At 69.5% G+C, this 57,671-nt stretch carries 45 protein-coding genes, 1 tRNA gene and 1 pseudogene (1 of these 47 running past the window's edge); 34 read left to right on the top strand and 13 right to left on the bottom strand.

Translation table 11 applies throughout. The features are described 5' to 3' along the window. From ABZ796_RS12520 to hisF, 3 genes are all read left to right on the top strand, one after another. Nucleotides 1–215, top strand: the 3' portion of a protein-coding gene (locus ABZ796_RS12520; protein WP_357337228.1) for a VOC family protein. It extends 505 nt beyond the left edge of the window; 215 of the gene's 720 nt are visible here — the last part of the coding sequence; its start codon lies off the left edge, out of view; it ends in the stop codon at nucleotides 213–215. Between the two features lie 68 nt (nucleotides 216–283). Beyond that, nucleotides 284–1,033 (top strand): bifunctional 1-(5-phosphoribosyl)-5-((5-phosphoribosylamino)methylideneamino)imidazole-4-carboxamide isomerase/phosphoribosylanthranilate isomerase PriA, encoded by a 750-nt coding sequence (gene priA, locus ABZ796_RS12515; protein ID WP_357337227.1) that lies wholly within the window; start codon nucleotides 284–286, stop codon nucleotides 1,031–1,033. After that, entirely contained in the window at nucleotides 1,030–1,791 is a 762-nt protein-coding gene (gene hisF, locus ABZ796_RS12510; RefSeq protein ID WP_357337226.1) for an imidazole glycerol phosphate synthase subunit HisF, read from the top strand. The genes priA and hisF overlap by 4 nt, the downstream gene beginning before the upstream one ends. 226 nt (nucleotides 1,792–2,017) lie before the next feature. Here the strand turns inward: hisF and ABZ796_RS12505 are convergent, their stop codons facing one another. Then, nucleotides 2,018–3,445, bottom strand: coding sequence for a serine/threonine protein kinase (locus tag ABZ796_RS12505; protein ID WP_357337225.1), 1,428 nt, complete (start codon nucleotides 3,443–3,445; stop codon nucleotides 2,018–2,020). 704 nt (nucleotides 3,446–4,149) lie between these two features. Here ABZ796_RS12505 and ABZ796_RS12500 point away from each other — a divergent pair. After that, the gene (locus tag ABZ796_RS12500; RefSeq protein ID WP_357337224.1) at nucleotides 4,150–5,421 is read left to right on the top strand and encodes a DUF222 domain-containing protein; all 1,272 of its coding nucleotides are present in this window, start codon (nucleotides 4,150–4,152) and stop codon (nucleotides 5,419–5,421) included. A 785-nt stretch (nucleotides 5,422–6,206) separates the two neighbouring features. Here the strand turns inward: ABZ796_RS12500 and ABZ796_RS12495 are convergent. Then, complete coding sequence (locus ABZ796_RS12495; RefSeq protein WP_357337222.1) at nucleotides 6,207–6,830, bottom strand: TIGR03085 family metal-binding protein; 624 nt, start codon at nucleotides 6,828–6,830, stop codon at nucleotides 6,207–6,209. 88 nt (nucleotides 6,831–6,918) lie between these two features. On the opposite strand from ABZ796_RS12495, the gene ABZ796_RS12490 reads away from it, so the two are divergent. From ABZ796_RS12490 to ABZ796_RS12470, 5 genes are all read left to right on the top strand, one after another. Further along, on the top strand, nucleotides 6,919–8,730 hold the full coding sequence (locus tag ABZ796_RS12490) for an ABC transporter ATP-binding protein (protein WP_357337220.1): 1,812 nt from the start codon (nucleotides 6,919–6,921) through the stop codon (nucleotides 8,728–8,730). Next, on the top strand, nucleotides 8,727–10,544 hold the full coding sequence (locus ABZ796_RS12485) for an ABC transporter ATP-binding protein (RefSeq protein ID WP_357337219.1): 1,818 nt from the start codon (nucleotides 8,727–8,729) through the stop codon (nucleotides 10,542–10,544). Before ABZ796_RS12490 ends, ABZ796_RS12485 begins: the two co-directional genes overlap by 4 nt. Nucleotides 10,545–10,656: 112 nt before the next feature. Then, nucleotides 10,657–11,028 (top strand): phosphoribosyl-AMP cyclohydrolase, encoded by a 372-nt coding sequence (gene hisI, locus ABZ796_RS12480; RefSeq protein WP_357337217.1) that lies wholly within the window; start codon nucleotides 10,657–10,659, stop codon nucleotides 11,026–11,028. Beyond that, complete coding sequence (locus ABZ796_RS12475; protein WP_357337216.1) at nucleotides 11,025–11,573, top strand: Trp biosynthesis-associated membrane protein; 549 nt, start codon at nucleotides 11,025–11,027, stop codon at nucleotides 11,571–11,573. The genes hisI and ABZ796_RS12475 overlap by 4 nt, the downstream gene beginning before the upstream one ends. Nucleotides 11,574–11,616: 43 nt before the next feature. Next, on the top strand, nucleotides 11,617–11,817 hold the full coding sequence (locus tag ABZ796_RS12470) for an HGxxPAAW family protein (protein ID WP_355232060.1): 201 nt from the start codon (nucleotides 11,617–11,619) through the stop codon (nucleotides 11,815–11,817). Nucleotides 11,818–11,896: 79 nt separating this feature from the next. On the opposite strand, the gene ABZ796_RS12465 is transcribed toward ABZ796_RS12470, so the two are convergent. Beyond that, complete coding sequence (locus tag ABZ796_RS12465; protein ID WP_357337215.1) at nucleotides 11,897–12,235, bottom strand: DUF4190 domain-containing protein; 339 nt, start codon at nucleotides 12,233–12,235, stop codon at nucleotides 11,897–11,899. 147 nt (nucleotides 12,236–12,382) lie between these two features. On the opposite strand from ABZ796_RS12465, the gene trpC reads away from it, so the two are divergent. The 8 genes from trpC (at nucleotide 12,383) to pyk (ending at nucleotide 24,864) form a co-directional block, all read left to right on the top strand. Further along, nucleotides 12,383–13,165, top strand: a complete 783-nt coding sequence (gene trpC / locus ABZ796_RS12460) for an indole-3-glycerol phosphate synthase TrpC (protein WP_357337214.1) — start codon at nucleotides 12,383–12,385, stop codon at nucleotides 13,163–13,165. Next, a complete protein-coding gene (gene trpB / locus ABZ796_RS12455) occupies nucleotides 13,162–14,421 on the top strand; it encodes a tryptophan synthase subunit beta (RefSeq protein WP_357337213.1) in 1,260 nt (419 codons plus the stop codon). The genes trpC and trpB overlap by 4 nt, the downstream gene beginning before the upstream one ends. Continuing rightward, nucleotides 14,418–15,215: a tryptophan synthase subunit alpha gene (gene trpA / locus ABZ796_RS12450; protein ID WP_357337212.1), complete on the top strand. Its 798-nt coding sequence runs from the start codon at nucleotides 14,418–14,420 to the stop codon at nucleotides 15,213–15,215. The genes trpB and trpA overlap by 4 nt, the downstream gene beginning before the upstream one ends. Beyond that, entirely contained in the window at nucleotides 15,212–15,829 is a 618-nt protein-coding gene (locus tag ABZ796_RS12445; protein ID WP_357337211.1) for an SCO family protein, read from the top strand. The genes trpA and ABZ796_RS12445 overlap by 4 nt, the downstream gene beginning before the upstream one ends. A gap of 8 nt (nucleotides 15,830–15,837) precedes the next feature. Beyond that, the gene (gene lgt / locus ABZ796_RS12440) at nucleotides 15,838–16,785 is read left to right on the top strand and encodes a prolipoprotein diacylglyceryl transferase (RefSeq protein ID WP_357337210.1); all 948 of its coding nucleotides are present in this window, start codon (nucleotides 15,838–15,840) and stop codon (nucleotides 16,783–16,785) included. Between the two features lie 276 nt (nucleotides 16,786–17,061). Further along, nucleotides 17,062–21,618 carry a glutamate synthase large subunit gene (gltB, locus tag ABZ796_RS12435; protein WP_357337209.1) on the top strand — a complete coding sequence of 1,519 codons (4,557 nt, stop codon included), beginning with the start codon at nucleotides 17,062–17,064 and terminating at the stop codon, nucleotides 21,616–21,618. Next, complete coding sequence (locus tag ABZ796_RS12430) at nucleotides 21,611–23,077, top strand: glutamate synthase subunit beta (RefSeq protein ID WP_357337208.1); 1,467 nt, start codon at nucleotides 21,611–21,613, stop codon at nucleotides 23,075–23,077. Before gltB ends, ABZ796_RS12430 begins: the two co-directional genes overlap by 8 nt. Before the next feature lie 317 nt (nucleotides 23,078–23,394). Further along, nucleotides 23,395–24,864 (top strand): pyruvate kinase, encoded by a 1,470-nt coding sequence (pyk, locus tag ABZ796_RS12425; protein ID WP_357337207.1) that lies wholly within the window; start codon nucleotides 23,395–23,397, stop codon nucleotides 24,862–24,864. 152 nt (nucleotides 24,865–25,016) lie between these two features. Here the strand turns inward: pyk and ABZ796_RS12420 are convergent, their stop codons facing one another. Both ABZ796_RS12420 and ABZ796_RS12415 read right to left on the bottom strand, forming a co-directional pair. Then, nucleotides 25,017–25,604, bottom strand: coding sequence for a helix-turn-helix domain-containing protein (locus ABZ796_RS12420; protein WP_357337206.1), 588 nt, complete (start codon nucleotides 25,602–25,604; stop codon nucleotides 25,017–25,019). A 53-nt stretch (nucleotides 25,605–25,657) separates the two neighbouring features. Next, nucleotides 25,658–25,733 (bottom strand) — tRNA-Leu (locus ABZ796_RS12415). A 92-nt stretch (nucleotides 25,734–25,825) separates the two neighbouring features. On the opposite strand from ABZ796_RS12415, the gene ABZ796_RS12410 reads away from it, so the two are divergent. From ABZ796_RS12410 to ABZ796_RS12390, 5 genes are all read left to right on the top strand, one after another. Further along, a complete protein-coding gene (locus tag ABZ796_RS12410) occupies nucleotides 25,826–26,455 on the top strand; it encodes a response regulator (RefSeq protein ID WP_357337205.1) in 630 nt (209 codons plus the stop codon). 167 nt (nucleotides 26,456–26,622) lie between these two features. After that, nucleotides 26,623–27,963 carry a hypothetical protein gene (locus ABZ796_RS12405; RefSeq protein WP_357337204.1) on the top strand — a complete coding sequence of 447 codons (1,341 nt, stop codon included), beginning with the start codon at nucleotides 26,623–26,625 and terminating at the stop codon, nucleotides 27,961–27,963. Nucleotides 27,964–27,971: 8 nt separating this feature from the next. Beyond that, nucleotides 27,972–28,964, top strand: a complete 993-nt coding sequence (locus tag ABZ796_RS12400; protein ID WP_357337203.1) for a branched-chain amino acid ABC transporter permease — start codon at nucleotides 27,972–27,974, stop codon at nucleotides 28,962–28,964. A gap of 1 nt (nucleotide 28,965) precedes the next feature. Beyond that, on the top strand, nucleotides 28,966–29,904 hold the full coding sequence (locus ABZ796_RS12395; protein ID WP_357337202.1) for an ABC transporter ATP-binding protein: 939 nt from the start codon (nucleotides 28,966–28,968) through the stop codon (nucleotides 29,902–29,904). Beyond that, nucleotides 29,901–30,680: an ABC transporter ATP-binding protein gene (locus ABZ796_RS12390; RefSeq protein WP_357337201.1), complete on the top strand. Its 780-nt coding sequence runs from the start codon at nucleotides 29,901–29,903 to the stop codon at nucleotides 30,678–30,680. The genes ABZ796_RS12395 and ABZ796_RS12390 overlap by 4 nt, the downstream gene beginning before the upstream one ends. A gap of 102 nt (nucleotides 30,681–30,782) precedes the next feature. Here the strand turns inward: ABZ796_RS12390 and ABZ796_RS12385 are convergent, their stop codons facing one another. Then, nucleotides 30,783–31,373 (bottom strand): GNAT family N-acetyltransferase, encoded by a 591-nt coding sequence (locus ABZ796_RS12385; protein WP_357337199.1) that lies wholly within the window; start codon nucleotides 31,371–31,373, stop codon nucleotides 30,783–30,785. A 307-nt stretch (nucleotides 31,374–31,680) separates the two neighbouring features. Here ABZ796_RS12385 and ABZ796_RS12380 point away from each other — a divergent pair, with 307 nt between their 5' ends. Further along, complete coding sequence (locus ABZ796_RS12380) at nucleotides 31,681–32,925, top strand: ABC transporter substrate-binding protein (RefSeq protein WP_357337198.1); 1,245 nt, start codon at nucleotides 31,681–31,683, stop codon at nucleotides 32,923–32,925. Between the two features lie 168 nt (nucleotides 32,926–33,093). Here ABZ796_RS12380 and ABZ796_RS12375 read toward each other — a convergent pair whose 3' ends face one another. Further along, entirely contained in the window at nucleotides 33,094–33,564 is a 471-nt protein-coding gene (locus tag ABZ796_RS12375; RefSeq protein WP_357337197.1) for a hotdog fold thioesterase, read from the bottom strand. A 102-nt stretch (nucleotides 33,565–33,666) separates the two neighbouring features. Here ABZ796_RS12375 and polA point away from each other — a divergent pair, with 102 nt between their 5' ends. Further along, nucleotides 33,667–36,354 (top strand): DNA polymerase I, encoded by a 2,688-nt coding sequence (gene polA, locus ABZ796_RS12370; RefSeq protein WP_357337195.1) that lies wholly within the window; start codon nucleotides 33,667–33,669, stop codon nucleotides 36,352–36,354. 360 nt (nucleotides 36,355–36,714) lie between these two features. Here polA and ABZ796_RS12365 read toward each other — a convergent pair whose 3' ends face one another. Continuing rightward, entirely contained in the window at nucleotides 36,715–37,956 is a 1,242-nt protein-coding gene (locus ABZ796_RS12365; RefSeq protein WP_357337299.1) for an oligosaccharide flippase family protein, read from the bottom strand. A gap of 217 nt (nucleotides 37,957–38,173) precedes the next feature. On the opposite strand from ABZ796_RS12365, the gene ABZ796_RS12360 reads away from it, so the two are divergent. Together ABZ796_RS12360 and ABZ796_RS12355 are read left to right on the top strand one after the other, a co-directional pair. Next, nucleotides 38,174–39,877 carry a hypothetical protein gene (locus tag ABZ796_RS12360; protein WP_357337193.1) on the top strand — a complete coding sequence of 568 codons (1,704 nt, stop codon included), beginning with the start codon at nucleotides 38,174–38,176 and terminating at the stop codon, nucleotides 39,875–39,877. Nucleotides 39,878–39,897: 20 nt separating this feature from the next. Then, nucleotides 39,898–40,053, top strand: coding sequence for a hypothetical protein (locus tag ABZ796_RS12355; protein WP_160024268.1), 156 nt, complete (start codon nucleotides 39,898–39,900; stop codon nucleotides 40,051–40,053). Between the two features lie 67 nt (nucleotides 40,054–40,120). Here ABZ796_RS12355 and ABZ796_RS12350 read toward each other — a convergent pair whose 3' ends face one another. Beyond that, a complete protein-coding gene (locus ABZ796_RS12350; protein ID WP_357337192.1) occupies nucleotides 40,121–41,239 on the bottom strand; it encodes a glycosyltransferase family 4 protein in 1,119 nt (372 codons plus the stop codon). Nucleotides 41,240–41,413: 174 nt separating this feature from the next. Here ABZ796_RS12350 and ABZ796_RS12345 point away from each other — a divergent pair, with 174 nt between their 5' ends. After that, nucleotides 41,414–42,199, top strand: coding sequence for a class I SAM-dependent methyltransferase (locus ABZ796_RS12345; RefSeq protein ID WP_357337191.1), 786 nt, complete (start codon nucleotides 41,414–41,416; stop codon nucleotides 42,197–42,199). Beyond that, nucleotides 42,166–44,235: pseudogene (locus ABZ796_RS12340) on the top strand (alpha-(1->3)-arabinofuranosyltransferase family protein); the annotation flags it as partial. The gene ABZ796_RS12345 and the pseudogene ABZ796_RS12340, both read left to right, overlap by 34 nt. 1,997 nt (nucleotides 44,236–46,232) lie before the next feature. On the opposite strand, the gene ABZ796_RS12335 reads toward ABZ796_RS12340, so the two are convergent. Together ABZ796_RS12335 and ABZ796_RS12330 are read right to left on the bottom strand one after the other, a co-directional pair. Next, on the bottom strand, nucleotides 46,233–47,459 hold the full coding sequence (locus ABZ796_RS12335; RefSeq protein WP_357337190.1) for an acyltransferase: 1,227 nt from the start codon (nucleotides 47,457–47,459) through the stop codon (nucleotides 46,233–46,235). After that, nucleotides 47,459–49,381: a hypothetical protein gene (locus tag ABZ796_RS12330; RefSeq protein ID WP_357337189.1), complete on the bottom strand. Its 1,923-nt coding sequence runs from the start codon at nucleotides 49,379–49,381 to the stop codon at nucleotides 47,459–47,461. Before ABZ796_RS12330 ends, ABZ796_RS12335 begins: the two co-directional genes overlap by 1 nt. A gap of 110 nt (nucleotides 49,382–49,491) precedes the next feature. Here ABZ796_RS12330 and ABZ796_RS12325 point away from each other — a divergent pair, with 110 nt between their 5' ends. Further along, on the top strand, nucleotides 49,492–50,454 hold the full coding sequence (locus ABZ796_RS12325) for a porin PorA family protein (protein ID WP_357337188.1): 963 nt from the start codon (nucleotides 49,492–49,494) through the stop codon (nucleotides 50,452–50,454). Between the two features lie 69 nt (nucleotides 50,455–50,523). Here ABZ796_RS12325 and ABZ796_RS12320 read toward each other — a convergent pair whose 3' ends face one another. Then, entirely contained in the window at nucleotides 50,524–51,405 is an 882-nt protein-coding gene (locus tag ABZ796_RS12320; protein ID WP_357337187.1) for a class I SAM-dependent methyltransferase, read from the bottom strand. Nucleotides 51,406–51,656: 251 nt separating this feature from the next. Here ABZ796_RS12320 and rpsA point away from each other — a divergent pair, with 251 nt between their 5' ends. Then, on the top strand, nucleotides 51,657–53,138 hold the full coding sequence (gene rpsA / locus ABZ796_RS12315; protein ID WP_008361841.1) for a 30S ribosomal protein S1: 1,482 nt from the start codon (nucleotides 51,657–51,659) through the stop codon (nucleotides 53,136–53,138). 68 nt (nucleotides 53,139–53,206) lie between these two features. Here the strand turns inward: rpsA and ABZ796_RS12310 are convergent, their stop codons facing one another. Then, nucleotides 53,207–53,353: a hypothetical protein gene (locus ABZ796_RS12310; RefSeq protein ID WP_357337186.1), complete on the bottom strand. Its 147-nt coding sequence runs from the start codon at nucleotides 53,351–53,353 to the stop codon at nucleotides 53,207–53,209. An 89-nt stretch (nucleotides 53,354–53,442) separates the two neighbouring features. Between ABZ796_RS12310 and ABZ796_RS12305 the strand changes: the two genes are divergently transcribed. From ABZ796_RS12305 to ABZ796_RS12290, 4 genes are read left to right on the top strand one after another with little or no spacing between them, the layout of a single operon-like run. Continuing rightward, nucleotides 53,443–54,417, top strand: coding sequence for a helix-turn-helix domain-containing protein (locus ABZ796_RS12305; RefSeq protein ID WP_357337184.1), 975 nt, complete (start codon nucleotides 53,443–53,445; stop codon nucleotides 54,415–54,417). A gap of 41 nt (nucleotides 54,418–54,458) precedes the next feature. Beyond that, nucleotides 54,459–55,049, top strand: a complete 591-nt coding sequence (coaE, locus tag ABZ796_RS12300; protein WP_357337182.1) for a dephospho-CoA kinase — start codon at nucleotides 54,459–54,461, stop codon at nucleotides 55,047–55,049. Between the two features lie 30 nt (nucleotides 55,050–55,079). Continuing rightward, nucleotides 55,080–56,429, top strand: coding sequence for a glycoside hydrolase family 3 N-terminal domain-containing protein (locus ABZ796_RS12295; protein ID WP_357337180.1), 1,350 nt, complete (start codon nucleotides 55,080–55,082; stop codon nucleotides 56,427–56,429). Between the two features lie 35 nt (nucleotides 56,430–56,464). Next, nucleotides 56,465–57,604: a DNA polymerase IV gene (locus ABZ796_RS12290; protein WP_357337179.1), complete on the top strand. Its 1,140-nt coding sequence runs from the start codon at nucleotides 56,465–56,467 to the stop codon at nucleotides 57,602–57,604. The last annotated feature ends 67 nt before the right edge of the window (nucleotides 57,605–57,671 follow it).

The following is a 57,671-nucleotide window of genomic DNA, read 5'->3' as shown; positions in this document are numbered from 1 at the left end:
AGGTCGCCTGGGGAGGGCCGCCACCGGTGCCGCGTGGTGCGCGGGACCGGTTCCGCTTCGACCTGATCACGCCCGAGGACACCGGTCCCGCCGCCGAGATCCGACGCCTCGTCGGGTTGGGTGCCTCGGTGGTCGCCGAGACGTACGGTGGTGGGCGGTGGGCGACGCTGAGGGACCCTGACGACTACGAGTTCGAGGTGCTGGCGCCTCGCTGAAGGTGCAACCGTCTCGCAGCACGACGGCGGGGCAGGGGTGGTGGCGTACAGAACATAGGATCTTGCCCATGGGTGACTACCTCGAGCTCCTGCCGGCCGTCGATGTGAAGGGCGGGCAGGCGGTGCAGCTGGTCCAGGGCGTGGACGGGTCGGAGAAGCGGTTCGGCGATCCCTACGAGGCCGCGCTGAGGTGGCAGGAGACCGGCGCCGAGTGGATCCATCTGGTCGACCTCGACGCCGCGTTCGGCCACGGCAACAACCGCGAGATCCTCGCCGGGATCGTCGGCAAGCTCGACATCAAGGTCGAGATGAGCGGCGGGATCCGCGACGACGCCTCGCTCGAGGCCGCGATGGCGACCGGCTGCCGCCGCGTCAACATCGGCACCGCCGCGCTGGAGAACCCGGAGTGGACCCGGCAGGCGATCGCGACCTACGGCGACCGGGTCGCGGTGGGCCTGGACGTACGCGGGCGGACGCTCGCGGCGCGCGGCTGGACCAAGGAAGGCGGCGACCTCTACGAGACGCTCGCCCGCCTCGACTCCGAGGGCTGTGCGCGCTACGTCGTCACCGACGTCAACAAGGACGGCATGCTCCAGGGCCCCAACGTCGACCTGCTGCGCGCGGTCTGCGAGGCCACCGATCGCCCGGTCGTGGCGAGCGGGGGAGTGACCACGATCGACGACATCGAGGCGCTGATGGGCCTGGTCGAGATCGGTGTGGAGGGTGCGATCGCCGGTACGGCGCTCTACACCGGTTCCCTGGACCTCGCCGAGGCGCTCGATCTCACCCTCGGCCGGCCGCGCGGGGACCAGTCATGAGTCTTGCCGTACGCGTCATCCCCTGCCTCGACGTCGACGCCGGTCGCGTCGTCAAGGGGATCAACTTCAAGGAGCTGCGCGACGCCGGCGACCCGGTGGAGCTGGCCGCGACGTACGACAAGGAAGGCGCCGACGAGCTCACCTTCCTCGACATCTCCGCCTCTCACGAGGGGCGGGCGACGACGCTGGAGATCGTGACCCGCACCGCCGAGCAGGTCTTCATCCCGCTCACCGTCGGTGGCGGGATCCGCAGTGTCGACGACGTGGACCGGATGCTGCGGGCCGGCGCGGACAAGATCGCGGTCAACACCGCGGCCATCGTCCGCCCCGAGCTGATCGCCGAGATCGCCGACCGGTTCGGCAACCAGGTGCTCGTGCTCTCCGTCGACGCCCGGAGGGCGCCGGGCACCGACTCCGGCTTCGAGGTCACCACCCACGGCGGCCGCAAGTCCGCCGGGATCGACGCGATCGAATGGGCGGCGAAGGCCGTCGAGCTCGGCGCCGGCGAGATCCTGCTCAACGCGATGGACGCGGACGGCACCGAGGACGGCTTCGACATCGACCTGATCAAGGCCGTACGCAGCGAGGTGACCGTCCCCGTCATCGCCTCCGGCGGCGCGGGCAGGGCCGAGCACTTCCCGCCCGCGGTGGAGGCCGGCGCCGACGCCGTCCTGGCGGCCACCATCTTCCACTTCGGCAAGGTGCGGATCGGCGAGGTCAAGCAGGCGCTCTCCGGCGCCGGCGCGCCGGTTCGCTGACGGACGGCCGCGCGCACTTTCCCGCCGTGGCGGGGAAGTGCGCTGGTTGCTGAGTGGGTAGCCCGGCAGATTCCCGCCATGGCGGGAATCTGCTCCGTGCACCCGAATAACCCGTCGCTCTATCGCACACGCGGGTGGCTGGCGCCGCCATCGCACAGTCCGTTGGGCCGCCGCTGGACGTCAGCGGAACCGATACGACGGCGCGGGATCCTCGTCGCGCCGGTGCCTAGCTCAGCAGCGAGTTCGGGATCTGCCCGTGGCGTACGCGCTGGGGGTGGTTGCCGACGTCGAGGTACGCGAGCTCCTCGCCGGTGCGGAAGTCGATCACGGCGACCGCGTCGGCGTCTGACAGCGATGCCCAGCAGGTGTTGCCGAGGCCTTCGGTGGTCCAGTAGGGCTTGCCGTAGTAGTGGCCGGTGGTGTTCTCGTCGAGGATGGTGTGCTCGCCGGTGGAGCGGTCGACCATCGCGACGTAGTCGTCCATCGTGCCCGCCGCGCAGAGAGTCTTGCCCTTGGAATCGATCGAGAGACCGTGGTGGGCGGAGTCGTTGACGTAGAGCTCGCGCGGCAGCTGGGTGCGCTTGGGAAGCGGGATGACTCGGGTGACAGCGCCGGTGCGGGGCTCCTCGATGGAGCCGGTGGAGTAGCCGACCTTCCCGTCGATGTCGGCAGCCTGGGTGTCGAACTCGACCAGGCCGTGCAAGAACGACATCTGGAAGTAGATGAACCGCTCGCCGGGCGCGACCGCCATCGGACGTACGGCTGAGGAGATCGAGGGGTAGCCGGCTTCTTCGAGCTCCTTGCCCATCTCCCAGCGCTGGGAGATCTCGAAGCTCGACTCGTCGACGATCTCGAACCAGCGGTCGCCCTTGATCGCGTCGTGGATCGGGCCGATCTTGATCGGCGGAAGCAGGTCGGTGCCGGGGATGGTGCCGAGGCCGAGCTGGTCGAGATTGATCAGCGGCAAGGAGTCGAGGGAGATCTCCTTCTGGTCGCCGGGCAGGTACACGCGGCCGATGGAGGCGTGGAAGATCTGCGAGCCGTCCTCGGAGTAGTTGTTCTCGTGGGGCGTCTCGCCCGACTCGAACGTACGCAGTCGCTCACCGGTCCGCGGGTCGCCGGCGCCGCCCATCCAGTACTCGTGCACCGAACGGGAGGTCGAGTCCGAGACCAGCAGCTTGGTGCCGTCGGGGGACAGGCCCATGTGGTCGGTGCGGTGGCCGTCCATCTGCTGCTCGACCACGACGGGGTCCGGCGAGCCCGCGAGCGCCTTCTCGATGTCGATCCAGACCACGTCGGCCAGGCTGGGACGCGACACCGCCAGCAGCTTGCCGTCCCGGGTCGTGAACATGTCGTCCACGAGCTGGTCGTTGCCTTCGCCGGGGCCGTAGCGGACCAGGTAGTACATGGCCAGCCGCTCGGGATCCTGGTGTATCTCGGCGATCTCCTCGTCCTTGTCCGGCACCAGGTCGATGTCCGTGCGCAGCACCTCGAGGCTGCGAGCATCGACGATCGAAGCCGTCCCGTCCCAGTTGTTGCCCACGACCATCACGTCCCGCAGCTCCGGTGTCGCGCTCGCGCTGATCGCTGGGGCGGCTGCGGTGAGCGAGAAGACGAAGAGCATGGCGACGGTGACTGCTGCCGCACGACGCATCGCGGGACCTCCTGGGGGATTCGGTTATCTGAGACACAACGTCTCGGGGTGTGGGGAGGTTACGGGCGGTCGTTCCGCTGAGTGGGACCGTGGAGGGTGCGCGCAGACTGGGTGTGGGTGGATCTCGGGAGGCGGTTTTGGCGGGCTGGTTTCGGGGCTAGCCGGGGCCGCTGGCTCTGCTTTGAGGGTCTTCTCGCCGAACCCCGGACTCAATGCGATGTATCGAGCTTGTCGAGAGGACGGCCTGCGGCCGCCGGCTTCGGGGTGTGTGTCGCGGACCGGGTGATGTCCGGTGGTCGAGCTTGTCGAGACCATCTCGTTTCGTGACCGTTTCTTCGGGGCTGGCCTGGGCCGCCGACCCGTTCTTGGAGGGTGTTCTCGATCTGGACCGGCGTCAAGGACGCCCTGCGGGCGCCGGCTTCGCCGGCCGCCTTCGGCGGTCCTGGACTCCGGACCAGATCGAGAAAAAACTTGGCTGGCTATCGGGGCGGCGGCCCGGGTGTGGCGCAGCAGAATCACTCCGCAGGAAAGATGGTGTTGACGGGTGTGACGGGTGGCCCTTCGGGCCACTTACCATCCACAGGAACGACGCCGTTCGCTCGCCGCAAAAAGAGCGTTTGAACAGGGACAATAGATAGCCAGAGGGGTGGTTGAAGCGTAGAATCAGAGCCATCACAACACCTCTTCGAAGGGAGGATATGGCGATGAGTATCGAACCCGAGATCAACCACTGGGGCACCGAACCCAGCGACCCGATCGACGCCGAACTGGTGGCCATCGAATCCTCCCTGAACCGACTGTTGACCCGAGACCCCGCCTACTGGCGCACCAGCCAGAAGAAGACCCGCCTGGCCCAGATCGAAAAACTCCAGGCCATGCAAGCCGCGCTCCAACTCCGCGTCCTCGCTACGGCTGGTGACATCGCCGAGGAGACCGGTGCCAAGGACGCCTCCGGGTGGATGTGGACCGAGCTCCTGGTCGACAAGGGGGTGGCCCGTTCCCAGATCAAGCTCGCGGCCGGGGTCGCCAAGTACGACCTCGTCGCCGCCGGCTTGGCCGAGGGTGTCGTCTCGCAGGACAAAGCCCAGGTGATCACCCAAGCCCTCGACCGGATCGCCACCGACCCCGCCGTCAACGGCGAGGACCTGGTCCTGGCCGAGAAGCTGCTCGTGGAGCATGCGACCGAGTTGACCGCGAACCAGCTCAAGATCGTCGGACGCCGGATCCTGGCCGAGATCGACCCCGAACGGTTCGACGCCGTCGAAGCCAAGGCGCTGCAGCGAGAGGAAGAACACGCCGCTCGACGCACGTTCTTCTCCTCCCGTGACAACGGCGACGGCACCATCGACATTCACGCGAGGGTCTCGCGTGCCGTCGGGGTCCGGTTGCGCACGATCTTGGACTCCCTGGCCCAGCCGAGGAAGCTGTCGGCCGAAAACCGGGGCCGCAAGGCACCGTATGACCGGCTGCTGGGCCAGGCCTTCGCCCGGGTGATCGAGACCTACGACGTGGACCAGCTCCCCAGGCATGGCGGGCATGCGACCACAGTGTTCATCACCATGAGCATCGAGGACCTCCGTAAGGACCTCGGCACCGCCGCGTTGGGCTTTGACGGCGAGCAGATCACCGCCGCCGAAGCCCGCAAGATGGCCTGTAACGCCAACCTGATCCCGGTGGTGCTGGGCACCGACTCTGAGATCCTCGACCTCGGCCGCACCGCCCGCCTGGCCCACCCGGTCCAACACCGAGCCCTGCGGCTGCGCGACAAGGGTTGCCAGGCCGAGGACTGCGACGCCCCCGCCGCCTGGACCGAAGCCCACCACCTCAAACCGTGGTCCGAAGGTGGTCGAACGAGTTTGGCGAACATGGTGTTGCTGTGCCCCAGCGACCATCGCCGCATCCACGACCCCAACTACACCTATGAGCGTCTCCCCGATGGGCGGATCCGGTTCACTCGGGGTGCCCGAACCGGCTGACCCAGCTGACCCCGGCTGATTCGGCACGCCCGGACCGGCCGACCCCGGCCACTTCGCGTGTGGCTGTACCCACTCCCGCCCAGTAGCCGAGTGGCCCTGTGGCCATCCGATGGGCAGGGCTCATCGAGCAGCGCTGGACCTGGCGGTGGCACTGGTGCACGGCGTATCGCACCCTCGGCCGGTCTGCTCGGCCGGTCTGCTCGAATAGACGTCCAAGACCAGCATGGCCAGCAGCCGGTTGAGGAGGCACCTTCCACCGTGCCGAGGTCATCATCGGTGCCCGGTCGACCGCTGTGCTTGTGAACCGTTCACAAGGTGTCATCGGCTTGTAAAAGCAACGCGAACACCGCAGCCCCCAGGAAGAACCGCCGACCCTGGATTCCCAAGCCCGTACCCAACCCAAAAACTCCGCGCCAAACCCCGCCGCCGACCCGATAACCAGCCAAAATTCTCGACGGAGCCCGGTGTCCAGGATCGCCGAAGGCGACCGGCGAAGCCGGCGGCCGTAGGCCGTCATCTCGACAAGCTCGATACATCGCCTTGACTCCGGGATTCGGCGAGAACACCCTCCATAACGGGTCGGCGGCCACCAGCCCAACGAGCTACCCCAGCCCCGCGGAACCCGCCCTTCGGCAACCAAGCCACCACATTCCCGACGAAGCCAGCCAAGGCTCTCGGCGCTCTCGGCGCCCCCGCGCCCAGGACCGCCCAAAGCGCCCCGCATGCCGTCATCTCGAAAAGCTCGATCACGAGCCGGCCATCAACCCCACGAAACAGCGTCGACCTCAGAACCCGAGACTGGCATTCTCCAGCTGAGTGATCCGCTCGGCCGGCCCGTCGAAGGAAAGACCCCGCACCGCGTGACGCCCGAAGCAGAAGAGCAGGAGCTCGCCGACGGGCCCGGTGATGGTGACGGGCTCCTCGCCGGCGCGGAGGGTGGCGGTGTCGGTGCCGTTGCTGACGACCACCGGGGTCTCGGCGGATCGGACGAGACCCTTGCCGAGCAGCTTCAGGGTGCGCCAGAGGTCTCGCTCAGCAGCGGCGGGGAGCGTACGCGGCTCCCAGCCCGGCTGGGCACGGCGGAGGTCCTCGTGGTGGACGAAGAACTCCACCGTGTTGACCGCCTTCTCGATCGGTCCGATCGCGAACGGGGTGCCCTTCGGGTCGCGGAGGCGGTCGGCGAGAGCCTCGAGGGGCTGGGCGGCGTACGCAGCCTCTGCCTTCCTCAGCACGGGCGCGAGCGGCGGCAGGATGATCCCCGCCGCGGCCCACGGGCGGCGCTCGCGTACGAGCAGATGCACCAGCAGGTCCTTGACCTCCCAGCCTTCGCAGAGTGTGGGGGCCGTCGGTCCGAGGGAGACGGCGGTGTCGCACAGGGCGATGCGCTCGGAGCGCGCGAAGGAGACCACGAACTGCACCCTACCGAGCCGTCCTCACCCGGGGAGTCACCAAAAAAATTCGTCGCAACCTCGGTGCTGACCTAGGCTTTACCTCGAGATGAGCGACGAGGATCAAACACCCCAGCGGGCCACGACGACCGACGGGTTCAAGGTTCTCGGAGTCGCCATCCGGCGCGAGTGGGCGGTCTTCACGCTCTCGACCCTCGGCTCCGCGCTCTTCGGCGCGCTGACCGTCGCCGACGCCTGGGTGCTGGGCTGGTCCACCGACCACGTGCTGGTGCCGGCGCTGCGTGACGGCGAGATCGGTGCAGGCTGGCTGTGGGCCGTGATCGGGCTCTTCGTCGGCGTCGCGATCCTGCGGGCGGTCGGGGTGGTGGCACGGCGGCTGGGAGCCGGGGTGATGCAGTACCGCATGCAGGCCCATTCGCGCCGTGCGGTCACCCGGCAGTATCTGGCGCTTCCTCTCGCCTGGCACCACCGGCATCCGACCGGCGAGCTGCTCTCCAACGCCAACTCCGACGTCGAGGCGTCCTGGGCGCCGATCGCACCGCTGCCGATGGCCGTCGGGACGCTCGCGATGATGGTGATCGCGATCGGTCAGATGTTCTGGACCGACGTCGTGCTGGCCTCGGTCGCGATCCTGGTGTTCCCGGCGGTCGTCGTCGCCAACCTGGTCTTCCAGCGCTTCTCCTCGCCGCTGATGACCCGCGCCCAGCAGCTGCGCGCGGAGCTCTCCGGGATCGCCCACGAGTCCTTCGACGGTGCCCTCGTCGTCAAGACGCTGGGACGCGAGGCGGAGGAGACCACCCGCTTCCAGGACAAGGCCCAGGAGCTGCGCGACGTGAACATCCACGCCGGCCGGCTCCGCGCCGCCTTCGACCCGATCCTGGCCGCGCTGCCCAACGTCGGGGTCCTTGCCGTCCTGGCCGTCGGCGTCGGCCGTGTCTCCAGCGGTGCCGCCGCGCCCGGTGACGTCGTCCAGATCGGATTCCTGCTCACCATCGTCTCCTTCCCGATCCGATCCTTCGGATGGCTGCTGGGGGAGTTCCCGCGCAGCGTGGTCGGCTATCGGCGGGTTCAGCGGGTGCTGGACGCGACCGGGCGCCTGGTCTACGGCACCGCGACGACCAGCCGCGAGCAGACCGGTGCCCGCCTCCGGGTCGACGGCATCTCCTACGCCTACGCCGACGGCCCGAGGCTCCTCGACGGTGTCGACTTCGAGGTCGAGCCGGGGCGTACGGTCGCGATCGTCGGCGAGACGGCCGCAGGCAAGAGCACCCTGACCATGCTGCTCGCGCGGCTGGTCGACCCGGAATCCGGCCGGATCACCCTGGACGGCACCGACCTGCGCGACCTGGGTGCGGGGGAATGGGCCCGGGTGGCGGCGCTGGTGCCGCAGACCGCCTTCGTCTTCGACGACTCCGTGCGCGGCAACGTCACCCTCGGCGCCGACCTCACCGACGACGAGGTCTGGTCCGCGCTCAAGGCCGCCCAGGCCGACGGCTTCGTCACCGCGCTGCCCAACGGCCTCGACACCACCCTCGGCGAGCGCGGGGCGAGCCTCTCCGGCGGGCAGCGCCAGCGCCTCGCCCTGGCCCGAGCGCTCGTACGCCGCCCACGACTCCTGATCCTCGACGACGCGACGTCGGCCGTCGACCCCGAGGTCGAGCAGCGCATTCTCGCAGCGCTGCGGAGCGGCCCGGACCGCGGTGCGCTGCGTGACGGCTCCGGCGACACGAGCCTCGTCGTGGTCGCCTACCGCAAGGCCACGATCGCGCTTGCCGACGAGGTCGTACACCTCGAGAACGGCCGTATCCGCGACCGCGGCACCCACACCGAGCTGCTCGCCCGCGACGAGTCCTACGCCCGCCTGGTGAACGCCTACGAGACGCCGGAGGCGGTTCAGTGACGACGACGCTCGAGCCCGAGACCCGGGTCGGCAGCGGCGAGGGCCTCGGCGCCATCGAGACCATCCGCCGGGGCATCAAGCACTCCCCGGAGCTGGTCGAGGGCATCCGCGGGACCTTCGCGCTGGCCGTCCTCGCGAGCGTCGGTCAGGTCGTCGTCCCCATCGTGGTCCAGCAGACCCTCGACAACGGCCTGAGCGGTCCGGACGGCCCCGACCTCGGCTACGTCCTGCGCGCCGGCCTGATCGCGGTGGTCGCCATCGCCGTCACGGGCGTGGCGTCGTTCCTGATGACGAGCCGGCTCTTCACCGCCGCCGAGCGGGGCCTGGCGACGCTGCGTACCAAGGCCTTCCGGCACGTCCACGACCTGCCCATGCTCACCCAGTCGACCGAGCACCGCGGGGCGCTGGTCTCGCGGGTGACCAGCGACGTCGACCAGGTCAGCCAGTTCATCGTCTTCGGCGGTCTGCTCTTCATCGTCAGCATCGGACAGATGCTGATCGCCACCGTCGTGATGGTGGTCTACTCCTGGCAGCTGGCGATCCTGGTGTGGCTCTGCTTCGGTCCGCTCTTCCTGAGCCTGCGGTTCTTCCAGCGCAAGCTGTCCGCGGCCTACACCCTCTCCCGCCGCCAGGTTGCCAAGATGCTCTCGGCCGTCTCCGAGCCGGTCGTCGGCGCGGCCGTGGTGAAGGCGTACGCCGTCGAGGACCGAACCCAGGAGCGCATCGACCGAGAGATCGATGCCACCAGCGCCGCCCAGATCAAGGCGCAGGCCTACACCTCGGTCTTCTTCAGCCTCGGTGGCCTCTCCGGCGGCCTCGCCAACGCCGGTGTGATCGTCGGCGGCGTCCTGCTGGCGCTCGCCTACCAGGGCAGCGGCGGCGCGCTGAGCGTCGGTGAGATCCTGGCGTTCGCGTTCCTGGTGACGCTGTTCGTGGGCCCGGTGCAGATGGGTACGCAGATCCTCACCGACGCCCAGAACGCGATCGCCTCCTGGCGGCGCACGATCGGCATCCTGGACACCCCCGCCGACCTCGTCGACCCGGGCGCCGAAGGCACGGTGCTGCCCAGGGGGCCGCTCTCGATCGAGTTCGACGACGTCACCTTCGCCTACCCCGGCGGTCGTCCGGTCCTCCACGACATCTCCTTCGAGATCGAGCCCGGCAGGCGGGTCGCGGTGGTCGGCGAGACCGGTTCGGGGAAGTCGACGATCGCGAAGCTGCTCACCCGGGTGATGGACGTGACCCAGGGCCGGGTCCGACTCGACGGCGTCGACGTGCGCGAGATCGGCAACGCCTCCCTACGCACCAGCGTCGTGCTCGTCCCGCAGGAGGGCTTCCTCTTCGACTCCACCCTGGCCGAGAACGTCCGCTACGGCCGCCTGGACGCGACCGATGCGGAGATCGAGGAGGCCGCCCGGGTGCTCGGCCTGGGGGACTGGCTGGCCGGTCTCCCCGACGGGGTACGCACCAGCGTCGGGCAGCGCGGCGAGTCGCTCTCGGCCGGCGAGCGTCAGCTCGTGGCGCTCCTGCGGGCCCAGCTCGCCGATCCGGATCTGCTGGTCCTCGACGAGGCCACCTCGGCCGTCGACCCGCGTCTGGAGATGCGGATCAACCGCGCCCTGGAGCGGCTGATGAGCGGCCGAACCTCGGTCACCATCGCCCATCGCCTCTCCACCGCCGAGGCGGCCGACGAGGTGATTGTCGTCGACGCCGGCCACCTCGCCCAGCGCGGCCCGCACAGCGACCTGGTGGCGCAGACGGGCTCGACGTACGCACGCCTGCATGCCTCCTGGGTCGCCCAACAGGGCAGCTGAGGGGCGCTCAGGCGTCCCGCCACGTCAGGTGTGCGGCAGCTTCGGGGGCGCCGAACTGTCCCCGCGACATGCCGGTTGTGACCGTGCTGTTGCCCGGCGGGATACTGGAGGCGTGACTACTGGACCCACGAGCGAGGGACTGGACCCCGCCATCGCCGACCGCCTCAAGCGCAACCCCGACGGGCTGGTGCCCGCGGTGGCGCAGCAGCATGACACCGGCGAGGTGCTGATGCTCGGTTACATGGACGACGAGGCCCTGGCGCGCACGCTCGCGACGGGCCGGGCCACCTACTGGTCCCGCAGCCGGCAGGAGTACTGGGTCAAGGGGGAGACCTCCGGCCACCACCAGTACGTCAAGGAGGTGCGCCTGGACTGCGACGGCGACACGATCCTGCTCAAGGTCGACCAGCAGGGCCCGGCCTGCCACACCGGCGACCACACCTGCTTCGACGCCGGCCTGATCTCCTCCGGCGCCCTCTCGTGAGGTCCTTCGGCCCCACCGTCACCGCGGGCCTGGCCGGCGCCGCCCTGGCGGCCTGGGCAGGCTCCAACGAGTGGGTGAAGGTGACCGCCCCGGCCCAGATGCCGACCGACCTCAACGACTCCCCGGCGACCACCGGCCTGGCCCTGGTCGCCCTCGCGGCCTGGGGCGTGGTCCTGGTCACCCGAGGTCTCGTACGCCGCCTGGTGGCCGCCCTCGCCGGCCTGGCCGGGATCGGCGTGATCGTCACCTTCTTCGGCCACGCCGGGATCGACGCGCTCGGCCGCGCCATCGACTCCGAGGTGGTCTGGGGCGAGACCGAGCACGCCACCACCCCCTGGCCCTACCTCGCGCTCCTCGGCGCGGTCCTGACCGTCGCAGCGGCCGTCGCCGCCGTACGTCTGGCTCCCTCGTGGCCCGAGATGGGCCGCAGGTACGACGCCCCGGCGGCCGCGAAGCCGGAGCAGAAGCCGTTGGAGGAACAGTCCACGATCGACGTCTGGAAGTCGTTGGACGAGGGTCGGGACCCGACAGCGGGAGATCAATGAATACACTGCAGCCAAGCAAAGTGAACTCGTAGAGGAGCATCGCATGTCCGCCAGCCACGGCAACACCCCGGCAGCCTGGATCGCAGTCGCGGTCGGCCTCCTCGGCTTCCTCATCGGTAGCGTCGCCATGATGCTCGACCCGATCAGCTGGTTCGTCTTCTGGGTCGGCGTGGCCGTCACCGTCGTCGGTGGCCTGCTCTTCATCGTGCTCTCCAAGCTCGGCTTCAACGTCGAGTCACACTGAGCCTGTGAGACAGCGAGGCCCCCGGCGGATCCGCCGGGGGCCTCGCTGATTCCTGAGTCGGTCTCAGTCGAGCCGTGCCTCAGTAGGTGCTGGTGCTACCGCTGAAGTCGAGCGCACCGGAGAGGTTCAGGATGACCCCGATGATGCCCAGGACGACGGCGACGATGCCGAGGATGAAGCCGGCGGTGGCCATGCCACGCCCGCTCTGCGCGCCGCCGGAGGCGTCGATCTCGTTCTGGGCCATCTTGCCCAGGATGATCGCCGGGATACCGGCGAAGAAGCCACAGCAGACACAACCGAGAATGCCGAGGACAAGTGCCCAGATCGCCTTCTTGTTGTTGCCCGCAGGCTGACCGGGCTGCCCGGGTGCCGGCGAACCGTACGGGGGCGGTGGCGGCGGCGGAGTTCCGTAGCTCATGTGTCTGACCTCCAAAGTCAGGCGAGATGGGTTGAGATGGAAGAAACTTAACGTTTCCCGCCCGCACTGTGGCGCCAAATCGGGCGTGTCACGGTTCGGGTGAGAGGCTTTGCACGTGGGTCATACCCAGAAACGAGAGGTTTAAACATGTCGGTGCTCGACAAGATCATCGACGGCGTACGTCTGGACCTGGCCCAGCGCCAGGAGACGGTGTCCGAGGCGGACCTGCGGGCCCGACTGGCCGACGTCGACGCGCCGCGCGACCCGATGCCGCACTTCCGTGCGGCGGGCAGCAGCGTGATCGCCGAGGTGAAGCGGAAGAGCCCCTCCAAGGGCGCTCTGGCCGACATCCCGGACCCGGCCGAGCTGGCCCAGAAGTACGCCGCCGGCGGTGCCGCCGCGATCTCGGTGCTCACCGAGGAACGCCGCTTCGGCGGGTCTCTCGACGACCTGCGCGCGGTGCGTGCAGCCGTCGAGACCCCGATCCTGCGCAAGGACTTCATCGTCGAGCCCTACCAGCTGCTGGAGGCCCGGGCGGCCGGCGCCGACTTGGCGCTGCTGATCGTGGCCGCGCTCGAGGACGAGACCCTGCGCAGCCTCCACGACTACGCGCGTGAGCTCGGGCTGACCGTGCTGGTCGAGACCCACGACGAGGCCGAGGTCGCCCGGGCGGTCGACCTCGGCGCCGAGCTGATCGGCGTCAACGCGCGCAACCTGAAGACTCTGGAGATCGACCAGGACGTCTTCGGACGGCTCGCGCCGCTCATCCCCGAGGACCGGGTGAAGGTCGCCGAGTCCGGCATCTTCACCGCCACCGACGTCAAGCGTCACGTCGCCGAAGGGGCCCGTGCGGTCCTGGTCGGCGAGGCGCTGGTCAAGCATGGCGACCCGCAAGGCACGGTCGCCGAGTTCACAGGAGTACGCGCATGACGACGCATATCCACGAGACGACCTCCTACGACGCCGACGAGTTCGGCTGGTTCGGTGGCGAGGCCGAGGGGTTCGGCGGCCGCTTCATGCCCGAGGCGCTGATGAAGGCGCTCATCGAGCTCGACGACGCCTGGCAGAGGGCGAAGGCCGACCCGGAGTTCGTGGCCGAGTTCGACGCGATCCTGCGCGACTACGCCAATCTGCCGAGCCCGCTCTACCACGCCACGAGGCTTTCGGAGCAGCTCGGCGTACGCGTCCTCCTCAAGCGCGAGGACCTCAACCACACCGGCGCCCACAAGATCCGCAACGTGCTCGGTCAGGCGCTGCTGACCAAGCGGATGGGCAAGACCCGGGTCATCGCCGAGACCGGCGCCGGCCAGCACGGGGTCGCCTCCGCGACCGCGGCCGCCTACTTCGGCCTCGACTGCACCGTCTACATGGGCAAGGTCGACACCGACCGCCAGGCGCTCAACGTGGCCCGGATGCGGCTGCTCGGCGCCGAGGTCGTCCCGGTGCCCTCCGGCAGCGGCACCCTCAAGGACGCCATCAACGAAGCCCTGCGCGACTGGGTGGCCAGCGTCGACCACACCGCCTACCTGTTCGGCACCGCCGCCGGTCCCCACCCGTTCCCGACCCTGGTGCGAGACATCGTGCGCGGCATCGGGGACGAGGCCCGGGCGCAGTCCATCGAGCAGTTCGGCGGTCTCCCGAACGCCGTCCTCGCCGCGGTCGGCGGCGGCTCCAACGCCATCGGCCTCTTCACCGCGTTCCTGGACGACGAGGACGTCGAGATCCACGGCTTCGAGGCCGGGGGAGACGGCTTCGAGACCGGCCGTCACGCCGCCACCATCCAGGCCAACGACCCGGGCGTGCTCCACGGCGCCCGCACCTACGTGCTCCAGGACGAGGACGGCCAGACCATCGAGTCCCACTCGATCTCCGCCGGTCTCGACTACCCCGGGGTCGGACCGCAACACGCCTGGCTGGCCAAGTCCGGCCGCGCCTCCTACACCTCGGTCACCGACAAGGAGGCGATGGACGCCTTCGCGCTGCTCTCGCGCTCGGAGGGCATCATCCCCGCGATCGAGTCGGCCCACGCGATCGCCGGCGCCATCAAGATCGCACCCGAGATCAAGGAGCGGCACGGCGAGGGCGCCACGATCCTGATCAACCTGTCCGGTCGCGGTGACAAGGACATGGGCACGGCCATCGATTACTTCGGGTTGGGCGACAGCAAGCAGGGAGAAGCACAGTGAGTACGTCGGTAGCGTTCGAGAAGGCGAAGGCCGAGAACCGCGCCGCCCTGGTCGGCTACCTGCCGGCGGGCTTCCCCACGGTCGAGGGATCGATCGATGCGCTGACCACGATGGTCGAGGCGGGCTGCGACATCATCGAGATCGGTCTGCCCTACTCCGACCCGGTCATGGACGGCCCCACGATCCAGGATGCGGTGCAGCAGGCGCTCGACGGTGGCGTACGTGTCGATGACGTGTTCCGCGTCGTCGAGGCCGTGGCCGCGACCGGGGTGCCGACCCTGGTGATGACCAGCTGGAACCCGATCGAGCGCCGTGGCGTGGACCGCTTCGCCCAGCAGCTGCAGGACGCCGGTGGCGCGGGCCTGATCACGCCCGACATCACCCCCGACTTCGCCCCGGAGTGGATCGAGGCCGCCGACGCCCGTGACCTCGACAAGGTCTTCCTGGTCGCGCCGAGCAGCACCGATGAGCGGATCGCGATGACCACGGCCCAGTGCCGCGGCTTCGTCTACGCCACCGCGGTCATGGGTGTCACCGGTGCCCGCGCCAAGACCTCCGACCTGGCCGCTCCGCTGGTCGCCCGCACGAAGAAGACCACCGATCTGCCCGTCGGCGTCGGCCTCGGGGTCAGCAACGGTGCCCAGGCGGCCGAGATGGCTGCGTACGCCGACGGCGTCATCGTCGGCTCCGCCTTCGTGCGTACGCTGCTGGACAACCGCTCCGACGAGCAGGCGGCGCTCAAGGCGCTGGCGAGCCTGACCGAGGACCTGGCCGCGGGAGTCCGCTCGCGTTGAGGTTCCTGGCTCTCCCTGTTCTGCTCGTCATCCTCGGAGTCCTCACCGGCTGCGGCGCCGCCGGGACCGGCCAGGCGCCGGCCTCGGCGATGACCGGGCAGGAGCACACTCCCTACCAGCTCTCCGACACCGCCCTGACCGACACCGAGGGCCGGCCGTTCTCGCTGGCCGAGGACGCCGACAGGCCGCTGACGCTGGTCTTCTACGGCTACACCAGCTGTCCCGACGAGTGCCCGCTGGTGATGTCGAGCCTGACCGCGGCGTTGACCCGTCTCGACGCCGCCGACCGGGAGAAGGTCGACGTCGTGTTCGTCACCACCGACCCGGCGCGCGACTCCCAGGAGGTCCTGCGCGAGTACCTGGACCGCTACGGCAAGGACTTCATCGGCCTCACCGGCGACCTGAAGGACATCGTCACCCTGGCCGAGTCGATGCGGCTCTACATAGGGGAGGCCGACCGGCTACCCAGCGGGGGCTACGATCTCGGAGTCCACGACACCCACGTCTCCGCAGTCACCGGGGGAGAGGCGAGGGTCGTGTGGTCGATGAACACCTCGCCCAAGCAGTTCGCCGACGACATCCACCACCTTCTTGAGGAAGTAAGCGCCGCATGATGCTCCCGATGTCCATCCCCAGTCCGGCCGAAGGCGTGCTCTGGCTCGGGCCGGTCCCGTTGCGCGGCTACGCCTTCGCGATCATCCTCGGCATCATCGTCGCCGTCTGGGTCTCCGAGCGGCGCTGGCAGGCCCGCGGCGGCCGCGCCGGCGACATCCAGGACATCGCGCTGTGGGCGGTGCCGTTCGGCCTGGTCGGCGGCCGGCTCTACCACGTCATCACCGACTGGCAGCTCTACTTCAGCGAGGGCGCCCACCCGATCGAGGCGCTCTACATCTGGCGCGGCGGTCTCGGCGTGTGGGGCGCGATCGCGCTCGGTGCCGTGGGCGCGATCATCGGCGCGAAGACCAAGGGCATCAAGATCATTCCGCTGCTGGACACCATCGCCCCGACCTGTCTGCTCGCCATGGGTATCGGCCGCTGGGGCAACTGGTTCAACCAGGAGCTCTACGGCAGGCCCACCGACCTGCCCTGGGGCCTGGAGATCGACCCGTCGCGCTTCCCCGACGGGCCCGGCCAGTTCCCGGCCGGCACCACCTTCCACCCGACGTTCCTCTACGAGTTCGGCTGGGACATCCTCGCCTTCTTCGTGATCGTCTACCTGCAGAAGAAGCTGCGCCTGGGCGGCGGCCGCGTCGTCGCTCTCTACGTGATGGCCTACTGCCTGGGCCGTGGCCTGATCGAAACCCTGCGCATCGACAACGTGCAGCTGGTCAACGTGCTCGGCCTGCGCTGGAGCGAGTGGATGTCGATCATCCTCTTCGTGCTCGCGGCTGCGTGGTGGACCTACGCCACCATCACCGGCCGGGGTATGGTCGAGGAGGAGGTCTACAGCGATCCTGCCAAGGCCCCGGCGAACGACGTCGATGACGACACCGAGAGCGAATCCGCCGACGACACCGACGGCGACGGAGCCGACAACGGGACCGACGAGGAATCCTCGACCAAGGCCTGATCAGGCGCAGATATTTGGCGCAACGTAGCGCCCGGCGGGAGGGTGTCCGCCGATAGACCCTCGTTCGCAACCTACGTGTGACACAGTGGTAACCTAGCCGCACTCGCGCGGGCCAACGCTGTCCCCTGCAGATTGCCAGCTACATCCCCGCAAGGGCGCGCGCACTCGTCGCAGACATCCCTCACTCCGGACCAGACTCGAAGCAGAGTCGGAATCCGGGGCTATTGGGCTGCGTCGGTCGGTGCGTGCCTGAGCCCGGACAGACGGGAGATCCCGGTGCCGTACGAGCACTCGTATCCATCCCCCCAGGGCCTCTACGACCCTCGGTTCGAGAAGGACGCCTGCGGCGTCGCCATGGTTGCGACGCTGACCGGCGTCGCCAGCCACGACATCGTGAAGCAGGGCATCCGTGCCCTGGTGAATCTCGACCACCGCGGCGCCGCCGGCGCCGAGACCAACTCTGGCGACGGCGCCGGGATCCTGCTGCAGGTCCCCGACGCGTTCCTGCGAGAGGTCGTGGACTTCGACCTTCCGGCCGAGCGTGCGTACGCCGTCGGCACCGCCTTCATCCCTGGCGATGCCGACCAGGTCGAGCGCACCGTGAAGATGGTCGAGGAGATCGCGACCGAGGAGGGCCTCGAGGTCCTCGGGTGGCGTGACGTACCGGTCAACCCCGACTCCCTCGGCGCCACCGCCAAGGCGGTCATGCCGACCTTCCGCCAGCTCTTCGTCGCCGGCGCCAAGCAGCGGGTCACGGGCCTGGCCCTGGAGCGGCTCTCCTTCTGCCTGCGCAAGCGCGCGGAGCGGGAGACCGACGTCTACTTCCCGTCGCTGTCGAGCCGCACCATCGTCTACAAGGGCATGCTGACCACGCCCCAGCTGGCCGAGGTGTTCCCCGACCTGGTCGACGAGCGGGTCGCCTCCGCGATCGCCGTCGTCCACAGCCGGTTCTCGACCAACACCTTCCCGAGCTGGCCGCTGAGCCACCCGTTCCGGTTCATCGCCCACAACGGCGAGATCAACACCGTCATGGGCAACCGCAACTGGATGAAGGCGCGCGAGTCGCTGCTCGAGTCCGAGCTCATCCCCGGCGACCTCGAGCGGCTCTACCCGATCTGCACCGAGGGCGCCTCCGACTCGGCCTCCTTCGACGAGGTCCTCGAGCTGCTCCACCTGGCCGGCCGCAGCCTGCCGCACGCCATGCTGATGATGATCCCGGAGGCGTGGGAGAAGCACGAGGAGATGGACCCCGCCCGCAAGGCGTTCTACGAGTTCCACTCCTCGCTGATGGAGCCCTGGGACGGCCCGGCGAGCGTCGTGTTCACCGACGGCACCCAGATCGGCGCGGTCCTCGACCGCAACGGCCTGCGTCCCTCCCGCTACTGGGTCACCGAGGACGGCCTGGTCGTGCTCGGCTCCGAGGCCGGCGTGCTCGACGACATCGACCCCGCCACCGTGGTCCGCAAGGGCCGCGTCCAGCCGGGCAAGATGTTCCTCGTCGACACCGCCGAGCACCGCATCATCGAGGACGACGAGATCAAGTCCGAGCTCGCCGCCGAGCACCCGTACGACGAGTGGCTCCACGCCGGTCTCGTACGCCTCGAGGACATCCCCGAGCGTGAGCACATCGTGCACACCCACGCCAGCGTGACCCGCCGCCAGCAGGTCTTCGGCTACACCGAGGAGGAGCTCCGGATTCTGCTCGCGCCGATGGCCAACACCGGCGCCGAGCCGATCGGCTCGATGGGCACCGACAGCCCGATCGCGGCGCTGAGCGACAAGCCGCGGATGCTGTTCGACTACTTCGCCCAGCTCTTCGCGCAGGTCACCAACCCGCCGCTGGACGCGATCCGCGAGGAGCTCGTCACCAGCCTCAACGGCACCATTGGCGCCGAGTCGAACCTGCTCAACCCGGGTCCGGCCTCGTGTCGTCAGATCGTGCTGCCGTTCCCGGTGATCTCCAACGACGACCTGGCCAAGATCCGTCACATCAACCGTGACGGCGACATGCCGGGCTTCCAGGTCCACATCGTCCGCGGCCTCTACGAGGTCGACGGCGGCGCGGAGGCTCTCCGCACCCGCCTGGACGAGATCTCCGCCGAGGTCTCCCAGGCGATCGAGGACGGTGCCCGCATCATCGTCCTCTCCGACCGCCACTCCACCCAGGAGATGGCGCCGATCCCGTCGCTGCTGCTCACCGGCGCCGTCCACCACCACCTGGTCCGCGAGCGCACCCGCTCGCAGGTCGGCCTGCTGATCGAGGCCGGAGACGTACGCGAGGTCCACCACGTCGCCCTGCTGATCGGCTACGGCGCCGCCGCGGTCAACCCCTACCTGGCGGTCGAGTCCGTCGAGGACCTCGCCTACGAGGGCTACTACGTGAAGGCCGACGCCGAGAAGGCGATGGCCAACACGATCAAGGCGCTCGGCAAGGGTGTCCTCAAGGTGATGTCGAAGATCGGCGTCTCCACGGTCGCCTCCTACACCGGCGCGCAGATCTTCGAGGCCGTCGGCCTGTCGAGGGAGGTCGTGGACCGCTACTTCACCGGCACCACCTCCAAGCTCGGCGGCATCGGCCTCGACGTGATCGCCGAGGAGGTCGCCAAGCGGCACGCCACCGCCTACCCGCGCGACGGCGTCGCCAACGCCCACCGCGCGCTGCCCATCGGCGGCGAGTACCAGTGGCGCCGCGAGGGCGAGCCGCACCTGTTCGACCCGGAGACCGTCTTCCGGCTCCAGCACGCCACCCGCAGCGGCCGCTACGACGTCTTCAAGCAGTACACCGACCGTGTCAACGAGCAGTCCGAGCGACTGATGACGCTGCGCGGGCTCTTCAAGCTCAAGAGCGCCGAGGAGCTGGGTCGCCAGAAGATCTCGATCGACGAGGTCGAGCCCGTCGAGGCGATCGTCAAGCGCTTCTCGACCGGCGCGATGTCGTACGGCTCGATCTCCAAGGAGGCTCACGAGACGCTCGCCGTCGCGATGAACATCCTCGGCGGCAAGTCCAACACCGGTGAGGGCGGCGAGGACCCGGATCGTCTCTACGACCCGAAGCGTCGCTCCTCGATCAAGCAGGTGGCCTCGGGACGCTTCGGCGTCACCAGCGAGTACCTCACCAACGCCGACGACATCCAGATCAAGATGGCCCAGGGTGCCAAGCCCGGCGAGGGCGGCCAGCTGCCCGGCCACAAGGTCTACCCGTGGGTGGCCAAGACGCGTCACTCGACGCCGGGCGTGGGTCTGATCTCGCCGCCGCCGCACCACGACATCTACTCCATCGAGGACCTGGCTCAGCTGATCCACGACCTCAAGAACGCCAACCCGAGCGCTCGCGTCCACGTGAAGCTCGTGGCCGAGGTCGGCGTCGGCACCGTCGCCGCGGGTGTCTCCAAGGCACACGCCGACGTGGTCCTGATCTCCGGTCACGACGGTGGCACGGGCGCGTCCCCGCTGACCAGCCTCAAGCACGCCGGTGGTCCCTGGGAGCTCGGTCTCGCCGAGGCGCAGCAGACGCTGCTCCTCAACGGTCTGCGCGACCGGATCGTGGTGCAGACCGACGGTCAGCTCAAGACCGGCCGGGACGTGGTCATCGCCGCGCTTCTCGGTGCCGAGGAGTTCGGCTTCGCCACCGCGCCGCTGGTCGTCTCCGGTTGCGTGATGATGCGGGTCTGCCACCTCGACACCTGCCCGGTCGGCGTCGCCACCCAGAACCCGGTCCTGCGGGAGCGGTTCACCGGCAAGGCGGAGTACGTCGTCAACTTCATGCGCTACATCGCCGAGGAGGTCCGCGAGCTCCTCGCCGAGCTCGGCTTCCGGAGCATCGACGAGGCCGTCGGCCACGCCGAGGCGCTCGACGCCCGTGATGCGATCGACCACTGGAAGGCCTCCGGGCTCGACCTGGCGCCGATCTTCACCCGGGTGGAGTCGCCGCAGCAGTTCTCCGACCAGGCCCTCCACAACACCAAGGGCCAGGACCACGGTCTGGAGAAGTCGCTCGACATCAACGAGCTGCTGCCGCTCGCGGCCCCGGCACTCGAGCGCGGCGAGCCTGTCCGCGCCCAGCTGCCGATCCGCAACGTCAACCGCACCGTCGGCACGATCCTCGGCCACGAGATCACCAAGCGCTACCGCGGCGCGGGCCTGCCCGAGGGCACGATCGACCTCACCTTCACCGGTTCGGCGGGCCAGTCCTTCGGCGCGTTCATCCCGAGCGGCCTGACGCTGCGTCTGGAGGGCGACGCCAACGACTACGTCGGCAAGGGCCTCTCCGGCGGCCGGGTGGTCATCCGCCCGGAGCGTACGGCCGGGTTCCGGGCCGAGGACCACATCATCGCCGGCAACACGCTGGCCTACGGCGCCACCAGCGGGCGGATCCACATCCGCGGTGGCGTGGGGGAGCGGGCTGCGGTCCGCAACTCCGGCGCCAGCATCGTCACCGAAGGTGTCGGTGACCACGGCTGCGAGTACATGACCGGTGGTCGTGTCGTCGTGCTCGGCCCGACCGGGCGCAACTTCGCCGCCGGCATGTCCGGCGGTATCGCCTGGGTCCTCGACTTCGAGAGCCAGCGGCTCAACGGCGAGCTGGTCGACGCGACGCCCGTCGAGGAGAAGTACGCCGCCGAGCTCGAGCAGCTCGTCCGCGACCACCTCGAGGAGACCGGCTCGGCCGTCGCCGAGGCGCTCCTGGCCGACTGGCCGAACTCATCGACCCGCTTCACGCAGGTCATGCCCAGTGACTACAAGCGCGTGCTCGAAGCCCAGGAGGAGGCCCTCGAGGAGGGTCTCAACGAGGACGAGGCAGCGCAGCGAATTATGGAGGTCCTCCATGGCTGACCCGAAGGGTTTTCTGAAGAACGGGCGTGAGGTCGCGACCCGGCGTCCCGTCGACGAGCGGGTCAAGGACTGGCACGAGGTCTACCCGGGCAAGATCGGCAAGACCCTGCTGCCGATCATCAACACCCAGGCCTCGCGCTGCATGGACTGCGGCATCCCGTTCTGCCACCAGGGCTGCCCGCTCGGCAACATCATCCCCGAGTGGAACGACCTGGTCTGGCGCAACGACTGGGAGGGCGCCTCGGAGCGTCTGCACGCGACCAACAACTTCCCCGAGTTCACCGGTCGTCTCTGCCCGGCTCCGTGCGAGTCGGCCTGCGTGCTGGGCATCAACCAGCCGGCGGTGACGATCAAGAACATCGAGGTCGCGATCATCGACAAGGCCTGGGACGCGGGCCACGTCAAGCCGCAGCCGCCCGAGTGGCTCTCCGGCAAGGCGGTCGCCGTGATCGGCTCCGGCCCCGCGGGGCTGGCCGCCGCCCAGCAGCTGACGCGCTCGGGCCACACCGTGGCCGTCTACGAGCGGGCCGACAAGATCGGCGGGCTGCTGCGTTACGGCATCCCCGAGTTCAAGATGGAGAAGTCGCAGGTCGACCAGCGCCTGGCGCAGATGCGCCGCGAGGGCACGGTCTTCCGTCCGGGCGTCGACGTCGGCACCGACATCACCGGCGCGCAGCTGCGGGACCGCTACGACGCCATCGTGCTGGCCAACGGCTCGACCGTCGGCCGCGACCTGCCGGTCCCCGGGCGTGAGCTCGCCGGGATCCACCAGGCGATGGAGTACCTGCCGCAGTCCAACCGGGCCTCGCTCGGTGAGGCGGTCCCCGACCAGATCCTGGCCGAGGGCAAGCACGTGGTCATCATCGGTGGCGGTGACACCGGCGCCGACTGCCTCGGCACCGCGATCCGCCAGGGCGCGGAGTCGATCACCCAGCTGGAGATCATGCCGCGTCCGCCGGAGGAGCGTCCCGAGGGTCAGCCGTGGCCGACGTACCCGATGACCTACCGGGTCGCCTCCGCGCACGAGGAGGGTGGCGAGCGGGTCTACGCGGTCTCCACCAAGGAGTTCCTCGGCACCGAGGACGGCCGCGTACGCGCCCTGAAGCTGGTCGAGGTCGAGTTCATCGACGGCAAGCTGACCGAGAAGGAGGGGACCGAGAAGGAGATCCCCGCCGACCTGGTGCTGCTGGCCATGGGCTTCACCGGCCCGGAGAAGGACGGTCTCCTCACCCAGCTGGGTGTGGAGTACGACGCTCGCGGCAACGTCGCCCGCGACGACTCCTTCGCCACCTCCGTCCCCGGCGTCTACGTCGCCGGCGACGCGGGTCGCGGACAGTCGCTGATCGTGTGGGCGATCGCCGAGGGCCGCGCCGCCGCGGCCGCGGTCGACACCTACCTGACCGGTTCGACCAACCTGCCCGCGCCGATCCGCCCGACGGACCGGCAGCTGATGGTCTGAGACCGACAGCCTGAGGCACAACGGCGTGCCGACCACTGGCCCGGCACCTCCCTTGCGGAGGTGTCGGGCCAGTCGGGTCTCAGCCATCGGATCGGAGGATCCGACAGAGTTCGTACACACTTGTGGCGACGAGTTTGTGGCACATGTGCCTTGCCCGGGCCCGCGGTGAGCCGCTAGCTGCCGGCGACCTCGCGTACGGCTCAGCGTGGAGGGACGACATCCGAGGCGGACCAGGGCGAGAACCTTGGATGAACGGCCTGATCAGGACATGGTCCCTGTGCTGGTTTGAACGATCCAGAGGGGTAGTCTGGGCTCCCGTGAGAAGAGCGAAGATCGTCTGTACCCTGGGACCCGCCGTCGGGACGGAGCGTCGCATCCGCGAGCTCGTCTACGCAGGCATGGACGTGGCCCGGATGAACATGAGCCACGGGTCCCACGACGACCACTCCAGCCACTACGCGCTGGTGCGGGAGGCGGCCTCTGCGAGCGGGCACAGCGTCGGCATCTTCGCCGACCTGCAGGGGCCCAAGATCCGCCTGGAGCGGTTCAAGGACGGCTCCGCGACACTGCGCCGTGGCCAGGCCTGGACGATCACCACGCGCGACGTGCAGGGTGACGACGAGATCTGCGGGACGACCTACAAGGGGCTTCCCGGTGACGTGAAGGTCGGCGACCCGATCCTGATCGACGACGGCAAGCTGCGCCTGCGGGTCACCGCGGTCGACGACACCGACGTCCACACCGAGGTGCTGGTCGGCGGGCCCGTCTCGAACAACAAGGGCATCAACCTGCCCGGTGTCGCCGTCTCCGTCCCGGCCCTGTCCGAGAAGGACGAGGAGGACCTCCGGTTCGCGCTCAAGCTCGGCGTCGACATGGTCGCGCTCAGCTTCGTACGCAACGCGAAGGACTACGAGGACGTACGCAAGATCATGGACGAGGAGGGGCGCGTCGTCCCGGTCATCGCCAAGATCGAGAAGCCGCAGGCGATCGACAACCTCGACGAGGTCATCGCCGCCTTCGACATGTTCATGGTGGCCCGTGGTGACCTCGGCGTGGAGTGCCCGCTCGAGGAGGTTCCGTTCCTGCAGAAGCGGATCATCGAGCTGGCCCGCCTCAACGCCAAGCCGGTCATCGTCGCCACCCAGATGCTCGACTCGATGATCTCCAACCCGGCGCCCACCCGCGCCGAGGCCAACGACGTCGCCAACGCCGTCCTCGACGGCGCCGACGCGGTGATGCTCTCCGCCGAGACGAGCGTGGGGGAGTATCCGATCCACACCGTCGAGACGATGGCCCGCATCATCTCCGCCACCGAGCGCCACGCCCTCTCCCGGGACAGCTCCGCCGCCGCCGAGCTCACCCGCATCGACTGGGACCCGCACACCCGCTCCGGCGTCATCGCCAAGGCCGCCGCCGAGGTCGCCGACCGGGTCGGCGCGAAGTATCTGGTCGCCTTCACCACCTCCGGTGACTCCGCCCGCCGCCTCTCCCGGCTGCGCGGCGCGATCCCGTTGCTCGCCTTCACCCCCTCCGATGCCGTACGCAGCCAGCTCGCGCTCAGCTGGGGCACCGAGACCTTCCGCACCGACGAGGTCGAGCACACCGACGAGATGGTCCGTCAGGTCGACGAGAACCTGCTCAAGCTCGGCCGCGTCGAGGAGGGCGAGCTCGTCGTCATCATCGCCGGCTCGCCTCCCGGCATCCCCGGCTCCACCAACGCCCTGCGCATCCACCGCATCGGCGACGCGATCAACGAGGTCGCGCCAGCGTACGAGCGCAAGGGCTAGCTCTTCGGGCCGATCAGTGCGTCGAGCGCCGCGACCGCCTCGCGGCGCGAGACGCTGATCGTCTTCCAGGAGGACCGGCGCCAGGGGATGCCGACCAGATCGAGCGCCCAGGTGCAGAGGTCGCGGATGTCATCGGAATGATTGACGAACTGCTATCGGCCGTACTCATAGCGCTTCTTCTCTCCTGCGACGACTCGGGTCGCCCAGTTGTTCACCCGACATCCGTCCGAGTGGAACAGTCCACGGAGGAACGGCCCGGGGTGAGCGGTCACGATCTCCTCCTGCCAGTCCTCCAGAGTGATCGTGCGCTCGTGTTTGCGGCCGGGGCCGTGCTGTGGGAAGAGGCAGGTCAAGTGCTGCCAGTTCAGTTGAACGTCCACACAGCCGGGCTTCCTGACGATGAATATTTTGCCGCCTGGCCTGATCCGGCCGAGTAGGTCGACCACGTCGTCGATGATCCGTGGATGGGCCAGGTCGCACGTGATCCGGAGGAAGTAGTAGCGCGCGGCTTTCGCGAGGTGGCCGTCGCCGAGGTAGAAGCCGAGAAGAGCCGCGTACGCCTCCTGGTCGATCGGCAGCGCGTCGCACCGCGGGCAGGCGCCGGGCCGGTTGCGCGGCTCGCAGTCCCTCCACTCGCGGATTGTGGATCTTGCGACACCTGTCGCGCGTGCCACCGCCGACAGCGAGTCGCCCTGCTGGAGGAGGGCGAGCGCCTTGGTGCGGACGTGAGCTGTGTACACGGTGGCAGTCTGCCTGCGACCACCGACAGCACGATGGAACGTGCGAACGAATCTGGTGCCCCGAGTCGGATTCGAACCGACACTATACGGTGTTTGAGACCGCCCTCTCTGCCGTTGGAGTACCGGGGCTCTCCGGCCCGCGGGCGGGCCTGGCATTCGCCAAACTTACCGGACCGTGGGCGGAATCACTGCACCGGGATGTACGTGCGATGGCCTAGTCTGTGCTCGTGACGGAGAGCAACCCCAGCAGCACCCCGGAGAGCCAGGCGCGGCGTACCGTCGTCATCGCGGAGGACGAGGTCCTGATCAGGATGGACCTCAAGGAGATGCTCACCGAGGAGGGTTACGACGTCGTCGGTGAGGCGGGCGACGGCAAGGCGGCGATCGAGCTCGCCACCGAGCACCGACCCGACCTGGTGATCCTCGACGTGAAGATGCCGGTGCTCGACGGGATCGCGGCGGCGGAGGCGATCGCACGCGACCGGATCGCCCCGGTCGTCATGCTGACCGCGTTCTCCCAGCGTGACCTGGTGGAGCGGGCCCGCGACGCGGGGGCCATGGCCTACCTCGTCAAGCCGTTCAACATCACCGACCTGGTGCCGGCGATCGAGCTGGCGGTGAGCCGCTTCCAGGAGCTCGCCCAGCTCGAGCGGGAGGTCGCCGGTCTGACCGACCGGCTGGAGACCCGCAAGGCGGTCGACCGGGCCAAGGGGATCCTGCAGGAGGGGCTCACGCTGAGCGAGCCCGAGGCTTTTCGGTGGATCCAGAAGACCGCGATGGACCTGCGGCTCTCGATGCGCCAGGTCGCCGAGGGCGTCATCGAGCACGGCGTCAGCGGGCCACGTACCTGAATCCGTGTAAACGGCACGTCACAGATCGGTTGCGGTCTCAGATGAGGGCCAACCTGTGGCTTGTTCGTGGGTGATGTCGGCCTAGACTGCCCGCGCGGATCCGGCCGACCAGCGTGTTCAGCTGGTGTCAGGATCCGTCTTTAGGACACAGAGGCAGGAGTACCCACGTGCGCAAGCGGCTCTACAGAGTCCTCATCGCGCTCATCGGTGCGCTGATGGTGCTGTTGGTAGGGGGCCCGGGTGCCGCACAGGCAACCGAGACCCCACCGCCGGACGCCACCGCGATCCAGGTGACGCTTCAGGACGAGGCCAACAAGGATGCCCAAGGCAATCCGAAACCGATCCCGGGAGTGACCCTCGAGGTCAGCAAGGACGGCAAGAAGGCCGGCGAGGGCGTCACCGACGACAAGGGCGTGGCGATCATCATCGTCGAGGAGCTCGGGAAATACACCGTGACCCTCGACGAGAAGACGCTCCCCGAGGGGACGGTCCTCGATGAGAACACCAAGGACGAGGCCACCGTCCAGGTACGTTTCCAGGGGCCCAACAACCGGGCCATCTTCCCGATCGGGGTCACCGCCGGTGAGCAGTCGAACTTCGGCAAGGACCTCGCCCAGAACCTGCGCGCGGGCATCGTGTTCTCCCTGGTCCTGTGCCTGGCCGCCCTCGGGTTCTCGCTGATCTTCGGCACGACAGGCCTGTCCAACTTCGCCCACGGCGAGATGCTCACCTTCGGTGCGCTGATGGCCTGGACCTTCGACCAGATCTTCAAGACCGGTGGCCTGGCCACGGTCTCGGTGATCCTCGCGGGCATCATCGCCGTCCTCCTCGGTGGCCTCGGCGGCTATGTGCAGGACAAGGTGCTGTGGGGCCCGCTGCGCCGGCGCGGCACCGGCCTGATCGCGATGATGATCGTCTCGATCGGCCTGGCGATCTTCCTGCGCTACCTGTTCCAGTACTTCTACGGCTCCTCGACCCGGTCGCTGTCGCAGTACAGCGGCCAGCAGCGTGAGCAGCACTGGTACTACCTCGGCCTCTCGCTCGCCGACCGCGAGGTCGTCATCGTGCTGATCTCGATCGTCACGATCACCGCGGTGTGCCTGTGGCTGGCCAAGAGCCGGATGGGCAAGGCGATGCGCGCGGTCTCGGACAACCCGGCACTGGCCGCGTCCTCGGGCCTGCGGGTCGACGGCATCATCACCAACGCGTGGGTGATCGGTGGCGCCCTGACCGCGATGTCCGGCGTCCTCTACGCGCTGCAGCTGCAGGTCAACAGCTTCATGGGCATGCGCATCCTGTTGGTCATCTTCGCCGCGGTCACCCTCGGTGGCCTCGGCACGATCTGGGGCGCGCTGGTCGGCTCCATGGTGATCGGCCTCGTCTATGAGCTCGGGCCGCTGTTCGGTGTGCCCACCTCGATCAAGGAAGTCGGCCCGCTGCTGATCATGATCGTGATCCTGCTGGTGCGGCCCCAGGGCATCCTGGGTCGCAAAGAGCGGCTCGGGTAGGAGAGACAATGGACATTCTCGAGATTCTCCGGGCGGGGCTGCAGCAGGCGCTGGGCCCGCAGGCGATCGTCTTCGCCCTGGCCGCCATCGGCCTCAACATCCACTTCGGCTACACCGGGCTGCTCAACTTCGGCCAGGCCGGGTTCGTCGCGGTGGGCGCCTACGGTCTGGCCGTCTCCGTGGTCACCTTCGGGGCGCCGTTCTGGCTCGGCATCATCATGGCGATCGTGGCGCCGCTGGTGCTCGCCGTGATCCTGGGTGTGCCGACGCTGCGTCTGCGCGCCGACTATCTGGCGATCGTCACGATCGCCGCGGCCGAGGTGCTGCGGTTCGTCTTCGGTGCGGTGGAGACCAAGGAGACCTTCGGTGGCTCCAACGGACTCAACGGCTACGCCAAGCCGTTCCAGGAGGCCAACCCCTACAGCAGCGGCATCGACCTGGGCATCATCTCCTTCGGGCGCAACGACCTGTGGTCGCTGACCGTCGGCTGGATCCTGGTCGCACTGTGCTGCGTGCTGGTGTGGGCGCTCATGCGCAGCCCGTGGGGCCGGGTGCTCCGCTCGATCCGTGAGGACGAGGACGCGGTCCGCTCGCTGGGCAAGAACGTGTTCGCGTACAAGATGCAGGCCCTCGCGATCGGTGGCGTCATCGGTGGCCTGGGCGGTATGTTCCTGGCGCTCAAGCAGGCCTCGGTCGTGCCGAGCGACTACTCGACGCTGATGACCTTCTACGCCTTCGCCGCGCTGCTTCTCGGTGGTGCTGCCCGGGTGATGGGCCCGGTCATCGGCTCGGTCCTGTTCTGGTTCCTGATCGCGGCGCTAGGCTCGTTCTTCAGCCAGTCCGCGGGTAAGGGCGGGTGGATCCCGACGGTGATCATGACCGACACCCAGGCCAGTGTGATCCGCTACATCATGCTGGGTCTGGCCATCATGCTGCTGATGATCTTCCGTCCCCAGGGGATCATCGGCGACCGTAGGGAGATCGCGATCGATGGACGCTGACATGACTGACCAGACGAGCAACGAGACGAACACCGAGGTGAGCAGGACCGGGCCGGCCGGCCTCGCCGGGGTGAGCACGGAGCCGGGCAGCAAGAAGCCCGACCCGATCATCGTCGCCGACGACATCACGCGTATGTTCGGCGGGCTCACGGCCGTCGACGTCGACCACGTCGAGATCCAGCGTGGTGCGATCACCGCACTGATCGGTCCCAACGGAGCCGGGAAGACGACGTTCTTCAACCTGCTGACCGGCTTCGACCAGCCCAACAGCGGATCGTGGAGCCTGGAGGGCAAGTCGCTCAAGGGCGTCGCCCCCTACAAGGTCGCCCGCCGCGGGATGGTGCGCACCTTCCAGCTCACCAAGGTGCTGGCCAAGCTCACCGTGATCGAGAACATGCGCCTGGGCGCCACCGGGCAGAAGGGTGAGCGGTTCTGGGCCGCGCCGTTCAAGTTCCTGTGGGGCAAGCAGGAGGACGACGTCACCAAGAAGGCCGACGACCTGCTCGCCAGGTTCATGCTCGACAAGAAGCGCGAGGACTTCGCCGGGTCGCTCTCCGGCGGCCAGCGCAAGCTGCTCGAGATGGCCCGCGCGCTCATGGTCGACCCGGAGGTGGTCATGCTCGACGAGCCGATGGCGGGTGTGAACCCGGCCCTGAAGCAGTCGCTGCTCGGCCACGTGAAGTCGCTGCGTGAAGAGGGCCGTACGGTCCTCTTCGTCGAGCACGACATGGACATGGTCCGCGACATCTCCGACTGGGTCATCGTGATGGCCCAGGGGAAGATCGTCGCCGAGGGCACCCCCGAGTCGGTCATGGCCGACCAGCGTGTCATCGACGCCTATCTCGGCGCCCACCACGACACCGACCTGAGCGAGCTCGACGAGGAGCGGCTCGAGGCCGAGGTCGAGGCCGAGCTGGCCCAAGAGGAGGACGCGAAGTGACTTCCACCGACGCGGAGAGGTTCCGCGAGAAGCACCTGAGCGAGGCCGAGGGCGCGGTGCTCCGCGCCGACGGGCTCATCGCCGGCTACCTTCCCGGGGTCAACATCCTCAACGACACCGACCTCTACTGTCAGCCCGGCGAGCTGGTCGGCATCATCGGCCCCAACGGGGCCGGCAAGTCGACCCTGCTCAAGGCGCTGTTCGGCCTGGTGAAGATCCACGAGGGCTCGGTGACGCTGGAGGGTGAGGACATCACCGGCAAGCGTGCCGACGAGCTGGTCAGCCGGGGGATCGGGTTCGTCCCGCAGACGAACAACGTCTTCCCGAGCCTGACCATCGAGGAGAACCTCGAGATGGGCTGCTACCAGGCCCCGAAGAAGTTCGCCGAACGGTTCGACTTCGTCACCGGGATCTTCCCGGCCCTCGGTGAGCGGCGCAAGCAGCGTGCCGGCGGGCTCTCCGGTGGTGAGCGTCAGATGGTCGCGATGGGGCGGGCGCTGATGATGGAGCCTTCGGTCCTGCTGCTGGACGAGCCCTCCGCGGGGCTCTCCCCGGTCTTGCAGGACGAGGTCTTCGTCCAGACCCGCAAGATCAACAAGGCCGGCGTCTCGGTCGTGATGGTCGAGCAGAACGCCCGCCGCTGCCTGCAGATCTGCGACCGTGGCTACGTGCTCGACCAGGGCCGCAACGCCTACACGGGTGCGGGGCGTGAGCTCGCCGACGACCCGAAGGTGATCGAGCTCTACCTCGGCACCCTGGGTGCCAAGGAGGACTGAGGAGCGCGAGGCTCCGCCGCCGAAGGCGGCCGGCGCCAGGGCGTACGTCCCGAAATGGCCAGGGCCCCGGAGCACATGCTCCGGGGCCCTGGCCGTTCGTGCTCAGGCGACGGTGTGCGAGCGGCGCTGGGAGCGCCGGGCGGCGAGCAGCTCGCCGACGGCGCTGGCCTGCTTCGGGCTGCGTTGCAGACGGGCGTGGTGGGGCAGGGCCCGGCCCAGGACGTTGAGCCGGGAGCGTACGACCGCGGTCGGGGCCACCCGCATGACAGCCTGGGCGCCGAGCCCGATCCGGGCGAGGAACCGGTTGCCGTCACGACCACCGGCGGAGGCCGCGGCCGCGATCGTCCTGATTCCGCGCTCCTCGGCGAAGGCGACGGCCGACTCCATCAGCATCCGGCCCACGCCACGGCGGCGGAAGCTGGGAACGACGTGGGGCGCGAAGATCTGCACCGTCGGCTCCAGGTTGAGCGGGCCGAAGGTCGTCGCGCGCAGATAGACCGCCCCGACGGGCTCGCTGCCGCACTCGGCGACCAGGAGGCGCTGGTCGGGGGAGTCGTCGGCGGCACGGATGATCGTCTCCAGGTCGCCCAGCTGCTCCTGGGCATCTGTCATCCGCAGGGAGTCCTGCCAGATGCCGAGAAGGAAGAGCGCGTCATCGGCTCGTGCCTCTCGCATCGTCACCGGCACCCTCATCGAGTCAGTCCTCCAAGGGTGCCGTGTCTACAGATCATCACAATTCCTCCACGATCGTGGCTGTTCCTGGGCGGAATCGGGTTTCCCGAGTGATCATGTCACCACGGCGCCGACTTTACGGAGCCGATGATGGCGGCAACCCAGGCAATGATGCCATGGGGGAGATGTAACGGATTGGTGAAAAGACAGGTCCCTCGGGTGATTCACCCTCCGAGCGTCTCTAATGTGTCTCCGCAAGGTCCGACGTGAGCCGGGCCAGCCCATACGAAAGAGGGACTAAGCAGTGAACTCATCATCCTCTACCTGGATGAAGCTGACCGCAGGCGTCGGCGCCTTGGCGCTCAGCTTCACCCTCGCCGCCTGCGGCGGCGAGACCGCTTCCGAGGAGCCGGAGAAGAAGGCCGCCGCCAAGGGCGACGGCACTCTCACCATCGGGCAGCTTCTCCCGCAGACCGGCAGCCTCGCGTTCCTCGGCCCGCCCGAGTTCGCCGGTTCCGACCTGGCGATCCAGGACATCAACGCCGCCGGCGGTGTGCTCGGCAAGGACGTCGTGTCCGTCGTAGCGGACTCCGGTGACACCACCTCCGCGATCGCTCCCACCGAGGCCGACAAGCTCATCGACGCCAAGTCCGACGTCATCGTCGGCACCGCGTCCTCGGGTGTGTCGATGACCGTGATCGACAAGATCATGTCGTCTGGCACCGTGATGTTCTCCCCGGCCAACACCTCGACCGAGTTCGACGAGGGCGACTTCTCGAAGCCGGACCTCTACTTCCGCACGGCTCCGTCCGACATCCTTCAGGGCGCCGTCATGGCCAACCTGCTGCTCGAGGACAAGCGCACCAACGTGGCGATCCTGGCCCGCCAGGACGCCTACGGTGAGACGCTCGCCGAGGAGGTCAAGGCCAACCTCGAGGGTGCCGGCTCCAAGGTCGCCACCACGGCGTTCTACTCCGAGGACGCCACCTCGTTCGACGCCCAGATCAACGAGGTCGCCGGCGCGGGTGCCGACGCGGTCGTCGTGATCGCCTTCGAGGAGACCAAGAAGCTCATCCCGCAGCTCATCGCCGCGGGTGCCGGTCCGGCCAAGCTGCCGACGTACTTCGTCGACGGCAACCTGTCGGACTACTCCAAGGACTTCACCAAGGGTGAGCTCAAGGGTGTCAAGGGCACCCTCCCGGGCGCCGAGACCGCGGGTGACTTCAAGGAGCAGCTGCTGAAGGTCAACCCGAAGCTGGCCGACTACTCCTACGCGGGTGAGTCCTACGACGCCACCATCGTCTCCGCGCTGGCCGCCGTCCAGGCTGACAGCGACGCCGGCGAGGCCATCGCCAAGGAGGTCGTCGACATCACCACCGGTGGTGAGAAGTGCGAGACGTACGCCGACTGCGTCAAGCTCATCGAGGACGGCAAGGACATCGACTACGACGGCAAGTCCGGTCCGATCGAGCTCGGCGAGACCGGTAGCCCGACGGCCGCGTCCATCGGTATCTACCAGTACAACGACAAGGCGACCTACGCCCCCGTCAAGTACATCGCCGGCGAGGTCTGAGCCTGTGACCCTGCGACGAAGTCGCAGGGTCACAACGCGAAGAGATCGAGCGAGCGTGCGGCTGAGCCTGCGAAGCCGCAACTGCGTGTCGAGATCCGGTCTCTGAGTAAGACCGACAACGAAGGGCCCCGGAACCAAGTTGATTCCGGGGCCCTTCGGCGTACATCCCTACTGCCCGACGCGCTCTGCGTCGATGAGCGCGCAGGTGATCCGCGAGGTGCAGACCCGCTTGCCGCGCTCGTCGGTGATCACGACCTCGTAGGCCGCGGAGGTGCGACCGAGATGGATCGCCGTGGCGGTGCCGGTGACGATGCCTGAGGTCGCCGACCGGTGGTGGGTGGCGTTGATGTCGACGCCGACCGCGAGCTTGCCCAGGGACGCGGCGTGCATGCCGGAGCCGGTGGACCCGAGCGTCTCGGCGAGCGCGACCGAGGCGCCACCGTGCAGCAGCCCGTACGGCTGGGTGTTGCCCTCGACCGGCATGGTGCCGACGACCTTCTCGGCGGAGATCTCCAGGATCTTGACGCCCATCTTGTCGTTGAGGCCGCCCATGCCATGGGGGAGCGAGGCGAAGAACCTCTCGCCGGCGGTCGTGTCGGTCGGCGAGACGGGCTGGTCGGTGGTCGATGCATCGGTCATGGATGCATCGTCGCATGTGCCGCGCGGGCTCGGAATGCGGGGGACGCGCGGGTCTCGACCCGCGGTCGCGCCGTTGTCGGTGGTCGTGGATAGAGTCGGACCGTGGCTGACGTGACGCGTGACCGACTGCTCCTTCTCGATGGGCACTCGCTGGCCTACCGGGCCTTCTTCGCCCTGCCGGTGGAGAACTTCTCGACCGTCACGGGTCAGAACACCAATGCCGTCTACGGCTTCACCTCGATGCTGGTCAACGTGCTGCGCGACGAGACCCCGACCCATGTCGCGGTCGCCTTCGACCTCTCGCGCCAGACGTTCCGGCTGGAGGAATACTCCGAATACAAGGCCAAGCGCAACAAGACCCCCGACGAGTTCAAGTCCCAGCTGCCGCTGATCCAGCGACTCCTCGACGCGCTGCACATCCGGCACCTGTCCCTCGCCGGCTACGAGGCCGACGACATCATCGCGACATTGGTGACCCAGGGGCTGGAGGCCGGGATGGAGGTGCTGATCCTCACCGGCGACCGCGACTCGCTGCAGCTGGTCACCGAGTCCTCGACCGTTCTCTACCCGATGCGTGGCGTCTCCGACCTGGCGCGGATGACGCCCGAGGCCGTCGAGGCGAAGTACGGGGTCCCGCCGCACCGCTACCCCGAGATCGCCGCGCTGGTGGGGGAGGACTCCGACAACCTGCCCGGGATCCCGGGCGTCGGCCCGAAGACCGCCGCGAAGTGGATCAACACCTACGACGGCCTCGACAACGTGATCACCCATGCCGACCAGATCAAGGGCAAGGCCGGTGACAACCTGCGCGCCCACCTCGGCGACGTGATGCGCAACCGGCGGCTCAACGCCCTGGTCCGAGACCTGACCCTGGAGATCGGTCCGGCCGACCTGGGGCGGGTCGAATGGGACCGGGCAGCCGCGCTGGAGCTCCTCGACGAGCTCGAGTTCCGTGGCGAGATCCGCACCCGGATCACCGACGTGCTCGCTCCCGAGGACGACGTCCCCGTCGACGAGAGCGGGTTCGCGCTGGACGGGGAGAAGCTTGTCCCCGGTGCCGTCGGAGCGTTCCTCGAGGAGCTCGGGGCCACGCCCGTCGGGGTGCATGTGCGCGGCACCTGGGGTTCCGGCACCGGCCGCGTGGACGGGTTCGGCTTCGCGACGCAGGAGCGGGCTGCGTACGTGGGGGTGGAGGAGCTGACCCCGGAGGACGAGGCCGCGCTGGCCGGCTGGCTCGCGGATCCCTCCAGGCCGAAGATCATGCACGACGCCAAGGGGCCCGAGCTGGCGATCGATGCCCACGGCTGGTCCTTGGGCGGGCTGGTCACCGACACGGCGCTGTCGGCCTACATCGTGGCGCCCGACCAGCGCTCCTACGACCTCGCCGACCTGACGCTGCGCTACCTCAAGCGTGAGCTCAAGCAGGAGGACGACGGCGGCCAGGAGTCGCTCTTCGGTGATGACGAGGTCGGTGGTGACGGTGTGGCCAGGACCTCGATGCTCTATGCCCGGGCCGTGGTCGACCTCGCCGTCGAGCTCGACTCGGCGGTCGAGGCCGCCGGCGGACACCGGCTGCTCTCCGAGGTGGAGCTGCCGCTGCTGCACCTGCTGGCGCGGATGGAGAAGACCGGCATCGCGGTCGACACCGAGCACCTCGACGCACTCGAGCGACACTTCGCCGGCCAGATGAAGCAGGCGGCCGACGAGGCCTACGGCGTGATCGGGAAGGAGATCAACCTCGGCTCGCCCAAGCAGCTGCAGGTGGTCCTCTTCGACGAGCTCGACATGCCGAAGACGAAGCGCACCAAGACCGGCTGGACCACCGACGCCGACGCGCTGCAGCAGCTCTACGTGAAGACCGAGCACCCGTTCCTCCTCGCCCTCCTGCGCCACCGCGACGTCACCCGGCTGCGGGTCACCATCGAGGGCCTGCTGAAGACCGTGCAGGACGACGGCCGGATCCACACCACGTTCAACCAGACCATCGCGGCCACCGGGCGGCTCTCCTCGACCGAGCCCAACCTGCAGAACATCCCGGTACGCACCGAGGAAGGCCGCGGGATCCGCAAGGGCTTCGTGGTGGGCGCCGGGTTCGAGTCCCTGATGACCGCCGACTATTCGCAGATCGAGATGCGGATCATGGCTCATCTGTCCGAGGACGAGCTGCTCATCGAGGCGTTCCGCTCCGGTCGCGACTTCCACTCGATCACCGCCGCCCGGGTCTTCGGCGTCGATCCCGACGCCGTCTCGGTCGAGCAGCGGGCCAAGATCAAGGCGATGAACTACGGCCTCGCCTACGGCCTGTCCGCCTTCGGCCTCTCCCAGCAGCTCGGGATCGAGCCGAGCGAGGCGCGCGGGCTGATGGAGGAGTACTTCGAGACCTTCGGCGGCATCCGCGACTACCTGCGCAGCCTGGTCGAGGAGGCCCGGCGCACCGGTTACACCGAGACCATCATGGGCCGCCGCCGCTACCTGCCCGACCTGCTCTCGGACAACCGTCAGCGGCGCGAGACCGCCGAGCGGATGGCGCTCAACGCCCCCATCCAGGGCTCGGCCGCCGACCTGATCAAGGTCGCCATGCTGCGGGTCCAGGCCGCCATCGACGAGGCCGGCCTCTCGTCCCGGATGCTCCTCCAGGTCCACGACGAGCTCGTCTTCGAGGTCGCCTCGGGGGAGCGGGAGGCGTTGGAAGGGCTCGTACGCGAGCAGATGGGCTCCGCCGCAGACCTCAACGTCCCGCTCGACGTCTCCGTCGGCACCGGCCTGTCCTGGCACGAAGCCGCCCACTGATTCGCCGAGGCGTCACGTACGTCGGCCGAGATGGCAGTTCTGGCGGGCTGAATCGGTAGTTGTGGGTGACGGGACTCTACTTTCGTCGCCCACAACTGCATTCTGGTCCGTAACGGCTGAAGCCGACGAGGCGTCACGTACGTCGGTCGAGAGGTCACCTGCGTCGGCCGAGGCGGCAGTTGTGGTGTACGAGATGGCAGTTCTGGCGGGCTGAATCGGTAGTTGTGGGCGACGAAACTCCACTCTCGTCGTCCTTACCGCCATCTCGGCCGACGTAAGTGACGTTTCGGCCGACGTAAGTGACGTCTCGGCACGCCAGAAGTGCACTCTCGGCCGACGCCGCTGACGTCTCGGCTGGGGTCAGGAGCGGTGAGGGGTCTGGCTGAGTCGCCAGAAGGTGACCGCCAGGAGGACGGCGGCGAGGGCGGCGTCGACGCTGAGCACGGCCCAGACGAGGCCTTCGACGGTGGTCTGCGTCGCGCCGAGGGCGAGTGCGGCGGCGACGGCGATCCAGAGAAGGTACGCCGAGAGCTGGCTGCGCCGGGCCAGGACCGAGTAGACGAGCAGTTGGAGCACGGACAGCACCATGCCGAGGATCGCGAAGACCCAGAGCAGGCCCTCGATCTCGGCGTAGTCGGGGCCGCCGATGAAGATCATCGCGAGCCAGGACAACAGCCACGAGCCGGCGATCGCGCACGCGCCGAGCCCGCCGACGAGCGCCAGGGACTTGACCAGCGCGGATCGGCGGCTGGCCTCGGCCGACATCGACGGGAAGGCGATGATCACCACGAACTGCGGTAGGAACAGCACCGCCTTGGTGAGGATCAGGCCACCGGCGTACAGGCCGGAGACGTGGTCGGAGAGCACGTTGCGCGCGATCAGGATGTCGACGTTGGAGAGCGCGAAGAAGCCGAGCAGCGCGAACGAGCCTTGGAGCATCTCGACGACGACGGGCTTCACCGGCCCGGGCTTCGCCTCGGTCTCGGCGCGACGTCGAAGCACCCACCATCCGACGATCGCCGGCGCGAACTGGGCCAGCGCGACACCGGCCATGGCGGCGCCCTCGGTGGGGCGGACCCACATCGCGGCGGTGGTGACGATGACCCGGGGGACGCCGAGAGCCAGATAGACCATCGACAGGCCGAGCCAACGCCGCTCGCCCTGCAGAACTCCGGCCTGACCACCCATGATCGTCAGCGGTACGGCACACACCGCGACCAGCAGGGCGGGGTAGATCGAGTCCAGCCGCAGCACCCGCCACACCAGCGGTGAGGCGGCGAGCATGACGACGCCGACGACGATGGCTGCCCGATAGGTCGCCCGCAGCACCGTCCGCTCGATCTCGCGCTCCTGGCCGGGCGTCTCGGTCACCCGCCGCGACGCTGTCGCCTGCATGCCGAGCTGGACCACGCCGACCACGAGGAGCAGCGACATCATCGACGCGACCCCGCCGTACTGTCCGGGGCCCAGGATCCGGGCGGCGATGATCTGGAAACCGTAGGTCGCGATGTTGGTGACCATGATGCAGACAGCGAGGAAGCTGCTGCTGCGGATGAGCGCGGACAGCCTGCGCCGGCGGGCGCTGGTCGGGCTGGCGGTCATCGTGGGCACTTGGAAAGCCTAGGGTGCGGCAGGTCACATGCCTGCACCGGCATCCGCCCAGGATCGGAACTCGATCGCCACAACTGAACTCTCGGCCGACGGAACTGACGTCTCGGCCGACGGAACTGACGTCTCGGCCGACGGAACTGACGTCTCGGCCGACGGAACTGACGTCTCGGCCGACGGGGGTGACGTCTCGGCTGGGTAGGGTTGCCGCGTGAGCGAGCGGGTGGTGCCTACGTTGTGGGCGGGCGCGCTCGCGGTGCTGATGCTGGGGCCGGCGCTGGGGTCGGGGTTCGTGCTCAGCTACGACATGGTGTGGGTGCCGGATCTCGCGCTGACCCGGGATGTGCTCGGGCTGGGATCGGGGTTGCCGCGGGCGGTGCCCTCGGACGCCGTCATCGCGGTGCTGGACGAGATCGTGCCGGGTACGGCGCTCCAGAAGCTCGTGCTGGTGGGGGCGCTGGTGCTCGCCGGCGCGGGCGCCGCGGAGCTGGTGCGTGAGCGCTCGCTCGCCGCGCGGCTGGCGGTGGTGAGCCTGACCGTGTGGAGCCCGTACGTCGCCGAGCGGTTGTGGATGGGTCACTGGCCGATGCTGCTGGCCTATGCCGCGGTGCCCTGGCTGGTGCTGGCCGGCCGTCGTCGGACGGCGGGGGAGCCCGGCCCGATCGGGCGCAGCCCGGCGTGGATGCTCCCGGTGCTGCTCGTCGGGAGCCTGAGCGCCAGCGCCGGGATCGTGTCGGCTGCCGCACTGCTCGCGACCGGCCTGCGCCGGGGCCGGCACCCGGTACGCCTGCTCGCGATGGTGGCCGCGGTCAACGCGCCCTGGCTGGTCACCGGTCTGGTTCACGCGGCGGAGGCGGCCGACGCCACCGGGTTCGAGGTCTTCGCGCTGCGAGGCGACGCCCTGCCCGCCCCGCTGGCAGCCCTCACGCTCGGCGGGATCTGGAACACCTCGGTGGTCCCCGCGAGCCGCGAGGACTGGCAGGCCTGGGTGGCCCTGGTGCTCCTGGTGGCGCTGGTCGCGGCCGGCCTGAGGCGGTGGTGGACCTCCGACAGCCAACGCGCCGCGATCCTGGCGCTGTGGGTGGCCGGGATGGCGGTCGCGGTCGTCGGCTGGGCCGCCCCGGCAGTGCTCGACGCACTGGCGCAGGACGTCCCCGGTCTCGCGCTGCTGAGGGACAGCAGCCGCCTGCTTCCCCTGTGCCTGCCGCTGCTCGTCATGACCGTCGGCACCGGGGTCGACGTGCTGCGTGAGCGGCTTCGCGGCACGGCACCGCGATGGGCCGCCGCGTTCGTCGTGGTCCTCGCCCCGATCGCCGTGCTCCCCGACGCCGCCTGGGGCCTCGCCGGGGGCATCGGCACGGCCGACTACCCCACATCGTGGCAACGTGCCGGCGCGGCGCTGGCCGAGGAGACGGCACCGGGGGACGTACTCGTCCTGCCCTGGTCCGCCTACCGGGCCCCGGCCTGGAACGGACATCGCCCGGTCCTCGACCCGCTGCCGAGGATGCTGCCCAGGGCGAGCGTGATCAACGGCGACCTCGTCATCGGCACGACCGAGATCGCGGGCGAGGACCCGCGTGCGGCCGCGGCCGCCGAGGCCCTGGCCGCACCGGACCCCGAGGCGCGGGCGGCCGAGCTGAGCCGCCTCGGGATCGCGTACGTCATCACCGACCGCACCGCGGGCGCAGCGCCGCAGGTGGCCGGCGAGACGGTCCAGGACGGCGGCGGTCTGCTCCTGCAGCGATTGCCGGGGGAGGCGACCCCGATGGCCGGGGACACGATCGGTCCGGTGACGCTGACGGCGGTGGTCCTGGCGTGGGTGGCGTACGGCCTGATCTGGCTCGCAGCCACAACATCAACAGTTCTGCTACTGATCAGTATTGTTCGCCGGCCGGCTGTTAGAGTTCGCCGCTAGGAGAGGGAGGTCACATATCCATGGGCAACATCATTGCCATCGTCGCCAGCATTCTTGTCGGCGGCGGAGTCGCCGCAGCGACCATCGTCGGAGTCGTCACCAGCAGCACGGACAACACCGTCGAGAATCCTCCGAGCGTCTCTGAGTCGACGGTTCAGTACGGCACCAACGACTGAGCACGACAAACTGAACGGGGCCCGGCGGTGATCCGCCGGGCCCCTTCTCCGTCCTCAGGACGACAGCTCAGTCCGCGCCGACCACGTGCCCCTGCAGAGCGGAGGCGAGCACGGCGTTGAAGTTGAGCTGGCTCTGCTCCCAGGTGTGCTTGCGCGCGTGCCAGCGGGCGCCCTCGGCCAGCTCCTTGCGGCGGATCTCGTCGCCGAGCAGGTGGTCGAGCGCGGCCACGAACCCGGCCTGGTCCTCGACCAGCACCCCGGACTCGCCGTCGTCGATCGACTCCGTCGTGCCGCCCGCGTCGCGGAAGGCGACGGTCGGGGTGCCGTGCTGCGCGGCCTCGGTGACGACCAGGCCCCAGCCCTCCTTCAGCGACGGTAGCGCCATCAGCCAGGAGCGCTCGTAGACGGCTTCCTTGTCCTCTTCCGAGACATGCCCCAGCATCTCGACGAAGTCCTCGGCCCCCACCCGGGAGACGTACGCAGCCAGCTCGTCGGCCCACCAGCCGCCGCCCACGATGCTCAGCCTCAGGTCCGGGTACGAGGCGCGCAGCGCCACCGCCGCGTCGACCGCGAGCTCGACCCGCTTGTGCGGCACGAGCCGCCCGACGACACAGATGGAGGGGTGCTCGGTCTTCGCCGGCCGGTCGCTCAGCGCCGGCGCGGCGCCGTTGTGCACGACCGCGACCCGGGCGGGGTCGACGCCGAGCGTGGCCAGCTCTGCCCGGGTGGCGCGGGAGACCGCGACGTACTGCTTGCGACGGTAGAGCCGCGGCGCGAGCCACGACTCGACCCACCAGCCGATCCGCCCGGACAGCCCGGGGTAGACGACCGGCCACTGTTCGCGGTGGACGTGGTGGACGAGCACGGTGACCGGCGCCCGGGTGCCGAGCGGGGTGAAGAACGGGAGCCCGTTCTGCACGTCGATGACGGCGTCGACGCGGCCGATCGGGCCCAGCCGGCCCAGCGCCAGCAGCAGCACGCCCCACAGATAGATGCTGAGCTTGCCGCCGCGGCGTACATAACGAATGCCGTCCCGCGACTCACGAGCGAGCGCACCCGGGTAGGCCGCGGTGAAGACCGTCACCCGCGCCCCGGCCTCGACCAGTCCGGCGGTGATCTGGTGAAGGTAGTGCTCGGCCCCACCGGCCTCAGGGTTCTCAGAATCGCGCCAGCTGAACACAGCCACATGGCCGCCGTTCAGCTGCGCTCCCTCGTTGGCGCGCAAAATACGGTGCTCCCCTGAATCTCGCAGTTCCCCGCTGCTGAGTGCTCCCTCCCCAGGGGCAACGCAGTTACTGGAGAGTAGGACATTTCGTGATCAAATGCACACCCGTTGGGGTAATCGGTTAGGGTTCCCGCCGTGCCGAACCTCCTCGACTCCCAGCGCGACGCCGCCGCCGGCAACGGCTGGAAGGCGACGCTGGGACGCTCCGTGCGTCTCTTCAGCGACTTCCGCGTCGAGCAGACCGATCCGGCACGCTTCTACACGGCGCTGGCGGCCGACTCGGTCGGCCAGCTGGCCCACTACACCGACGGCGAGACTCTCGAGGGCACCGTCCTGCTCGACGTCGGCGGCGGCCCGGGCTACTTCCGCGACGCCTTCATGAGGGCCGGCGCGACCTACCTCGCGCTCGACGCCGACGCGGGCGAGATGCAGGGTGCCGGGATCGTCGCGGAGGGCAGCATGCTGGGCGATGGCATGCGGCTGCCGGTCCGCACCGGCTCGGTCGACGCCTGCTACTCCTCCAACGTGCTCGAGCACGTCCCGACCCCGGCCGCCATGCTCGACGAGATGCTCCGGGTCACCAGGCCCGGCGGGGTCGTCTTCTGCTCCTACACGCTGTGGTGGGGCCCGTGGGGCGGCCACGAGACCAGCCCCTGGCACCTGCTCGGCGGTCGCTTCGCACGCCGCCGCTACCTGCGCAAGCACGGCCACGAGCCCAAGAACAGGTTCGGCGAGTCGATGTACGCCGCGACCGCCTCTGCCGGGCTGCGCTGGGCGCGCGCCCAGCGCAGGGCCGGCAACGCCGAGATCCTGGCTGCGGTCCCGCGCTACCACCCGGCGTGGGCGGCGTGGCTGATGCGGGTCCCGGTGGTGAGGGAGGTGCTCTCATGGAACCTCCTGCTCGTGCTGCGCAAGACGTGACCCCGGACCCTCCGAGTCCCACGTCAAGGCTGAGGATCGCGGCGTACGTCGCGATCCTGACCGCGATCACCTTCACCCAGGCCCCGGGCCGGATCGTCGCGGACACCAAGTTCGACCTGAGCGCCGACCCGTGGGCCTTCCTGGCCCGGGCGCTGAACATGTGGGACGCCCAGGGCGCCTTCGGCCAGGTACAGAACCAGGCGATCGGCTATCTGTGGCCGATGGGTCCGTTCTACGGGCTCGGCCAGCTGGCGCAGCTGCCGGAATGGGTGATCCAGCGGCTGTGGTGGGCGCTGCTGCTCAACCTGGCCTTCCTCGGTGTCTTGATGGTCGCCCGGGAGCTGCAGCTGGGGCGGCCGTGGGCGCAGGTCGCGGGTGCCGCCGCGTACGTCCTGACGCCACGGGTGATGACGATCCTGGGCGCCAACTCGGCCGAGCTGTGGCCGACCGCGGTCGCGCCGTGGGTGCTGCTCGCCGTCATCCGAGCCAGCGGCACCACCACGACGAAGGACCTGGTGCGCTGGTGCGCCGTGGCCGCACTCGCCGTCGCCTGCGCGGGCGGCGTCAACGCGACCGCGGTCTCGGCGGTGCTGGTCCCGGGCGTGGTCTTCCTGCTGACCAGGACCGGCGCCCGGCGATTCGCCGCGCTGGCGCTGTGGGGCGTGTTCACCGTCCTCGCCACCCTGTGGTGGACGATCCCGCTGGTGCTCCAGGGCCGCTACATCCCGCCCTTCCTCGACTACATCGAGACCGCCGCGGTGACCGCCTCGACGACCGGCCTGCTGCCGACGCTGCTCGGCACCTCCGACTGGGTCGCCTACGCCGACCCGATCTACTACCCGGCCGGACAGAGCCTGCACGCCACGCCCTACCTCGTCCTGGACGCGGCCGCCGTCGTCGCGATCGGGCTGGCCGGGCTGGCCGGGGTGGGCCGGGCACGCCGCCACCCGGAGACGAGGTTCCTCATCGGCTGCGTGCTGGCCGGCGTCGTCCTCGTCGGGATCGGCTACACCGGCGCGCTGGCCGGCTGGGGCGCCGAGGCCCGTCAGGACCTCGTCGACGGTGCCCTGGCCGCAGTGCGCAACAGCCACAAGTACGACGCCGTGCTCCGCCTCGGGCTCGCCGCCGGGGTCGTGCTCACCGTCGAGACCATCCTGTTCCGCGCGGAGCTCGCCCGAGCCTCGGCGACGAGCTCCAAGTCGGCGCAGTGGCTGCGCAGGGTGTTCGTCATCGCCGTGGTCGCCTCCCTGGCCGGCCTGGCGGTGCCCTGGGTCCGCGGCCAGGTGCCGCCACCCGGGTCGATCGAGAACGTGCCCAGCTTCTGGACCGACGCCGCCGACTACCTCTCCGAGAACGACGACGGCGGGGTGACGCTCGTGGTCCCGGCGGCCAGGTTCGGCGACTACCTGTGGGGCAGCACTCACGACGAGGTCCTGCAGCCGTACGCCGACTCCCGCTGGGCTGTACGCGGCGTGGTGCCGCTGGCCGAGCCCGGCAACGTCGTCTGGCTCGACCGGGTCACCGAGGAGATCGAGCGCGGCACCCCCAGCGCGGACCTCGCGCCGATGCTGGCCAAGGCCGGCGTGACCCGGCTGCTGGTGCGCAACGACCTGCACTGGGGCACCACCGGCGCCCCGCCGCCCTCGCTGGTGCACGCCACGCTCGCCCAGTCACCGGGGCTGACCCCGGAGGCGAGCTTCGGTGCCGAGTTCGGCAACACGACCTATCACCGCGAGAAGGGCACCCGCGTCCTCGTCGACGGGGGCCTGGCGGGGGAGTACCCGCCGATCGAGATCTACGAGGTCGACGGCGCCGAGTCCGGCGCGACCCTGATCCCCGCGCGCACGACCGTGATGGGCGACCCCGGCGAGCAGGCCAGCGGGGCACCGGCGGTGCTGACCGCCGACGACACCCGGTCCTCCGCCGAGGAGGCCGAGGAGCGGGCCGACGTCATCCTGACCGACGGCCAGCGGCGGCGTACGACCCTCTTCTCCGGTGTCCGCGCCAACTCCTCCGCGACCCGCACCGCCGAGGAGGGCGTGGACTCCGACAAGCCCGAGAGCTTCCACCGCTACCTGGACGACCAGGAGCGGTGGCAGAGCACCGTGGTCTGGCGCGGGGTCGAGGCCGTGGAGGCCTCCAGCTCGGCGGCGACCCCCGACGAGGTCCCGGTCGACCGCGGCCGGGCACCCGCGGCGGCCCTGGACGGCGACCCCGACACCGAGTGGCGCACCGAGACCGGATGGGGGCACAACCCCGAGGGTGCCTGGCTCCGGGTGCGGTTCGAGGACGAGACCGACCTCGGCAAGGTCACCATCACGCTGCCCGACAACGTCGTCGGGGTCGAGCGGCTCGAGCTCGTCGCCGGCGCCCAGATGCGCAAGGTCTACGCCCCGCAGCCGGGGGAGGAGGCGACGTACGACCTGACTGGGTTCAGCGCGCGCAACCTCACCATCACCGCTCGCGGAGCGACCGCGTACGGGCCGTGGGGGATCAGCGAGCTCGACATCGAAGGCGTCGACGCCCAGCGCCTGGTCGCGCTGCCCGAGCCGCCCGACGATGCCACGATCCGCAAGATCCGGCTCGGTCGCGACACCGACCGCAGCGGCTGCATCGACCAGGGCGGGGTGCTCTACTGCGAGCCGTTCCTGGCAGGCACCGGCGACGACGGCGACGACCTCGACCGGCTCGTCACCCTCACGCGCGGGCAGTCGTTCGACGTGACCGGGACCGTCTCGCTGCGTCGTGACCACGCCTACGCCGAGGCAGCCGCAGAGCTCGCCGGGATCGACATCACCGCCCCGAGCGGCGGTGACATCGCCCAGTCGGAGATCGCCATGGCCGACGGCGACGAGGGCACGTCGTGGCGGGCTCCGTCGACGGACCCGGCCGACATCACGCTCGAGCTGCCCGAGCGGCAGCGGATCAGGTCGCTGCGGCTCGTGGTCAACGACGCCGCCCCCGTCAGCGTACCCACCGAGGTCGAGGTCACCGACCTGCGCCGGCCCAAGCGCACCGTCACCCGCGAGGTCCGCGCGAACGGTGCCGTGGCGGTGCCGGGCGGCTGGCGTACCGACCGTCTCCGGATCCGGATCACCGAGACCGAAGCCGCCTACGACCAGCCCTCCAGCATGGCCGACGCGACCGAGCTGCCCGCCGGCATCTCCGAGCTGGAGGTCAACGACCGTCCGCTCGGCGACGGGACGCTCCGGGCCGGCTGCGCCGACGGGCCCCGCATCCGCGTGGGCGAGCGGGTGCTGCGTACGTCGGTCCACGGGTCGCTCTCCGACCTGCTGCGCGGCAGCGAGGTGCCGCTGAAGGTCTGCGGAACGGCCCCGATCAACCTGACCGCGGGGGAGAACACCCTGCTGGCCGACCCTGTGCAGGCGCTCCGTGTCGACAGCCTCGAGCTCAGCGCGGAGGTGATCGCGGACGCGGAGTCGCCCGAGGCGGTCGAGGTGGAGCGCGACGAGCGCGACGCCGCGGTCTCGGCGACGGTCTCTGCCGAGGCCTACGACCGGGTCCTCGTGCTCCCGCAGAACATCAACACCGGCGCCACCGCGACCCTGGACGGCAAGGCCCTGCGCGCCCAGCGGGTCGACGGCTGGCAGCAGGGCTGGATCGTGCCCGCCGGCACCGGGGGAGAGGTACGTTTCGGCTTCGCGCCCGAGGACACCTACCGTGCCGGGCTGCTCGCCGGCGCCGGCGGCGCGGCGCTGGTCCTGGCGCTCGCGCTGGTGACCTCATGGCGCCGTCGCGGCACCCCGCCCAGTCTCGAGCTGTTCCCCGAGGCCGCCCCGTGGCGCTGGTACGACGGTGGCGTGCTCGTCCTCGTCGCCGGTCTGCTCGCCGGCTGGTGGGGTGCCCTGGCCGCCGTGGTCGCCTGGCTGCTGCCGCGGGTGACGGGCCGCAGCCCGGGACTCGTACGCCTCCTGGCCGCCGGGTCCGGCGCGGCGCTGCTCGCCGGAGCCCTGGCCGTCGAGATCCTCCCGACCGCCTGGGACCTGCCCTGGGACCCGCCCGCCTGGACGGCTCAGGCGCTCTCGCTGGTCGCGGTCGTGCTGGTCACCGCGGCCGCCTCGGTGACACCGGGATCCGGGACGGAGTCGGGCCCCGGCCGCCGCTCGGGTCTGCGCCCGGAGGGACGCCAGCCGCGCAGCCGCATCACCCGGCGCTCGAAGAAGACGTAGGACAGCGCGGCGACCGGGATGGTGACCGCGACCGTCATCGCCAGGACCGTCCAGAAGCGGTCGTTGAAGGTGCCGAACCCGAGCAGCTCCATGCCCATCAGCAGCACGAACATGTGGATCGAGAAGACGCCGTAGGAGATCTCGCCCAGCGCGCTGGGCACGGGGCCGGACAGCCAGCGACGTACGGGCCCTTCGAGCTCGGGCCCGAAGACCAGCGGGAAGATGACGCACACCGCGACCGCGCCGTAGAGGACGCACTTGAGCGCCGACTCGGCCGGCGTCGGCGCGTCCACCAGCCCGGTCGGGCCGGTGATCGGGGTGCAGGCCGCGACGAAGAGCCCCAGCGCCAGCAGCCACCAGCCGGCCAGGTCGCGCGCGGCCGCGTCCAGCCGCGCCCGCATGCCCGGGTCGACCGAGCAGGCCGCGAGCGCGGTGCCGGCCAGGAACCACGGCAGGTAGGCCGGCAGCCACTCGGCCGCGAACGGCTGCTCGAACCAGGTCCGGGCGCCGGCGGCGAAGGCCACGCCACCGATCGAGAGCAGCAGCGAGCCGATCAGCACGCGGCGTACGTCCAGGCGGTTCCGCGGCGTCAGCAGCCGCACCACCAGCGGAAGCGCGAGGTAGAAGGCGACCTCGGTGCACAGGCTCCACATGTGCGCCAGGCCGTAGGCGTGGGTGTCCTGGGTGTAGATCTGGGTCAGGGTCAGGTTGGCGATCCAGCCACCGACGCCGACGTCGGAGTTCTCGGGCGCGGCGAGCAGGCAGACGGCCACGACGACCCAGTAGAGCGGCAGGATCCGCAGGGCCCGCTTCCACAGGTAGCGGCCGGTGCTCGGCGGCGCAACCCCGGCGGCGCTGGCCGCGAACCACGGCCTGGCCAGCAGGAACCCGGAGACCACGAAGAAGAGCGCCACGCCGAGGTCGAAGTGGGCGAGCATCGCCCCGGTCCACCCCTGCGGGTAGCGGCCGGTGTGGAACCCGACGTGGGTCAGCACCACCATCAGCGCCCCGACGGCGCGCAGCGCGTCGAGCGTGAGGAACCGGCGGTCCAGGTCGCTTCGCGCGGCCATCAGCCGTCCTCCTCAGGCCCCGAGATCGGGTCGCCGAACGGCACCACGCTGCCGACCTCGATGCCACCCAGGCACGGCTTCGACCCCGGCGTCAGGCTCTGGAACCCGATGGTGTCGAAGCGTCCCTCGCCGGTGCGCAGGTAGAGGCTGCGGAACCCGGGCTCGACGTCGACCTCGTAGGAGTGGTCGCCGGCGGTCACCCGCATCCGTCCCGCGTCCCTGTCGGCGGCCACATAGGCGATCCGGACCCACCACCCGGCGCCGTCGACGCCACCGTCCAGGCTCACCTGGAGGGGCGTCTGCCGTATCCGCAGAGGGCACTGGTCCAGACTCGGCGTCGGGTCGACAGCGCCGACCGAGCGTCGCTCGGGATCGACGGCGGCCGGGCGGATGTGGCCGTCCTCGTCGACCAGGTAGAGATTGTCCGTGCTGGCGCGGGGGAACGCCATCTTCTCCGAGAGCGGCCGCAGCACGCGGCTCACCTGGTTGTAGGGGTGGGACGCGCCCCAGACCATCCACTCCGGCACCGGCCCGTCTGCCATCGGCAGCGGTTCGTCGACCTCGGCGAGGTCGGCGCGGACGGTGTCGATGTAGCGCCGGGTGTTGTCGTCCGCGTGCCAGCCCTGGGCGTAGGAGTAGGACGAGAAGAGCCCCAGCGCCGTGACGATCGCGGCCGCGACGGCCACCCGCCTGGGGTCGTCGAGGAACGGCGAGGTACGCCTCGGGGTGAGCGTCTCCACCGCCCCGCGCAACGGCAGCGTGGCCAGCGCGAGCGCCATCGCGGTGACCGCGATCGTGTCGGTGAGGTAGCGGTAGGCGAGCGCGATGTCGGCGCCGACCCCGCCGGCCCGGATGGCGGTGATCAGCGCGATGTCGAGGACGAGGATGCCGCCGACCAGCCACCACGCCCGCAGCGCGATCGAGCGCGTGCGGGCGAGCTCGTAGGTCAGCAGCGCCAGCACCCCGACCGCGAGCACCGAGACCACCGCCCCGGGCTCGGCCCAGCCGGCAGAGTTGCCCTCCAGCCACGTCCAGCGCAGCGGCCCGCCGACCACGCCCGGCGCCCACGACTCGAACAGGAACCGCTGCGCGACCAGCGCGAACCCGTTGGCGTCGGAGGCTCCCGTGGCCTTCGACGATCCCGCGCCCAGCGCGAGGTAGGCGACCGCGGAGCCGATCGAGACGACCCCGTAGAGGAGCACGCCGGGCAGGTAACGGCCCAGGATCGTCCGCATCCGGGACAGGATGTCACCGGTGGCGAACCAGCCCAGCGCCAGCACGGCGTAGGGCCAGAACAGCAGCATCGCCTTCTCGCCGAAGGCGATGGCGGCCAGCGTGATGAGCATCGTCAGCAGGGCCCAGCCGAACCGCCGCGTACGCAGGTAGTTGAGGTGTGCCCACGACCCCCAGAAGATCGCAGCGAGGAACGGCAGCTGGGTGATCCCGGGACCCCAGGACAGGAAGGCCGGCAGGCTGATCGAGGAGAACAGGAACAGGGCCAGCGGCGGCAGGATCCCGCGCCGCTTCCCGAACGCGGAGCAGAGGAAGACCAGCGCGCCCAGGTTCGCGATCGCCTGCAGCACGAGCAGCTCGGCGGCCGGGTAGGCCCACGCGTAGGGGTCGAGCGAGAAGTTCCAGGCCGTCAGGGCGAACGCCCCCGGCATCAGGTGTCCGGCGAAGCCGTGGAAGAGCAGGTCGGCCGAGAGCCCGTCCGACATCAGCTTCGACATGAAGTTGGCGTCGTCGAAGCGGTACCACGAGCCGCTCAGCGCCCAGGCGCGGAAGGCGAGCTGGGCCACGATCAGGACGAGCGCGGTCGCGACGACATTCCTCGGAGTCGTCAGGAAGCCGTCGGCGGCGGGCGCGTCAGCAGGCCCGCCGGTGTGCCCGGCAGCGGTGGTGGTGGGGTCGGGAGTGGACACGAAGAGGAAGTGTCGCACAGCAGTTTGTGACCCGTTGCACACCTATCCGGGTATTGCTGCTACGGTTCGCGGATCGAGGGGGGAACTGAGGCCTTGGGAGGGGCAAAAACATGCGAAGAGTGATTGGTTACGTCTTCTTGCTGGTCGGCGCGTTTGCGCTGGTCGCGGCCGCGGTAGCGGGCTTCTGGGGTCGGGACGCCGCGGCGACCGTGCCGCTCAACGTCGACACCACGACCGTGCTGGACGGCACCGCCAGCGGCGCGCTGGCCAAGTCGGATACCCCAGTTCCGGTGAAGTACACCCGGACCACCGAGGCGGCGCCGAAGGACTCGACCGACGACGTGGTCGTCTTCATCGAGGCCGGCTGCATCGTGATCCAGGAGGACAACCCGCCGCCCTGCCTCGACCCCGAGCAGGACGAGCGCGCGGTGCTCGTGACCACCCGTGCCTACGCCATGGACCGCAAGACCTCCGAGGTCGTCGAGGACCAGGCCAAGTACGTCGGTGAGGAGCAGGCCGTCCCCGGGATGAAGGGCCTGGCCGGCAAGTTCCCGTTCGACACCCAGCGCCACGACTACGAGTACTGGGACGGCACCCTCGGCAGCACCATCGTCGCCACGTACGTCGACGACGTCGAGATCAAGGGTGTGAAGACCTACCAGTACGAGGTCAACGCGACCTCCGACGACGCGATCCTCTCGCCGGGCGACGACGAGGAGACCGACACCGAGGACGACGTCCGGGGCACCTACGAGGCCACCCAGACGATCTACGTCGAGCCCACCACCGGCTCCTACATCGACCAGAGCGCCACCCAGAAGATGGTCACCAGCAGCGGCCTGGTGCTCGTCGACGCCGAGATGAGCTACTCCGACAAGACCGTCTCCAAGAACGCCGAGGACGCCAAGGCCAACATCGCCCAGCTCAACCTGATCGGCACCTGGATCCCCGTCGGCGGCGTCGTCCTCGGTCTGATCTTCCTGCTGATCGGCCTGTGGCTGGTCCTGCGCGGTCGTAAGCCCAACGGTGGCTCCCACGCCGCCGCGGACGACCGCACGCTGGTCGACGCCTGAGCCTGCTACCCGCGACGAAGTCGCGGGTAGCAGGCTCAGGGATCGAGCGGGTCGAGATCCACCCACCAGTTACAGGTAGTCAGCGCCGAAGATCGCGGTCCCGGGGGTCAACAGCCCCCGGGTCCGAGACCAGCCACCCCAGACCCGCTCGTGGTCCTCGGGCCACTCCGGCTCGACCAGGTCGGTGATCCGGAACCCGGCACCGGCCAGCAACGAGACCCAGTCCCCGAGGGTGCGGTGGTGCTCGACGTACGACACCTCGCCGGTCTCGTCGTCGACCTCGACGTAGGGGGTGCGGTCCCAGTAGGACTGCGCGGCGATCAGGCCCTCGGGGCCGGGGTCGTCGGGGAACATCCACCGCGTCGGGTGGGTGATCGAGAACGCGAAGCGGCCGCCGGGTCGCAGGACGCGCGCGGTCTCGGCGAGCGCGTGGGCGATGTCGCTGACGAACTGCAGTGCTCCGAAGGAGCAGAAGACCACGTCGAAGGAGCCGTCGGCGAAGGGCAGGTCGGTCGCGGTGGCCTGCACGGCGGGGACGACCACGCCGGTCTGCTCGTCGAGGCGCCGGGAGTGCTGGAGCTGACGGCCCGACAGGTCCAGGCCGATCGCGCGTCCGCCCTGGGTGTTCACCCATCGGGAGCACTGACAGGCGCCGGAGCCGAGCTCGAGCACGTCCTTGCCGCTGACGTCGCCGAGGATGCCGAGGTCGGCCTCGGTCAGGCCCTCCGGGCCCCAGACGAACCCGGCCTCGCCGAGGAACGGTCCGTGGGTGGCCTGGTACTCGTCGGCGTACCTGTCCCAGTCGGGGCCGTTGGCGTGACGGGACTCGGCCTCACTGACCGTACGCCGCTCCGCTCTGACCACGGGGCCGATGGTGTCGATGGTTTCGATCGCGCCGAAGGGATCGATGGGCGCCTCCGGTCGAACGACCGGGCTGATGGCTTGGTCCACGTCTACAGGGTAGGCCCAGCGCGGTGACGCCGACAGTTGGACGGGGCCTGTGACGGGAGCGTAGGCTAAGAAACTGCGTCTGAAGTCTGCCCAGGTCCCAGACCTAGTGGACCTTGGCTTGCTACCTCGGCTGCCGGCTCACACCGGGTGACGAAGCCTGTTGTGCTGGTGCCGGCGAGGGGCTGCCGACCTGAGATCTCAGACGTGTGTGACCCGACGATATCTGTCCACCCAAGGAAACCACCTCCCTTATGACGAGCACGCTCAACATTCCTCTTCCCGACTACGACGCGCCCCAGGTCGCGATCAACGACATCGGGTCGGAAGAGGACTTCCTCGCCGCGATCGACGAGACCATCAAGTACTTCAACGACGGCGACATCGTGGACGGTGTCATCGTCAAGGTCGACCGGGACGAGGTCCTGCTCGACATCGGTTACAAGACCGAAGGTGTCATCCCGTCGCGCGAGCTCTCGATCAAGCACGACGTCGACCCGTCCGAGGTTGTCGAGGTCGGCGACAAGGTCGAGGCCCTGGTGCTCCAGAAGGAGGACAAGGAAGGCCGCCTGATCCTGTCCAAGAAGCGCGCGCAGTACGAGCGCGCCTGGGGCACGATCGAGCAGGTCAAGGAGGAGGACGGCGTCGTCGAGGGCGCGGTCATCGAGGTCGTCAAGGGTGGTCTCATCCTGGACATCGGCCTGCGTGGCTTCCTCCCGGCCTCCCTCGTCGAGATGCGTCGCGTCCGCGACCTGCAGCCCTACGTGGGTCAGACCCTCGAGGCCAAGATCATCGAGCTCGACAAGAACCGCAACAACGTGGTTCTTTCGCGCCGTGCCTGGCTCGAGCAGACCCAGTCCGAGGTTCGCCACGGCTTCCTGACCCAGCTCCAGAAGGGTCAGATCCGCAAGGGTGTCGTCTCCTCGATCGTCAACTTCGGTGCGTTCGTGGACCTCGGCGGCGTCGACGGTCTCGTCCACGTCTCGGAGCTGTCCTGGAAGCACATCGACCACCCGTCCGAGGTCGTCACCGTCGGTGACGAGGTCACCGTCGAGGTTCTCGACGTGGACATGGACCGCGAGCGTGTCTCCCTGTCGCTGAAGGCGACCCAGGAGGACCCGTGGCAGCACTTCGCCCGCACCCACCAGATCGGCCAGATCGTCCCGGGTAAGGTCACCAAGCTGGTGCCGTTCGGTTCGTTCGTCCGTGTCGAGGAGGGCATCGAGGGTCTGGTGCACATCTCCGAGCTGGCCGAGCGCCACGTGGAGATCCCCGAGCAGGTCGTCCAGGTCAACGACGACGTCATGGTCAAGATCATCGACATCGACCTCGAGCGTCGTCGCATCTCGCTCTCGCTCAAGCAGGCCAACGAGACGGTCACCTCGACCGACGTCGAGGAGTTCGACCCGACGCTCTACGGCATGCCGGCGACCTACGACGACCAGGGCAACTACATCTACCCCGAGGGCTTCGACCCGGAGACGGGCGAGTGGCTCGAGGGCTACGACGAGCAGCGCGCGAAGTGGGAGGAGCAGTACGCTCAGGCCCACGCCCGCTGGGAGGCCCACATCAAGCAGCAGCAGGAGGCCGCCGAGAAGGCTGCCGAGGCCGGCGAGGCCACCTCCTACTCCTCGGGTGGCTCGGTCGACGAGACCGTCTCCGAGGACGAGGGCGGCTCGCTCGCCTCCGACGAGGCACTGCAGGCTCTTCGCGAGAAGCTGACCGGCGGTCAGTGAACGCATGAGCTGATGCTCTGAAGCGCACGAATGCCCGGCCCCTTTCGAGGGGCCGGGCATTCGGCATTTTAGGGAAGCCTGGCAGCAGGCAAGAAGTCCGGGTCGACGGCGTGGGACCGGGGCGCGGCCTTGGGGCGGTCGGCGTGGACGGCGACGAACGTGGCGTACGCGGCGACGGCGAGCAGGGCGATGAGGACGATGAGTGCTGTGTTCATGGCAGTAATTCTTCGCTACCAGGTATTCCTGCCACATTGGCAGAAATGCCTAAGTTGCGCGATTTTCTGCCAACTGGCACCCTTCTGAGGTGCTTAGGAACGTGGCTGCGGTGATCTGGGACGGTGTCGCCCCCTTCGAGTTCGGAGTCGTGTGCGAGGCGTTCGGGCTCGACCGGCGCGACGACGGGGTGCCATTGCTCGAATTCGGTGTCTGCTCGCTCGAGCCCGGCTTGGTGCGCTCGAACCTGGGCTTCGGGATCGAGGCCACGTACGGTCTCGAACGGGCCGACGAGGCCGACCTGGTGTGCGTGCCGGCCATGCGCAGGGGCGACCCCGTGCCGCCGCGGGTGGCTGAGACGCTGCTGCGCGCCTATCAACGCGGTGCCCGGATCCTGACCGTCTGCGGCGGGGCGTTTGCACTGGGTGCGGCGGGTCTGCTCGACGGGCGTGAGTGCACCACCCACTGGAAGTACACCGACGAGCTCGCGGCGAGGTTCCCCGAGGCGAAGGTGGTGCCCGAGGTGCTCTACGTCGACACCGGGCAGATCATCACCAGCGCCGGCACCGCCGCCGGGCTGGACGCGTGCCTGCACATCTGGCGCCAGGAGTACGGCGCAGCGGTTGCCTCCGCCGTGGCCCGCCGCATGGTCGTGCCGCCCCAGCGCGACGGTGGTCAGGCGCAGTTCATCTCCCACCCCGTGCCAGAGGTCGACGCCGAGACGCTCGGACCCCTGCTGGCCTGGATCGTGGAGAACCTCCACGAAGACCTTGACGTGGACTCGCTTGCCCATCGAGTGCTGATGTCCTCGCGTACGTTCGCACGCAGGTTCCGCGCCGAGACCGGGGCGACTCCCTATGCCTGGATCACCGCCCAGCGGGTGCGTCGGGCCGAGGAGATGCTGGAGCGCACCGACCGCTCGGTGGAGTGGATCGCGGGCGAGGTCGGCTTCGGCAACGCCGCGGCGCTGCGCCACCACTTCACCCGGGTGCGCGGGCTCTCGCCGCAGGCCTATCGGCGCCGGTTCGCCTGTAGCGACGGCCTCGACTCTGCCATGCCCGCCTAGGCGCTGTGAAGCCCCGACGGCGGCCCCATTAGGTTGGGGCCATGCGCGTAGGACTCACCGGCGGGATCGCCTCGGGGAAGAGCACGGTGTCGGAGCTGCTGGCAGGGTTCGGGGCGGTGATCGTCGACTCGGACAAGATCGCCCGAGAGGTCGTCGAGCCGGGCACCGCGGGGCTCGCCCAGGTCGTGGCCGAGTTCGGGCCCTCGGTGCTGACCGAGTCCGGTGCGCTCGACCGGGCCAAGGTGGGTGAGATCGTCTTCGCCGACGAGGGCGCCCGTGAGCGGCTCAACGCGATCGTGCACCCGCTGGTCGGGGCGCGCTCCGTGGAGCTCGAGGAGGCCGGCCGAGAGGCCGGGAAGCTGGTCGTCAACGACATCCCGCTGCTGGTGGAGGTGGGCTACGCGCCCTTCTTCGACGAGGTGATCGTCGTCGACGTCCCGGTCGAGACCCAGGTCGAGCGGGCGATCGTCCGCGGCATGAGCGAGACCGATGCCCGCGCCCGGATCGCCGCGCAGGCCAGCCGCGAGGACCGGCTCGCCGCGGCGACGTACGTCATCGACAACACCGGCACCCTCGACGAGCTGCGGAAGCGGGTGCAGGAGATCTACGACGCACTCGCCGGAACGTGTTAATGGGTGGGGGTTGCTGACATACTCGGCCGCGTGACTGGGGGCAAGCACACCGATTCAGAGGATCAGCGGCGTCGTCCGAGGCGCTGGATGCGACCGGTGATCGCGGGGGCCGTGCTGGCCCTGGCGGCCGGCGCGGGGGCGGCGGCGGTGACCGTCGGGATGCCGACGCGGACCGACGTCGAGCCGGGCAGGCCGGCCGCTGCCACCACGAAGACCGACCCGAAGGACGACACCACGCCGCTGGCCTGGGGTCCGACGCGCGGAGAGCTGGCGACCGCCCGCGAGCTGGTCGCGGGCTGGAACGAGAAGCAGCTCGCCGGACAGGTGATCGTCGGCCGCTACCATGGCACCGATCCGGCCAAGGCCGCCAAGATGGTGCGCAAGCTCCACCTCGCCGGGGTCAGCGTGACCGGCGAGAACGTCGTCGACGAGGCCCAGGTGCGCGAGACCACCGCCGCGGTCTCCCGCGCGGTGGCGGCCGACGGCCGCACGTTCCCCGCGGTGATCGGCGTCGACCAGGAGGGTGGCGTCGTCTCCCACCTGCGCGGCGTGGCCACCGAGTTCCCCGAGTTCGCACGCACGGGGGACGCCATCGAGGCCAAGCCGCGCAAGGGAGTCACGGTCACGACCGAGGCGGCTCGGACGACCGCGCTCGAGCTGCGCGACCTGGGCTTCACCTGGGCGTTCGCGCCGGTCGCCGACGTGACCGTCGGCGCTGCCGATCCGACGATCGGCTCGCGCTCCCCGAGCGAGGACCCGAGGATCGCCGCGACGGCGGTCTCCGCGGCCGTGCAGGGCTACAACGCCGCCGGTCTGGTCTCCACCACCAAGCACTTCCCGGGCCACGGCGCGGTCACCGGTGACACCCACCTCGGGCTCCAGGAGCTCGACTTCGGGAAGAAGAAGCTCAAGCGCCGCGACCTGGTGCCGTTCGACGCCGCGGTGGACGCCGGCGCGCCGGCCGTGATGATCAGCCACGTCGACGTCAAGGCCGTGGCTCCGGGCAAGCCGGCCAGCATGGCGGCCCCCATCTACGACCTGCTCCGCGACGACCTCGGCTTCGAAGGCGTCGCCGTCACCGACTCGCTGGGCATGGGTGCCGTCACGACCACCACCAAGAAGCCCTCGGTGGCCGCCCTCGAGGCAGGCGCCGACCTGCTGCTGATGCCGGCCAACTCCAGGGCCGCCCACCGCAGCGTCGTCAAGGCTCTCCGTTCCGGCCGCCTCGACCACGCTCGCGTCGAGGACGCGGCCGCCAAGGTCGTGGCCATGCAGATGTGGCAGCAGCGCATCGCCGGCGCGGTGCCGGTGCCCGGTGACGTACGCGAGCAGGCGGAGCGGGCCTCGACGGCTCTCTCCGAGGCAGCCTCCGACGGCTGACACCCTCGCCGGCCGGTTCATGGCACCATCGGTGCATGAGCGTGGTGCTGCACGTCGACCTGGACCAGTTCATCGCGGCGGTGGAGGTGCTACGCAGGCCCGAGCTCGCCGGGAAGCCGGTGATCGTGGGCGGGCGCGGTGACCCGACCGAGCGGGCGGTGGTCTCGACGGCCTCCTACGAGGCTCGGGCGCACGGGGTGGGCTCCGGGATGCCGCTGCGGCTGGCGGTGCGCAAGTGCCCCGAGGCGGTGCTGCTGCCGGTCGACCACGCGGCCTACGACGACGCCTCCGCGGGCGTCATGGACACGCTGCGGTCGCTGGAGTGGGGCGGCGTACCGGTCCTGGTCGAGGTTCTCGGCTGGGACGAGGCGTTTCTCGGACCCGGCCCCGGCCACGGCGACCTCGGCGATCCGGCGGCCTTCGCCCAGGACGTACGCGACATCGTGCTCGAACGCACCCGGCTGCGCAGCGGCGTCGGGGTCGGTGACAACAAGCTGCAGGCGAAGCTCGCCACGGGGTTCGCCAAGCAGCGGGTCGACGGTGCCCTCGCGCGTGAGGCCGGGGCGGGCGGCCACGAGCCCGGTCCCGATGGCCAGCTGCGGGGGACCGGCGTCTACCGGATCACGAGGGACTCGTGGGACGCCGAGATGGGCCACCGTCCGACCGATGCGCTGTGGGGGATCGGGGCGAAGACCGCGAAGCGGCTCGCCGGGCTCGGGATCGAGACGGTCGCCGATCTGGGAGCGGCCTCGGCGGAGCGCCTGGCCGCCGAGATCGGCCCCACGACCGGCCCCTGGCTGCGTCGCCTGGGCCGGGGCGCCGACACCAGCCCCGTCGACCCCTCGCCTTGGGTCGCTCGCGGCCACGGCCACGAGGAGACCTTCCAGCAGGATCTCGTCGAGTGGCCCGACATCGTCGCCGCGACCCGCCGCCTGTGCGGTGAGTGCCTCGAGGACGTACTGAAGGAGGGCCGCCCGGTCACGCGGGTCGAGATCAAGGTCCGCCTCAAGCCGTTCTTCACCGTCACCCGTGGCCACAAGCTCCCCGAGCCCACCCTCGACCGTGATCGGCTCGCCGACGAGGCCGAGGCACTCCTCGAGCGCGTCGAGAAGGATCGCCCGATCCGCCTCATCGGCGTACGTCTGGAGATGGCCCCGCCGCCCGAAGGTTACTGACCGCCGAAACCGCAGTCATGGAGACCGAGTCAGCAGTTTTGGGCGACGAAACTCCACTTTCGTCGCC

This window comes from Nocardioides sp. NPDC047086 (assembly GCF_040643685.1).
Taxonomy (GTDB): domain Bacteria; phylum Actinomycetota; class Actinomycetes; order Propionibacteriales; family Nocardioidaceae; genus Nocardioides.
Note: the sequence above shows the minus strand (reverse complement) of the source record. Positions and strands in the feature narration are given on the sequence as shown.

Coding starts and splice junctions, on each gene's coding strand:
- priA (WP_357337227.1), top strand. CDS start 284: ATGGGTGACTACCTCGAGCTCCTGCCGGCCGTCGATGTGAAGGGCGGG.
- ABZ796_RS12310 (WP_357337186.1), bottom strand. CDS start 53,353: ATGAACACAGCACTCATCGTCCTCATCGCCCTGCTCGCCGTCGCCGCG.
- ABZ796_RS12395 (WP_357337202.1), top strand. CDS start 28,966: ATGACTGACCAGACGAGCAACGAGACGAACACCGAGGTGAGCAGGACC.
- lgt (WP_357337210.1), top strand. CDS start 15,838: ATGTCCATCCCCAGTCCGGCCGAAGGCGTGCTCTGGCTCGGGCCGGTC.
- ABZ796_RS12500 (WP_357337224.1), top strand. CDS start 4,150: ATGAGTATCGAACCCGAGATCAACCACTGGGGCACCGAACCCAGCGAC.
- ABZ796_RS12290 (WP_357337179.1), top strand. CDS start 56,465: ATGAGCGTGGTGCTGCACGTCGACCTGGACCAGTTCATCGCGGCGGTG.
- ABZ796_RS12465 (WP_357337215.1), bottom strand. CDS start 12,235: ATGAGCTACGGAACTCCGCCGCCGCCACCGCCCCCGTACGGTTCGCCG.
- trpB (WP_357337213.1), top strand. CDS start 13,162: ATGACGACGCATATCCACGAGACGACCTCCTACGACGCCGACGAGTTC.
- ABZ796_RS12430 (WP_357337208.1), top strand. CDS start 21,611: ATGGCTGACCCGAAGGGTTTTCTGAAGAACGGGCGTGAGGTCGCGACC.
- ABZ796_RS12365 (WP_357337299.1), bottom strand. CDS start 37,956: ATGACCGCCAGCCCGACCAGCGCCCGCCGGCGCAGGCTGTCCGCGCTC.
- ABZ796_RS12325 (WP_357337188.1), top strand. CDS start 49,492: ATGCGAAGAGTGATTGGTTACGTCTTCTTGCTGGTCGGCGCGTTTGCG.
- ABZ796_RS12375 (WP_357337197.1), bottom strand. CDS start 33,564: ATGACCGATGCATCGACCACCGACCAGCCCGTCTCGCCGACCGACACG.
- ABZ796_RS12335 (WP_357337190.1), bottom strand. CDS start 47,459: ATGGCCGCGCGAAGCGACCTGGACCGCCGGTTCCTCACGCTCGACGCG.
- ABZ796_RS12505 (WP_357337225.1), bottom strand. CDS start 3,445: ATGCGTCGTGCGGCAGCAGTCACCGTCGCCATGCTCTTCGTCTTCTCG.
- ABZ796_RS12490 (WP_357337220.1), top strand. CDS start 6,919: ATGAGCGACGAGGATCAAACACCCCAGCGGGCCACGACGACCGACGGG.
- ABZ796_RS12385 (WP_357337199.1), bottom strand. CDS start 31,373: ATGAGGGTGCCGGTGACGATGCGAGAGGCACGAGCCGATGACGCGCTC.
- rpsA (WP_008361841.1), top strand. CDS start 51,657: ATGACGAGCACGCTCAACATTCCTCTTCCCGACTACGACGCGCCCCAG.
- ABZ796_RS12400 (WP_357337203.1), top strand. CDS start 27,972: ATGGACATTCTCGAGATTCTCCGGGCGGGGCTGCAGCAGGCGCTGGGC.
- coaE (WP_357337182.1), top strand. CDS start 54,459: ATGCGCGTAGGACTCACCGGCGGGATCGCCTCGGGGAAGAGCACGGTG.
- ABZ796_RS12470 (WP_355232060.1), top strand. CDS start 11,617: ATGTCCGCCAGCCACGGCAACACCCCGGCAGCCTGGATCGCAGTCGCG.
- ABZ796_RS12355 (WP_160024268.1), top strand. CDS start 39,898: ATGGGCAACATCATTGCCATCGTCGCCAGCATTCTTGTCGGCGGCGGA.
- hisF (WP_357337226.1), top strand. CDS start 1,030: ATGAGTCTTGCCGTACGCGTCATCCCCTGCCTCGACGTCGACGCCGGT.
- ABZ796_RS12380 (WP_357337198.1), top strand. CDS start 31,681: ATGAAGCTGACCGCAGGCGTCGGCGCCTTGGCGCTCAGCTTCACCCTC.
- trpC (WP_357337214.1), top strand. CDS start 12,383: ATGTCGGTGCTCGACAAGATCATCGACGGCGTACGTCTGGACCTGGCC.